The sequence below is a fragment of the Amycolatopsis endophytica genome (genome assembly GCF_013410405.1).
GTDB classification, from domain to species: Bacteria; Actinomycetota; Actinomycetes; order Mycobacteriales; family Pseudonocardiaceae; genus Amycolatopsis_E; species Amycolatopsis_E endophytica.
Map to the genome: position 1 here is coordinate 1,754,770 of NZ_JACCFK010000001.1, position 56,279 is coordinate 1,811,048.

At 69.9% G+C, this 56,279-nt stretch carries 59 protein-coding genes, 2 tRNA genes and 1 pseudogene (2 of these 62 only partly in view); 22 read left to right on the plus strand and 40 right to left on the minus strand.

Annotated elements, in window-relative coordinates; all coding sequences use genetic code 11:
• The 5 genes in view from HNR02_RS08715 to HNR02_RS08735 are tightly spaced (at most 33 nt apart) and all read right to left on the minus strand, a layout consistent with a single transcriptional unit that may run on beyond the window.
• Positions 1-282: the 5' end (the start) of a sensor histidine kinase gene (locus HNR02_RS08715; RefSeq protein WP_179772649.1), read on the minus strand. It extends 1,101 nt beyond the left edge of the window; only the first 282 of its 1,383 coding nucleotides appear in the window; its start codon is at positions 280-282; its stop codon lies off the left edge, out of view.
• Positions 279-959, minus strand: coding sequence for a winged helix-turn-helix domain-containing protein (locus HNR02_RS08720; protein WP_179772650.1), 681 nt, complete (start codon positions 957-959; stop codon positions 279-281). Before HNR02_RS08720 ends, HNR02_RS08715 begins: the two co-directional genes overlap by 4 nt.
• A 33-nt stretch (positions 960-992) precedes the next feature.
• Positions 993-1,625, minus strand: a complete 633-nt coding sequence (locus HNR02_RS08725) for a hypothetical protein (protein ID WP_179772651.1) — start codon at positions 1,623-1,625, stop codon at positions 993-995.
• A complete protein-coding gene (locus HNR02_RS08730) occupies positions 1,622-2,401 on the minus strand; it encodes an ABC transporter ATP-binding protein (protein ID WP_179772652.1) in 780 nt (259 codons plus the stop codon). Before HNR02_RS08730 ends, HNR02_RS08725 begins: the two co-directional genes overlap by 4 nt.
• Positions 2,398-3,039 (minus strand): aminodeoxychorismate/anthranilate synthase component II, encoded by a 642-nt coding sequence (locus tag HNR02_RS08735; protein ID WP_179772653.1) that lies wholly within the window; start codon positions 3,037-3,039, stop codon positions 2,398-2,400. The genes HNR02_RS08730 and HNR02_RS08735 overlap by 4 nt, the downstream gene beginning before the upstream one ends.
• Before the next feature lie 169 nt (positions 3,040-3,208).
• Between HNR02_RS08735 and HNR02_RS08740 the strand changes: the two genes are divergently transcribed.
• A complete protein-coding gene (locus HNR02_RS08740) occupies positions 3,209-4,525 on the plus strand; it encodes an FAD-dependent oxidoreductase (RefSeq protein ID WP_179775799.1) in 1,317 nt (438 codons plus the stop codon).
• On the opposite strand, the gene HNR02_RS08745 is transcribed toward HNR02_RS08740, so the two are convergent.
• Both HNR02_RS08745 and HNR02_RS08750 read right to left on the minus strand, forming a co-directional pair.
• Positions 4,522-4,677: a hypothetical protein gene (locus HNR02_RS08745; protein WP_179772654.1), complete on the minus strand. Its 156-nt coding sequence runs from the start codon at positions 4,675-4,677 to the stop codon at positions 4,522-4,524. The two genes, HNR02_RS08740 and HNR02_RS08745, sit on opposite strands and share 4 nt — an antisense overlap.
• Positions 4,677-5,513, minus strand: a complete 837-nt coding sequence (locus HNR02_RS08750) for a class E sortase (RefSeq protein ID WP_179772655.1) — start codon at positions 5,511-5,513, stop codon at positions 4,677-4,679. Before HNR02_RS08750 ends, HNR02_RS08745 begins: the two co-directional genes overlap by 1 nt.
• Before the next feature lie 93 nt (positions 5,514-5,606).
• Here HNR02_RS08750 and crgA point away from each other — a divergent pair, with 93 nt between their 5' ends.
• The gene (gene crgA, locus HNR02_RS08755) at positions 5,607-5,873 is read left to right on the plus strand and encodes a cell division protein CrgA (protein WP_179772656.1); all 267 of its coding nucleotides are present in this window, start codon (positions 5,607-5,609) and stop codon (positions 5,871-5,873) included.
• 177 nt (positions 5,874-6,050) lie between these two features.
• Positions 6,051-6,362: a PH domain-containing protein gene (locus tag HNR02_RS08760; protein ID WP_312860951.1), complete on the plus strand. Its 312-nt coding sequence runs from the start codon at positions 6,051-6,053 to the stop codon at positions 6,360-6,362.
• On the opposite strand, the gene HNR02_RS08765 is transcribed toward HNR02_RS08760, so the two are convergent.
• Positions 6,359-7,303, minus strand: coding sequence for a rhomboid family intramembrane serine protease (locus HNR02_RS08765; protein ID WP_179772658.1), 945 nt, complete (start codon positions 7,301-7,303; stop codon positions 6,359-6,361). The genes HNR02_RS08760 and HNR02_RS08765 overlap by 4 nt on opposite strands.
• Before the next feature lie 22 nt (positions 7,304-7,325).
• Positions 7,326-7,877 (minus strand): peptidylprolyl isomerase, encoded by a 552-nt coding sequence (locus HNR02_RS08770; protein ID WP_179772659.1) that lies wholly within the window; start codon positions 7,875-7,877, stop codon positions 7,326-7,328.
• Positions 7,878-7,974: 97 nt separating this feature from the next.
• Here HNR02_RS08770 and HNR02_RS08775 point away from each other — a divergent pair, with 97 nt between their 5' ends.
• Positions 7,975-8,610 carry a hypothetical protein gene (locus HNR02_RS08775; RefSeq protein ID WP_218902732.1) on the plus strand — a complete coding sequence of 212 codons (636 nt, stop codon included), beginning with the start codon at positions 7,975-7,977 and terminating at the stop codon, positions 8,608-8,610.
• A 639-nt stretch (positions 8,611-9,249) separates the two neighbouring features.
• On the opposite strand, the gene HNR02_RS08780 is transcribed toward HNR02_RS08775, so the two are convergent.
• Positions 9,250-9,702 carry a DUF6918 family protein gene (locus tag HNR02_RS08780; RefSeq protein WP_179772660.1) on the minus strand — a complete coding sequence of 151 codons (453 nt, stop codon included), beginning with the start codon at positions 9,700-9,702 and terminating at the stop codon, positions 9,250-9,252.
• A 162-nt stretch (positions 9,703-9,864) separates the two neighbouring features.
• The gene (locus HNR02_RS08785) at positions 9,865-10,383 is read right to left on the minus strand and encodes a DUF2020 domain-containing protein (RefSeq protein WP_179772661.1); all 519 of its coding nucleotides are present in this window, start codon (positions 10,381-10,383) and stop codon (positions 9,865-9,867) included.
• A 126-nt stretch (positions 10,384-10,509) separates the two neighbouring features.
• Between HNR02_RS08785 and HNR02_RS08790 the strand changes: the two genes are divergently transcribed.
• The gene (locus HNR02_RS08790; RefSeq protein WP_179775801.1) at positions 10,510-11,514 is read left to right on the plus strand and encodes a M14 family metallopeptidase; all 1,005 of its coding nucleotides are present in this window, start codon (positions 10,510-10,512) and stop codon (positions 11,512-11,514) included.
• Between the two features lie 33 nt (positions 11,515-11,547).
• Positions 11,548-12,177 carry a helix-turn-helix transcriptional regulator gene (locus tag HNR02_RS36445; protein ID WP_179772662.1) on the plus strand — a complete coding sequence of 210 codons (630 nt, stop codon included), beginning with the start codon at positions 11,548-11,550 and terminating at the stop codon, positions 12,175-12,177.
• Here the strand turns inward: HNR02_RS36445 and HNR02_RS08800 are convergent.
• From HNR02_RS08800 to HNR02_RS08830, 7 genes are all read right to left on the minus strand, one after another.
• Positions 12,167-13,048 (minus strand): spermidine synthase, encoded by an 882-nt coding sequence (locus HNR02_RS08800; protein ID WP_179772663.1) that lies wholly within the window; start codon positions 13,046-13,048, stop codon positions 12,167-12,169. The genes HNR02_RS36445 and HNR02_RS08800 overlap by 11 nt on opposite strands.
• A 10-nt stretch (positions 13,049-13,058) precedes the next feature.
• Positions 13,059-13,910: a hypothetical protein gene (locus HNR02_RS08805; RefSeq protein WP_179772664.1), complete on the minus strand. Its 852-nt coding sequence runs from the start codon at positions 13,908-13,910 to the stop codon at positions 13,059-13,061.
• Complete coding sequence (locus tag HNR02_RS08810) at positions 13,907-15,244, minus strand: hypothetical protein (RefSeq protein WP_179772665.1); 1,338 nt, start codon at positions 15,242-15,244, stop codon at positions 13,907-13,909. The genes HNR02_RS08805 and HNR02_RS08810 overlap by 4 nt, the downstream gene beginning before the upstream one ends.
• Positions 15,241-15,531 carry a DUF6403 family protein gene (locus HNR02_RS08815; RefSeq protein WP_179772666.1) on the minus strand — a complete coding sequence of 97 codons (291 nt, stop codon included), beginning with the start codon at positions 15,529-15,531 and terminating at the stop codon, positions 15,241-15,243. The genes HNR02_RS08810 and HNR02_RS08815 overlap by 4 nt, the downstream gene beginning before the upstream one ends.
• A gap of 83 nt (positions 15,532-15,614) precedes the next feature.
• Complete coding sequence (locus HNR02_RS08820) at positions 15,615-17,378, minus strand: hypothetical protein (RefSeq protein ID WP_179772667.1); 1,764 nt, start codon at positions 17,376-17,378, stop codon at positions 15,615-15,617.
• Positions 17,379-17,547: 169 nt separating this feature from the next.
• Positions 17,548-17,620, minus strand: a tRNA-Ala gene (locus HNR02_RS08825).
• Between the two features lie 29 nt (positions 17,621-17,649).
• The gene (locus HNR02_RS08830) at positions 17,650-17,838 is read right to left on the minus strand and encodes a DLW-39 family protein (RefSeq protein WP_179772668.1); all 189 of its coding nucleotides are present in this window, start codon (positions 17,836-17,838) and stop codon (positions 17,650-17,652) included.
• Between the two features lie 177 nt (positions 17,839-18,015).
• Here HNR02_RS08830 and HNR02_RS08835 point away from each other — a divergent pair, with 177 nt between their 5' ends.
• The 3 genes from HNR02_RS08835 (at position 18,016) to HNR02_RS08845 (ending at position 20,817) form a co-directional block, all read left to right on the plus strand.
• Complete coding sequence (locus HNR02_RS08835; protein WP_179772669.1) at positions 18,016-19,413, plus strand: FAD-binding oxidoreductase; 1,398 nt, start codon at positions 18,016-18,018, stop codon at positions 19,411-19,413.
• A 56-nt stretch (positions 19,414-19,469) separates the two neighbouring features.
• Positions 19,470-19,703: a microaggregate-binding protein 1 gene (gene mbp1 / locus HNR02_RS08840; RefSeq protein ID WP_179772670.1), complete on the plus strand. Its 234-nt coding sequence runs from the start codon at positions 19,470-19,472 to the stop codon at positions 19,701-19,703.
• 148 nt (positions 19,704-19,851) lie between these two features.
• Positions 19,852-20,817, plus strand: a complete 966-nt coding sequence (locus HNR02_RS08845) for a MerR family transcriptional regulator (protein ID WP_179772671.1) — start codon at positions 19,852-19,854, stop codon at positions 20,815-20,817.
• Here HNR02_RS08845 and HNR02_RS08850 read toward each other — a convergent pair.
• A complete protein-coding gene (locus HNR02_RS08850; RefSeq protein WP_179772672.1) occupies positions 20,814-21,671 on the minus strand; it encodes a YceI family protein in 858 nt (285 codons plus the stop codon). The genes HNR02_RS08845 and HNR02_RS08850 overlap by 4 nt on opposite strands.
• 225 nt (positions 21,672-21,896) lie before the next feature.
• On the opposite strand from HNR02_RS08850, the gene HNR02_RS08855 reads away from it, so the two are divergent.
• The gene (locus HNR02_RS08855) at positions 21,897-22,157 is read left to right on the plus strand and encodes a WGxxGxxG family protein (protein WP_179772673.1); all 261 of its coding nucleotides are present in this window, start codon (positions 21,897-21,899) and stop codon (positions 22,155-22,157) included.
• Positions 22,158-22,281: 124 nt separating this feature from the next.
• Here HNR02_RS08855 and HNR02_RS08860 read toward each other — a convergent pair.
• From HNR02_RS08860 to HNR02_RS08900, 9 genes are all read right to left on the minus strand, one after another.
• Positions 22,282-22,355: transfer RNA gene (locus HNR02_RS08860), tRNA-Ile, on the minus strand.
• 30 nt (positions 22,356-22,385) lie between these two features.
• Positions 22,386-23,105 (minus strand): DUF3566 domain-containing protein, encoded by a 720-nt coding sequence (locus HNR02_RS08865; RefSeq protein WP_179772674.1) that lies wholly within the window; start codon positions 23,103-23,105, stop codon positions 22,386-22,388.
• Positions 23,106-25,625 carry a DNA gyrase subunit A gene (gene gyrA / locus HNR02_RS08870; RefSeq protein WP_179772675.1) on the minus strand — a complete coding sequence of 840 codons (2,520 nt, stop codon included), beginning with the start codon at positions 25,623-25,625 and terminating at the stop codon, positions 23,106-23,108.
• A gap of 42 nt (positions 25,626-25,667) precedes the next feature.
• Positions 25,668-27,635, minus strand: coding sequence for a DNA topoisomerase (ATP-hydrolyzing) subunit B (gene gyrB / locus HNR02_RS08875; RefSeq protein WP_179772676.1), 1,968 nt, complete (start codon positions 27,633-27,635; stop codon positions 25,668-25,670).
• Positions 27,636-27,812: 177 nt separating this feature from the next.
• Complete coding sequence (locus HNR02_RS08880) at positions 27,813-28,424, minus strand: DciA family protein (protein ID WP_179772677.1); 612 nt, start codon at positions 28,422-28,424, stop codon at positions 27,813-27,815.
• A 115-nt stretch (positions 28,425-28,539) separates the two neighbouring features.
• Complete coding sequence (gene recF, locus HNR02_RS08885) at positions 28,540-29,697, minus strand: DNA replication/repair protein RecF (protein WP_179772678.1); 1,158 nt, start codon at positions 29,695-29,697, stop codon at positions 28,540-28,542.
• A gap of 10 nt (positions 29,698-29,707) precedes the next feature.
• Positions 29,708-30,598: a phosphogluconate dehydrogenase (NAD(+)-dependent, decarboxylating) gene (gene gnd / locus HNR02_RS08890; RefSeq protein WP_179772679.1), complete on the minus strand. Its 891-nt coding sequence runs from the start codon at positions 30,596-30,598 to the stop codon at positions 29,708-29,710.
• 34 nt (positions 30,599-30,632) lie between these two features.
• Positions 30,633-31,766, minus strand: a complete 1,134-nt coding sequence (dnaN, locus tag HNR02_RS08895; RefSeq protein ID WP_179772680.1) for a DNA polymerase III subunit beta — start codon at positions 31,764-31,766, stop codon at positions 30,633-30,635.
• A 586-nt stretch (positions 31,767-32,352) separates the two neighbouring features.
• Positions 32,353-32,952: an EamA family transporter gene (locus HNR02_RS08900; protein WP_312860952.1), complete on the minus strand. Its 600-nt coding sequence runs from the start codon at positions 32,950-32,952 to the stop codon at positions 32,353-32,355.
• A 176-nt stretch (positions 32,953-33,128) separates the two neighbouring features.
• On the opposite strand from HNR02_RS08900, the pseudogene HNR02_RS35360 reads away from it, so the two are divergent.
• Together HNR02_RS35360 and HNR02_RS35365 are read left to right on the plus strand one after the other, a co-directional pair.
• A pseudogene (locus HNR02_RS35360) lies at positions 33,129-33,212 on the plus strand (LysR family transcriptional regulator); the annotation flags it as partial.
• 98 nt (positions 33,213-33,310) lie between these two features.
• Positions 33,311-33,586 carry a type 2 periplasmic-binding domain-containing protein gene (locus tag HNR02_RS35365; RefSeq protein ID WP_246338529.1) on the plus strand — a complete coding sequence of 92 codons (276 nt, stop codon included), beginning with the start codon at positions 33,311-33,313 and terminating at the stop codon, positions 33,584-33,586.
• Here HNR02_RS35365 and dnaA read toward each other — a convergent pair.
• Positions 33,567-35,186, minus strand: coding sequence for a chromosomal replication initiator protein DnaA (dnaA, locus tag HNR02_RS08910; protein ID WP_179772681.1), 1,620 nt, complete (start codon positions 35,184-35,186; stop codon positions 33,567-33,569). The genes HNR02_RS35365 and dnaA overlap by 20 nt on opposite strands.
• A 521-nt stretch (positions 35,187-35,707) precedes the next feature.
• On the opposite strand from dnaA, the gene rpmH reads away from it, so the two are divergent.
• From rpmH to HNR02_RS08950, 8 genes are all read left to right on the plus strand, one after another.
• Positions 35,708-35,851 (plus strand): 50S ribosomal protein L34, encoded by a 144-nt coding sequence (gene rpmH, locus HNR02_RS08915; RefSeq protein ID WP_179772682.1) that lies wholly within the window; start codon positions 35,708-35,710, stop codon positions 35,849-35,851.
• A gap of 22 nt (positions 35,852-35,873) precedes the next feature.
• Positions 35,874-36,293, plus strand: coding sequence for a ribonuclease P protein component (gene rnpA / locus HNR02_RS08920; protein WP_179772683.1), 420 nt, complete (start codon positions 35,874-35,876; stop codon positions 36,291-36,293).
• Positions 36,286-36,600 (plus strand): membrane protein insertion efficiency factor YidD, encoded by a 315-nt coding sequence (yidD, locus tag HNR02_RS08925; RefSeq protein WP_179772684.1) that lies wholly within the window; start codon positions 36,286-36,288, stop codon positions 36,598-36,600. Before rnpA ends, yidD begins: the two co-directional genes overlap by 8 nt.
• Positions 36,601-36,604: 4 nt before the next feature.
• Positions 36,605-37,705, plus strand: a complete 1,101-nt coding sequence (gene yidC / locus HNR02_RS08930; protein ID WP_179772685.1) for a membrane protein insertase YidC — start codon at positions 36,605-36,607, stop codon at positions 37,703-37,705.
• Positions 37,706-37,734: 29 nt separating this feature from the next.
• A complete protein-coding gene (locus HNR02_RS08935; RefSeq protein ID WP_179772686.1) occupies positions 37,735-38,271 on the plus strand; it encodes a Jag family protein in 537 nt (178 codons plus the stop codon).
• A 194-nt stretch (positions 38,272-38,465) separates the two neighbouring features.
• Entirely contained in the window at positions 38,466-39,116 is a 651-nt protein-coding gene (gene rsmG, locus HNR02_RS08940; protein WP_179772687.1) for a 16S rRNA (guanine(527)-N(7))-methyltransferase RsmG, read from the plus strand.
• Positions 39,117-39,206: 90 nt separating this feature from the next.
• Entirely contained in the window at positions 39,207-40,109 is a 903-nt protein-coding gene (locus HNR02_RS08945; RefSeq protein WP_312860953.1) for a ParA family protein, read from the plus strand.
• Positions 40,106-41,104 (plus strand): ParB/RepB/Spo0J family partition protein, encoded by a 999-nt coding sequence (locus tag HNR02_RS08950; RefSeq protein ID WP_179772688.1) that lies wholly within the window; start codon positions 40,106-40,108, stop codon positions 41,102-41,104. Before HNR02_RS08945 ends, HNR02_RS08950 begins: the two co-directional genes overlap by 4 nt.
• A gap of 95 nt (positions 41,105-41,199) precedes the next feature.
• Here HNR02_RS08950 and HNR02_RS08955 read toward each other — a convergent pair whose 3' ends face one another.
• Positions 41,200-42,150 (minus strand): D-alanine--D-alanine ligase family protein, encoded by a 951-nt coding sequence (locus tag HNR02_RS08955; RefSeq protein ID WP_179772689.1) that lies wholly within the window; start codon positions 42,148-42,150, stop codon positions 41,200-41,202.
• A gap of 50 nt (positions 42,151-42,200) precedes the next feature.
• Complete coding sequence (locus HNR02_RS08960) at positions 42,201-43,514, minus strand: aminotransferase-like domain-containing protein (RefSeq protein WP_179772690.1); 1,314 nt, start codon at positions 43,512-43,514, stop codon at positions 42,201-42,203.
• A 180-nt stretch (positions 43,515-43,694) separates the two neighbouring features.
• Between HNR02_RS08960 and HNR02_RS08965 the strand changes: the two genes are divergently transcribed.
• Positions 43,695-44,342 carry a GNAT family N-acetyltransferase gene (locus HNR02_RS08965; protein ID WP_179772691.1) on the plus strand — a complete coding sequence of 216 codons (648 nt, stop codon included), beginning with the start codon at positions 43,695-43,697 and terminating at the stop codon, positions 44,340-44,342.
• Positions 44,343-44,420: 78 nt separating this feature from the next.
• Here the strand turns inward: HNR02_RS08965 and HNR02_RS08970 are convergent, their stop codons facing one another.
• From HNR02_RS08970 to HNR02_RS09010, 9 genes are all read right to left on the minus strand, one after another.
• Entirely contained in the window at positions 44,421-45,554 is a 1,134-nt protein-coding gene (locus HNR02_RS08970) for an N-acetylmuramoyl-L-alanine amidase (RefSeq protein ID WP_179772692.1), read from the minus strand.
• A gap of 202 nt (positions 45,555-45,756) precedes the next feature.
• Positions 45,757-46,083, minus strand: a complete 327-nt coding sequence (gene trxA, locus HNR02_RS08975; RefSeq protein WP_179772693.1) for a thioredoxin — start codon at positions 46,081-46,083, stop codon at positions 45,757-45,759.
• Positions 46,084-46,113: 30 nt separating this feature from the next.
• The gene (trxB, locus tag HNR02_RS08980; protein WP_179772694.1) at positions 46,114-47,103 is read right to left on the minus strand and encodes a thioredoxin-disulfide reductase; all 990 of its coding nucleotides are present in this window, start codon (positions 47,101-47,103) and stop codon (positions 46,114-46,116) included.
• A 101-nt stretch (positions 47,104-47,204) separates the two neighbouring features.
• Positions 47,205-47,972: an RsmA family anti-sigma factor gene (locus HNR02_RS08985; protein WP_179772695.1), complete on the minus strand. Its 768-nt coding sequence runs from the start codon at positions 47,970-47,972 to the stop codon at positions 47,205-47,207.
• Positions 47,969-48,604: an RNA polymerase sigma factor SigM gene (gene sigM / locus HNR02_RS08990; RefSeq protein ID WP_179772696.1), complete on the minus strand. Its 636-nt coding sequence runs from the start codon at positions 48,602-48,604 to the stop codon at positions 47,969-47,971. The genes HNR02_RS08985 and sigM overlap by 4 nt, the downstream gene beginning before the upstream one ends.
• A gap of 10 nt (positions 48,605-48,614) precedes the next feature.
• Positions 48,615-50,198 carry a protein kinase family protein gene (locus HNR02_RS08995; RefSeq protein ID WP_179772697.1) on the minus strand — a complete coding sequence of 528 codons (1,584 nt, stop codon included), beginning with the start codon at positions 50,196-50,198 and terminating at the stop codon, positions 48,615-48,617.
• Between the two features lie 79 nt (positions 50,199-50,277).
• Positions 50,278-52,116, minus strand: coding sequence for a murein biosynthesis integral membrane protein MurJ (murJ, locus tag HNR02_RS09000; RefSeq protein WP_179772698.1), 1,839 nt, complete (start codon positions 52,114-52,116; stop codon positions 50,278-50,280).
• Positions 52,117-52,467: 351 nt separating this feature from the next.
• On the minus strand, positions 52,468-54,600 hold the full coding sequence (locus tag HNR02_RS09005) for a DUF6049 family protein (protein WP_179772699.1): 2,133 nt from the start codon (positions 54,598-54,600) through the stop codon (positions 52,468-52,470).
• A complete protein-coding gene (locus HNR02_RS09010) occupies positions 54,597-55,121 on the minus strand; it encodes an NUDIX hydrolase (protein WP_179772700.1) in 525 nt (174 codons plus the stop codon). Before HNR02_RS09010 ends, HNR02_RS09005 begins: the two co-directional genes overlap by 4 nt.
• 125 nt (positions 55,122-55,246) lie before the next feature.
• Here HNR02_RS09010 and HNR02_RS09015 point away from each other — a divergent pair, with 125 nt between their 5' ends.
• Positions 55,247-56,279: the 5' portion of a CCA tRNA nucleotidyltransferase gene (locus HNR02_RS09015; protein WP_179772701.1), read on the plus strand. The gene runs 416 nt beyond the window's last position; only the first 1,033 of its 1,449 coding nucleotides appear in the window; the start codon lies at positions 55,247-55,249; its stop codon lies off the right edge, out of view.

Consider the following 56,279-nt stretch of genomic DNA (forward strand, 5'->3'; position numbering starts at 1 on the left):
GTGCACCACCGGGTGTTCGCCGCTGTAGTCGAACACGCTCCAGGCGACCGCGCTTTCGCGGTCCATGTACCCGACGACGTGGTCCGGTGACAGGTTCTGCGCGACGAAGCGGGTCTGGGCGAGGTCGGAGGAGAAGTCCGCGCGGGACGCGGCGTGGAAACGGCTCGTCGTGTCGTTGGCCTGCAACTGGTAGGCGGCCAGCGCCATCGCCGCGGTGGCGGCGACGGTCACGAACACCACCGCCGCGGCGATCCGCGCACGCAACCCGAAATGCGGCCTCATGGTCTGATCAGGCGGTACCCGAGCCCGCGGACCGTGCGGAGCAGCTCCGGCCGTCCGGGATCCTTCTCGATCTTCGCGCGCAGCCGGGCGACCGCCGCGTCCACGATCCGCGAGTCGCCGACGTAGCCGTAGTCCCACACCCGTTTGAGCAGCATCTGGCGGCTCAGCACCTGGCCGGGGTGGTTCGCGAACTCCAGCAGCAGCTTCCACTCGGTCGCCGTCAGGTGCAGTTCCGTACCCTCAGCCCGCACGGTCATGCCGGAGGTGTCCAGTTCGAGGTGCCCGAGGTGGATCACCGGGTCGGCCGAGGACGGCGCGCCGCGCCGCAGGACCGCCTTCATCCGCGCGTCGATCACCCGCGGTTCGACCGGTTTGACCACGTAGTCGTCCGCGCCGCCTTCGAGCCCGACGACGACGTCGACCGGGTCACCGCGCGCGGTCAGCAGGATCACCGGGACCAGGCTGCGCGCCCGGATGCGGCGGCACACCTCGAACCCGTCGATGCCGGGCAGCATGACGTCGAGCAGCACCACGTCGACCGCCGGACCGTCGAACAGCTCCTTCAGCGCGTGCTCGCCGGAGCCCGCGAGCGCGACGTCATGGCCGAGCCCGCCGAGCGCGAGCGAGATCGCCTCGGCGAGCGCGTCGTCGTCCTCCACCAACAACAGAGACGCCACGAACTCCCCAAACTGCCGTTCCGGGCACGATACTCAGCCGCGGCGGCGGATCGCCCAGCCGGTACCGGCGGCGCTGACCGCGAGCAGCACGACGCCGCCGGCCAGGCCGAGCACGACCGTCGAGCGCGCACCGTGGTTCAGCAGCGCACGCAGCATCGGGTTGACCACGGGCACCCACTTCGCCAGCAGCACGACGCCCAGCAACGCCAGCGCGGCCAGCACCGTGTACCCGATGCGCGGCAGCAACAGCCGCGAACACGGCAGTCCGATCGCGACACCGGCGGCCACGCAGGCCACGTGCGCGATCAGCCCGTCCACCAGCACATCGGTGGAGAATCCGCTGTGGACCAGGGCGGCCCAGACCAGCGGGACCACCATCAGAGCCGCGCAGCACACCACGACCGCGGCGACGATCCCGGACAGCACAGTGGACAACCGCCCGGCGTGGACCTGGGTGATGAGCCGCTGCACCGGGTCCTCGGCGTCGACCAGGGCGATGGTGAGCCAGCACGCGACCACGGTCAGGGCACCGGCGCTGACCCCGAACAACGGCCGCGCTTCCGAACCGGCGTCGCTGTAGAGGACACTCAGCAGGATCACGTAGGCCAGCAGCGGCGGCAGGTACCGCTGGGAGTGCGCGAGCAGCGCGAGCTGGTAGCGGATCACGCGCGCACCACCGGGGTGTCGACCCGCACCACGGACCAGCCGCCGCCCAGCGCCTTGAGAAGCAGCTCGTCGGTGCGCTCCACCGCGACGGTCAGCTCGACGCGGTCGCCCTCGCGGTGGGTGGCGAGCACGCCGGGCAGGTCCACCGGGCCGTCGCCGTGGAGGACGACCCTGGCGGACCGGTCCACCGTGCCCAGCACTCCGTCGGTCAGGCGGAAGACGTCGGTCGCGTGGGCGTGGGCGCGCTCGTCGCGGTGCTCGGTGAAGACCACGCTCGCGCCGCGGTCCCGTGTCTCGGCGATGATCTCGGCCAGCACTTCGTGCGCGTCCGGGTCGAGGCCCGACCACGGCTCGTCCAGCACCAGCAGGTCCGGTTCGGCGAGCAGAGCCTGGGCCAGCCCGACCTTCTGCGCGTTGCCCTTCGACAGGTGCCGCAACGCAGCCTTCGGCCCGCCGGCCAGCGCCAGCCGCTCCAGCAGCGCTCGCGGGTCCACGTCGTCCGCGCCGGAGACACGGGCGAGGTGACGCAGGTAGGCGAGGGCGCTCATCCGGGTGGACGCCGGGAACCGGTCCGGCACGTAACCCACGCTGGGCCTGCCGGTCACGGTGCCCGACGACGGCCGGGACAGGCCCGCGATGATCCGCAGCAACGTGGACTTGCCGGAGCCGTTGGTGCCGACCACGCCGATCACGCTGCCCGGGCGCACGTCGAGGTCCACCCCGGTCAGCACCGGCGCGCCCCCGTAGTTCTTACCGACCCCCAGTAGCCGGATCATGCAGCGGCGGCCTTCTGCAACGCGGTGACCTCACGCTCCAGCGCCTCCACCACGGTCGGGGCGACCGGGTGACCGGCGGAGGCCATCCAGTTCGCCAGCATCCGGTGACCGCCCTGCGTGAGCACCGATTCGGGGTGGAACTGCACACCCTCGACCGGCAGCCCGCGGTGCCGCATGCCCATCACCACCCCCGACTCGGTCCGCCCGGTGACCTCGAACTCGTCCGGAATCGTCTCCGGCAGCACGGTCAGCGAGTGGTAGCGGGTCGCGGTGAACGGGTCCGGGAGACCGGCCAGCACCCCCGCGCCCCCGTGCCGGACCTCGCTGGTCTTGCCGTGCAGCAGTTCGGGCGCGCGGTCGACGGTCGCCTTCCACGCCACGCCGATCGCCTGGTGCCCAAGGCAGACGCCGAGCACCGGAGTGCGGGAATCCGCGCAGCGGCGCACCACGTCGACGCTCTGACCAGCACGTTCCGGTGTGCCGGGGCCGGGCGAGACGAGCACGCCGTCGAACTCGGGCACGCGGTCGAGGTCCACGACGTCATTGCGCCAGACAGTGCACTCGTTGCCCAGCTGGGCCAGGTACTGGACCAGGTTGTAGACGAAGCTGTCGTAGTTGTCGACGACGAGAACGCGCATGCCTACGAGGGTACTGTGACGCGGAGCGTCTCCGTTGAGGGCGGCGGTGGGGAAGCGGCAGGCCATACTGGTGTCCACATGCTGGACCGCAATTCAGATCACAGTGAAAGTTAGGGTCACCTATCTTTACCGTGGCAGGGTGAGCCGTAGTCCTCTTCGCGTCGCCATCGTGGGTGCCGGCCCCGCCGGGATCTACGCCGCCGACATTCTCGACAAGTCCGACGCCGACGTCAGCATCGACCTCTTCGAACGCATGCCGGCGCCGTTCGGGCTGATCCGGTACGGCGTCGCGCCCGACCACCCGCGCATCAAGGGCATCGTCACGGCTCTGCACAAGGTGCTCGACCGCCCCGGCATCCGCCTGTTGGGCAACGTCGACTACGGCACCGACATCAAGCTCGACGACCTGCGCGAGTTCTACGACGCGGTCATCTTTTCCACAGGCGCGATGAGCGACCGGGCACTGGACATCCCCGGCGTCGACCTGGACGGCAGTCACGGCGCCGCCGACTTCGTGTCCTGGTACGACGGCCACCCGGACGTACCGCGCACCTGGCCGCTGGAAGCCACCAGCGTGGCCGTGCTGGGCGTCGGCAACGTGGCGCTCGACGTCGCCCGCGTGCTCGCGAAGACCGCCGACGAGCTGCTGACCACCGACATCCCGCCGAACGTGTACGAGGGCCTGAAGTCCAGCAAGGTCACCGACGTGCACGTGTTCGGCCGCCGTGGCCCCGCGCAGGCCAAGTTCACCCCGCTCGAACTGCGCGAGCTGGACCACTCGCCGAACGTGGAGGTCATCGTCGCGCCCGAGGACATCGAGTTCGACGACGGGTCGATCGCCGCGATCCGCGAGTCCAAGCAGGTCGACATGGTGGTCAAGACGCTGCAGGAATGGGCCATCCGCGACGTCGGCGACCGGCCCAAGCGGTTGCACCTGCACTTCTTCCACTCGCCCACGGAGATCCTCGGCGACGGGACGGTCAGCGGTCTGCGCACCGAGCGCACCGAGCTGACCGGGGACGGCAACGTCCGCGGCACCGGCGAGTTCCACGACTGGGACGTCCAGGCCGTGTACCGCGCGGTCGGCTACCTGTCCTCCGAGCTGCCCGAAATCCCGTTCGACCACGACAAGGGCACCGTGCCGCACGAGGCGGGCCGCGTGCTGGACATCGACGGCGACCAGGTGCCCGGCGTGTACGTGACCGGCTGGATCAAGCGCGGCCCGGTCGGCCTCATCGGCCACACCAAGGGCGACGCGGCCGAGACGATCCGCAGCCTCCTCGCCGACGCGGACAAGCTGACCGCGCCGGTGCAGTCCGATCCGGACGCGATCACGTCGTTCCTGGCCGAGCGCGGCGTCGAGTTCACCACCTGGGAGGGCTGGGGCAAGCTCGACGCGCACGAGCGCTCCCTCGGCGAGCCACACGGCCGCGAACGCGTCAAGGTCGTCGAGCGCCACGAAATGGTCCGCGTCTCCCGCGACTAGTTGACGGATACCTGGTTGAACGGCAGCAGCGGATCCAGCCAGGGGAAGACCACGAACAGCAGCACCGCGATCACGCCGAGCACCAGCACGGTCGCGGTCAGCGCCTTGACCGCGACCGGGCCGGGCAGCCTGCGCCAGATCCAGCCGTACATCACACGCCTCCGATCGCCTGCAGGAGCTGGTCGTAGGTGGCGCCCGGCGTCTTCGGGTACTGGTTGGTCAGCACCGCGTGCACGATCAGCCGCTGCCTGTCGGAGAAGCGCGGGTGGCACGTCGTCAGCGTGAGCAGTGAGACCTGCTGCGCCGCCGGCAGCACGCCGTCGGGCTGGTGCGGCACCGGCGCGACCACGTCACCCTGGTCCGGCGTGACGATCTCGCGGCCGAAGGTCTGCCCGTACGGGCCGCCGTCCGCCGCGTCGGTGCGCAGCGTGCCCACGTTGGCGCACTGCGGCCGCGCGGCCTTGTCGGCGTTCCAGGTCGCGAGTTCGTTCTCGTGCGGTAACACGCGGTAGACGAAGAAGTCGCTCCGCGTCTCGATCACGATCGCGTCGCAGGAGCTGAGCAGGTCCAGGTCGTTGAACGGCGCGCCCTTGCCGACCCGGTGACCCGCGACGGAGAAGTTGCCCGGCTCGCCCGGCAGCGCGGTGCCCTTGTAGTGCCCCGGCCCGACTTCCAGCGCCTTCGCGTCCGTACCTTCCTGGATCGTGAAGTGGTAGTCCGCGCCGAAACCGGGGATGTACATCTTCGCGAACGCCTCGCCGTCGATCAGGTCGGCGTGCAGCGTGCGGCCCTGCGCCCAGTCGTCGTCCAGCGCCGCGGTGGCGCTGGCCTGTTTGCGCGCGGAGAAGAGGTCGGTGACGTAGAGCTCGTAGACCACGAACAACAGCACCACGAGACCGGCCGTGATCAGCACTTCGCCGGAGATCCGCACGGTGCGGGCGAAGCCGCCGCGCGACTTCTCCGGTGGCGGGGCGTCGAGGACTGCCACGCGCGCTCCTCTCTCGGGGACGCTTACGTTAACGTGTGAAGGTAGGAGGTGGATGCGCACCGCCTGGCCAGACACGAACACCGCGAGGTTCCGATGCCCAAGTCCAAGGTCCGCAAGAAGACGGCGTACACCCCGCCGGCCGATCGGCGCACGCCGGTCAAGGTGCGTGCCGCGGGGCCCTCCAGCCTGTTCTACAAGATCGTGATGTTCGGGCTGATGATCCTCGGCCTGGTCTGGCTCGTCGTGAACTACATCGCGGGCGACAAGATCCCGTTCATGGCGGACCTCGGCAACGGGAACTTCGCCGTCGGCTTCGCGCTGATGATCGTCGGTCTGCTCATGACGATGCGGTGGCGCTGAGCGCGAGATCACGGCAATTACCCCGAACAGCGGCTTGACCAGTAATGACAGCCCTGTGACTCATCCCCAGTGTGGATAACCGCTGTGGATAACTCCTCTCCGCACTGGGCTCCGCGACCGGTTCTGGTCGGAGCCGGTTGCGCCGCAGCCGTTTTCGCGGCGCTCGGCGCGGTGTTCGTGAGCGACCGCGCGGGCACGGTCCTCTTCACGGTCGCGGCGGTCGCGCTGATCGCGTTGTCCCTGCACGGTTTGCTCGTGCGGCCACGCCTCACCGCCGACCCGCGCGGACTGCGAATCCGCACCACGACGGGAAAGCGCGACCTGCACTGGCCCGAGGTCGATGTCCGGCTGCGCACCTCGCGGCGTCTCGGCAGGGACTCGGCGACCCTCGAAATCGAGGCGGGCGAGGCGCTGTTCGTCTTCGGCTGGCTCGAACTCGGCGAGGATCCCCGTGACGTGCTGGAAACGTTGAGCGGGCTGCGACCTTAGGCCGAGGGCGGCGTGCACAGCAACTGGTCACCGCGGTAGCCGCACACCACGCTCGCCAGTTGCGCGTCCCGCACGAACACCAGCACCAGCAACGCGATCACCAGCATCGCGACCGCGCCGCCCTGCCAGTACCGGCGTCCCTTCGCGGGCGCGTACACCATCGCCGCGGCGACGAGCGCGCCCACGACCAGTCCGCCGAGGTGGCCGAGCAGCGAGATGCCCGGCAACGAGACGGTGATGATCAGGTTCAGCACGATGGTGCCGATGGCGTAGGCCGGGTTGAGCCGCAGCCGGATGACCGCGACCAGCATCGCGCCCAGCAGCCCGTAGATCGCCCCGGACGCGCCCGCGGTGCCGCGGTTCACGTCGTCGAACAGGTACACCGCCACCGCGCCGCCCAGCAGCGACACCAGGTACAGCGCGGTGAAGCGCACGCGGCCCAGCAGCGTTTCCATGTCGCGCCCGAGTATCCACAGCGCGAGCATGTTGACCGCGAGGTGGATCGGCCCGTAGTGCAGGAAACCAGACACGATGAGGCGCCACCACTGGTCCTCGCCCGCGAGCGCGAGCGGCCACAGCACGCCGTCGGTGAACGCCGGTGCCGAGTCGTTGCCGGTCAGGCTGCCCGCCTGCGCCGCCGTGATCACGTACACGAGCACGTTGAGCACGATGAGAACCGGCGTGACCACCGGCCGGTGCGAAACCTGCGCACCGGCCACCGTCCGCGGGGTGTAGCGCTGCACCTTCTGCTCGCGGCGGCCGGTCTGCACGCAGTCGATGCACTGGTAGCCGACCGAGGCTTCACGCAGGCAGTCCGGGCACGCCGGACGGCCACACCGGACACAGCTGAGCCCGGTGGGGCGCGACGGGTGCCACCAGCAACCGGGCAGTGCCGACTGCTGGTGCGGCTGTGAGGCAGGCGGGTGCGGAGGCATGTTCACGATGCCTCCAACCTACCCTGGTTCAGGCCTGGCCCTGGACGTCGATCTTCTCGATGACGACGTCGGTGAGCGGCTTGTCGGCCGGCCCGGTCGCGGTGTTCGCGATCGCGTCCACCACGTCACGGGACGGCTGGTCGGCGACCTCGCCGAAGATCGTGTGCTTGAAGTTCAGGTGCGGCGTCTTGGCGACCGTGATGAAGAACTGCGAGCCGTTGGTGCCGGGGCCCGCGTTCGCCATCGCCAGCAGGTACGGCCGGTCGAACTGCAGCTCGGGGTGGAACTCGTCGCCGAACTGGTAGCCGGGGCCGCCGCGGCCGGTGCCGGTCGGGTCGCCGCCCTGGACCATGAAGCCAGGGATGACGCGGTGGAAGATCGCACCGTCGTAGAACGGGCCGGAGTTCTCGCCCTTGGCGTTCGGGCGCTGGTACTCCTTCGTGCCCTCGGCCAGGCCGACGAAGTTGGCCACCGTCTTGGGGGCGTGATCAGGGAAAAGGTTGATCCGGATGTCCCCGGAGTTGGTGTGCAGGACGGCGACCGTCTTCGCACCAACGGAGGATTCACTGCTCTGGGTCACGGGTTCATCGTGCCATCCGCAGCGGGATCGCCCGGAAACGGGCAGGATGGTTACGGGGATGGAACTTGAGACGAAACGATTGACGAGGTGAAAGGCCATGACCCGAGCTGCGGACTCGGTGGGTGAGTCGGCCAAAGCCGGTTTGCTCGGCCTGAGCAAGCGGGCTGTGGAAGCCGGCAAGGCGGGCGCCGAGGTTGCCGCCCAGGCAGCTCAGGCAGCCGAGAAACGGCTCTCCGAGAGCACGGCGGAGGCCCGCAAGGAGGCCGCCAAGCGCTCCGGAGAGGCACGGAAGGCGGCCGCCAAGCGTGGCCGCAAGGCCCGCAAGGACCTGGCGAAGTCGAGCAAGGAGGCACGCAGGGAGGCCGCCGAGCGGCTGGCCGAGCTGCGCAAGCCCGGCCGCAAGGCCCGCAGGGCCGCGGTACAGGCCGCGAAGTCGGCTGGCGAGTCGAAGCGGCGGGCCAAGAAGGACTTCAAGCAGGCGAAGAAGGACTTCCAGGCCGCGCTGGCCGAGGCGAAGCTCGCCGCGAAGGGCGAGAAGAAGCGGCGCAAGTGGCCGCTCTTCGTGGGGCTGGCCGTCGTGGCGGCGGCGGGTGCCGCGGTCGCGATGCGGAGCAAGCAGGAGCCGCCGGTGGCCACCGAGCCGCCGCGCGCCGCGCCGAAGCCCGCCGCCCCGGAGTCGACGGCCAACGGCCAGCACGCGCCGAGCCCGTCTCCGGCGGAGAAGCAGAACTAGGCCGTGTTTCCTCAGCGGCGGAGCCGCTTGCTGTGGGCCGTGCGCTGGCACCGCCGCGAGTTTGATTCAGCGGGGCCGCGCGGAGCGCGTCCGTTGAGGGTGGCGGTGGGTGACGCTGGATCGGCTCCGTCGCGCGGAGCGCGTCCGTTGAGGGTGGCGGTGGGTGACGCTGGATCGGCTCCGTCGCGCGGAGCGCGTCCGTTGAGGGTGGCGGTGGGTGACGCTGGATCGGCTCCGTCGCGCGGAGCGCGTCCGTTGAGGGTGGCGGTGGGTGACGCTGGATCGGCTCCGTCGCGCGGAGCGCGTCCGTTGAGGGTGGCGGTGGGTGACGGGTGGGCGGTTCCTGGCGAGGACAGCGCAGACGTGGTGCGAGGCGCTGCCGCGCGAAGCGCGTCCGTGAGGGGTGGTGGCCGGGCTGGCGGGCGGGAATTCATGAGGAGGCGATCCCGGAGCCAGGGGCCGCCTCAGGTTCCGCCACCCGCACCGCAACGCAAGCCACTTCCGAAGCAGTCCTAGATCGTCACCGGTGCCGCCCGCCTGCTCCGGCAGGTGGGCGGCACCTTCGCGGTCCGGACACGCGAACGGCCGCTTCCCCGGGTTCGGGCCGGGGAAGCGGCCGTGGTGCGTCCGTGCCTGGGATCAGGCGGTGGCCGCGTGCTTGTCGATCAGCTTGCCGAGGCGGGGCAGCGCCTCCTCGACGTTCTTCTTGCCGTTCGGGCGCAGCTTCTCGTAGACCTTCTTGATGCTGTCGCGGCTGCTCTTGGCGGCGCGCGCGTCGGTCACGCTCAGCAGCGCGTCGGCGGCCTGGTCGCCACGGCCGGACAGGTAGGCGCCGAAGTCGCCGCCACCCTGGCCGCGGAAGTCGGCGTAGAACGGTTCGAGCGCGGCGGCGAAGTCGTCGAGCAGGCTGTCCACGGCGGAGCCGATGATGCCCGGCTTGATCTTCTTGACCGCGGCGAAGCCGGTCTTGATGACGGCGCCCGACACGCCGCCCTTGTCCGAGACCTCTTCGTCGACCAGCGTCTCGAGGTCGCTCACGACGGCCGGACGCCTGCTGGGGTCGAGCAGGATTTCCTTGAGGGTGTCAGCCACGAAAGTCTGTCCTTCTTCACATCGAGGTACACGGGGGCTACTCGCAGTCCGTGCCACGCCGTTGCGGGCCGCAGGTCTCGACCCGTTCGCGTGCTGGTCCTCCCGGCTGCGAGGTGCGATCAGGGTAATACAAGATCAACTTGACACTGCACCCCGCCGGTCTTAGAGGTGCGCGATAGCCTGCCGGGCAACGGTTCTGGCCTTCACGGTCTGTTGCTGGTTCGTGGTCACGATGACGGCCGTACCGTCCTTGGCCACGGCATACACCGCACCGTCCGGTTTCGTAGCGTAACCACCCTGCCACCCGGACGGGTCAGTCGCGGGGTTGCTCGTGTCCACCGGCGCGGCCCGGTCGACCAACGCCTCCGCCACCGCCGGGTCGCCCGTGTAGACGCGCACGGTCAGCTGGAGCTTGCCGGTCAGCGCGTAGAAGAAGCATGACGGGTGCGGCTGGTCGCCGGAAATCTCGACCTTCGAGACCCGCTGCCCGTTGGCGTCGGCGACGCTCTTGCTGTCCAGGTACGGGCAGTTCGCGGCCCGTACGGGCACCGGATCGGGCGGCAACCGGACCGCGGTGGTCGTCGGCGCGCCGGAGGACGGTGGCGCCCCCGGGGGCGCGGGCTCCGCGGCGCAGCCGGTCAGCGCGGCGGCCGCGAGCAGGGCGGGCAGGACTCGTCGCATGGCCGGTCCAGTCAACCACCCGACGTACGTCGGGTTGTGGCGGGCGCGCCGCTCCAGCAGGGTGGGACGAACTACTCTTCGTGTTCGTCCGGAGGCAAAATGTATTCACGGCGGGCCGCCGGTGCCCTGCTGTCCCTGGTGACCGGAGCCGCCCTGCTGACCGGGACCACACCCGCGCACGCGGTGGCGGCCGACTTCCCGGCAGGCGACGAGGGCTACCACACCTACGCCGAAGTCACGTCCGAGCTGCGGAACGCGGCCGCGAACCACCCTGACCTCGCGGCGCTGTCCAGCGCCGGCAAGTCCTTCGAGGGCCGCGAGCTGAACCTGCTCAAGATCAGCGACAACGTCACCGCCGACGAGGGTGAGCCGGAGGTGCTGTTCACCTGCAACCAGCACGCCCGCGAGCACCTGACCACCGAGATGTGCCTGCACATCGTGCAGCGCTTCACCGACGGCTACGCGACCGACCCGAACATCAGGCAGCTCGTCGACGGCCACGTGATCTGGGTGATCCCCAACGTCAACCCGGACGGCTCGGAGTTCGACATCTCCGGGAGCGACTACCAGTACTGGCGCAAGAACCGGAAACCCGCCGACGACAACTCGATCGGCACCGACCTCAACCGAAACTGGGGCTACAAGTGGGGGTGCTGCGACGGATCGAGCACCCGCCCGGGGTCGGAGACCTACCGCGGCCCCGCGGCGTTCTCCGAGCCGGAGACGCAGGCGGTGGCGCGGTTCGTGGACTCCCGGGTGATCGGCGGTACCCAGCGGATCAAGGCGCACATCGACTTCCACACCTACTCGGAGCTGGTGCTCTGGCCGTTCGGGCACACCCAGGACGACACCGGTGAGGGTATGACGGCCGAGGAGAACGCGCGGTTCCGCGACGTCGGGCAGCGCATGGCCGCGACCAACCAGTACACCGCCCAGCAGTCCAGCGACCTCTACGTCACCGACGGCGACATCAACGACTGGATGTGGGGCACCCACAAGGTCCTCAGCTTCACCTTCGAGATGTACCCGACCAGCCCGTTCCCCGGCTTCTACCCCCCGGACGAGGACATCGTCCGTGAAACCACCCGCAACGACGCGGCGGTGGACATCCTGATCGGCGAGGCCCGCTAGACAATCGATCCAGGCTCTGTACATCATGCCCAGGTGACCGATGCCGACGCGGTGCTCGCCGCGCTCCGACCCGTGCTCGACGGCCTCGCCGCCACGTTCGGCGGCCACTGCGAGGTCGTGCTGCACGACTACCGGCGCCCGGAGGGTTCCGTCGTCGCGGTCGCCGGCGACGTGACCGGCCGGGCACCCGGCGGCGCGATGAGCGAGCTGGGCCTGAGCCTGCTCAAGCAGGGCCGGGACGCGCGCGACCAGGTCAACTACCTGACGCGCACGGACTCCGGCCGGGTGATCAAGGCGTCGACGCTGCTGCTGCGCGACTCCGACGGCGAGGTGTTCGGGTCGCTGTGCGTCAACGTCGACGTGACCGACCTGCGCCACGCGGCCGTGCTGCTGGGCGAGCTGGGCGCGGTGAGTTCCCTGCCCGACGCGACCACGACCTTCACCAACGACGTCGGGCAGCTGATCCGCGGCGTGGTGGCCGAGGAGGAGCTGAAACTCGGCCGCCCGGTGGGCCGGATGACCCGCGCCGAGCGGCTGGACCTGTTCCGCGCCCTCGACGAACGCGGGCTGTTCGCCCTGCAGAAGGCCGTGCCCGAGGTGGCGGCGGCGCTGGGCATCTCGCGCGCGTCCGCGTACAACCACCTGGCGGAAATCAGGTCCTAGGCGGCAGGCCGAACACGTTCCACGGCGGGCGCGGGGTCTCGACCGCGTCGTCGTCGGTGATCGGTTTGGCGCTGCCCCGGAACTTGTCCAGCTCCTCGCCGCCGGTGACACGCGCCGGGAAGGCCGCCGAGGCGGCACGGCGGCCGATCTCCGCGAGCGGCAGGTCCTTGCCGGACGCGGCCAGCACGAGGTTGCCGAACCGGCGCCCACGCAGCACCCCGGAGTCGGCGAGCATCACGACGTGCGGGAACACCGCGGCGACCGTGGCGACGACCCGGCGGGCGAACTTCAGGCCGGGCCCGTCCGCGACGTTGATCAGGTACGTGCCCGCGGGCCGCAGGACGCGGGCGACGTCGGTGGTGAACTCGAGGGTCGCCACGTCGGCCGGCATCTTCGCGCGCTGGAAGACGTCCGCGACGACCAGATCCGCCGAGGCGTCATGACGGGTGGCCACGCCTTCGCGGCCGTCGGAGATGCGCACCCGCAGGTTCGGGACGGCGCGCAGGTCAAGCTGCTCACGCACGAGCTCGATCAGCGGTTCGTCGGCGTCGAAGACCAGCTGCCGCGAGCCGGGCCGGGTGGCCGCGACGTAGCGCGGCACGGTGCAGCCCGCGCCGCCGAGGTGCAGTGCGTCGAGCGGCCCGGCGCCGAGACAGTCGATCACGTCACCGATCCGCCGGACGTACTCGAACTCCAGGTGTTCCGGATCGTCGAGGTCCACATAGGACTGCGCGACCTCGTCGACGGTCAGCAGCCACGCGTTGGCCCGGTCGGCGTCGGCGATCAGTTCGGCGAGACCGAAGCGGACGGGGTGGCGCCCGGGAACCGGCCGTGCCGCGCCACGCCGCCGGTTCGTGCCTCTGCCTGCCATCGACGCAACTCTACGTGAGCTTGAGACACCGCCTGCCGAGCGCGTCGACCCGCTCGGCCAGTGCGACGTACTCCTCCTCGGTGCTCGCCTCCGCGATGTCGTCCAGCAACCGCACGTAGTCGTCGATGATCCGCCGGTACCGCTTGTCCTTGGCGCGGCGCGCGTCGAGGTCGATGATCTGCTGCGCCAGCGCGGCCGAGCCCGCGGTCAGCTTGCTGCGGGCGTCGCCTGCCGCTTCGCGTTGGTCCTGGAGCCGCACCGCCAGCCGAGTGGCCCGGCGCGCCGCCAGGTTGATGCCGACCGCGCCGAGGACGACGGCCACGACCGACGCGCCGGCGATCAGGAACCGGGGCAGCGGGGGGCTCAGCTCACGAGCACCGTCGGGCACGGTGCCGGCCCGCACGAGGAGGTCGTAGTTGACCGCGATGACCTTGATCGCGTCGAGCGGCCGGTCGTGGAACTCGCCGATGCCCCGCTTGATGATCTGCTCGGCGACCACGGCCTTGCCGAAGTTCTCGTCATCGCGTCCGGGCAGCAGCGCGCAGCCGTAGGTGTCGTAGTCGTCGTCCTCCTGGCTCAGCAGCAGGACGAGGTTGCCGTCCACGGCGCTCTCCACGTCGTCGCAGCCTTCGCTGAGGTCGGCGCCGGGGCTGTCCATGATGACGACGAGCCTGCGGTTGCCGATGATCCGCTCGGCCGCCGCCTCGTCCAGCTCGACATCGTCCGCCGCGTACACCGAGGACGTGCGGACCTCACGGGCCATCGCGCCTTCGAAGATCCCGCCGGTCCACAGTGCCCAGACGACGAAGGCGAGACACACGACCGTGGCGGCGCCGAAGGTGCCGCGGAAGAACCGGATCACGCGAGCCTGCCTTCGAGGTAGACCGCGGGCTGGTACTCGCGACGGCGGAGTGCCTTGGCGACCTGGGCGAGTTCGCCCGACGCGTCGTCGAGGAGCGCGGTCACGTGCTTGTCCGGCAGCCGTTTGTCCAGAGCCTCCCGCGCGGACTGGAGCGTCGCGATCGCCCTGGTGAGCGCCGGAGCGTCGCTGAGGCCGGAGACTTCGATGGCGAGTGCGGTGAGCCCGGCCAGCCGCACCCGTGCACTGGACGGGCGCCGCCGTGGACGGAACGCGCGGGCGGACAGCACGAGGAAGACCACGGCGCAGGCGGCGAAAATCCACGGCAGGGCGGGCAGCGCGACGCGGACCGGGTCGAACGGCTGGTACGGCAGCGGACGGTCGAACACGCCCGCGTAACGGAGGTCGGTGACGCGGGCCAGGTACGCGCCGAGGACGTTGCGCTGCGGGTAGGCGTACCGGCTGAGCCGTTCGCCGAACTGACCGTAGAAGCTCGCCGCGGCGACGTCGGCGAAATCCGCCGCGTGCGGGCCGTGGTATTCGATCCAGTCGCCGTACATCACCACGAGCGGGCGGTCCGGGAACAGTGCGGTCAGCGCGGTGCCGTAGTCCGGCAGTGGCTCCGCGGCCGGTTGCCGCGGCAGCGCGACGAACAACGCGCCGCCAGGGAAGGCGTTGGCCGCGCCCTCGGGCGGGACGCCGGTGAGCGTCGCACCGGATCCGATGTGGACGTTCGAGGCACGCAGATCGTCGACGACGGGCGCGAGTTCCGCGGGCGTCGGCTCGCGCACCGCGGGCGTGCCGGTGTCCGCGGGTTCGGGGCGGTCCTCGACGCGCGCGATCAGGAAGAGGAGCAGGCTGGTGACGTCGGCGGTGGCGAACTGGGCACGCCACTCGGAGATCCGGTCGGGGACGACCACACTGCCGTCACCGGCGACGCGCGTGCCGGTGATGCGGATGACGTGGGTGTCCTCGCCGAGGTCGACGTCGGTGACCCGGTCGCGTTCGGACTCGTCGAGGCCGGGCGGGGTGACCAGGATGCGGATGTCGGAGCCGCCGATCGCGGTGCGCACCTGCTCCTCGTCCCACCGCGCGATCGATCCGGGCAGCCGGGTCACGGGATTCGCCCGCACGAGCGCGTTCATCTCCTCGACGGACGGCACGGACGCGTCACTGAGCTCGCCGGCGCCGCCCTCTTCGACGGAGTCGGTGGAGGTGGGTGACTGGCCGTAGCTGACTTCGGTGGTCTGTTTCTGGGCGACGAGGAAGACGACCAGGACGACCACCGCAGCGGCGAGGCAGGACCACCGCAGCCACTCGGCCCAGCGCCGGGTCACCGGGCCTCCCGCCACAGCCGGTCCGCGTGGCGGGCGTAACCGGCCGCGGCGCGTGCCGCGTTCGGACCGCCACCGTCGGCCAGCATCCGCTCGGCACGGGCGAGGAACTGGTCTGCTTCGGGAACGTCGCGCCGGGCAGCGTCACGGCTGATGGTCGCTTTGTCGACCGCGTTGCGGACGAGCGACCACGCCGCGCCCCGTTCTTGCCGCCGCCCACGGGGAAGCACGACGGCAACCCCCGCGGCGACGAGCACCACGGCACCGATGAGCCACACGAGCCACGTCAAGCGGAGTCCTCGGACGATCAGGTGAGCAGAGGGCTCGATTGTCCATGATCACGCGCGCGGAAGCGACCGATTCGCCCGCAATGTCACAGTGATCGGCGGGCCTCGGCGGCGATGTCCGGGTGCGGGTGGTGCGCGGCGATCTCGGCGAGCATCGCGGCGCGATCCGGGTGTTCACTGCCCACGACCGCGCGCACCAGCCCGATCTGGTCCTCCGGCGGATGGTCGGTGAGCCCGTCCAGGAGCAGGCCGCGTTCGTGCAGAGCGGCGAGGTTCTCCGACGCGGCCAGCATCCGCTCGTCTTCGCTGGGGTCTCGCGGGTCCAGCGCGCCGCGGCGGACCAGCCAGCCGGCGGCGACGGCGCCCACGACACCGCCGTCCGCGCGCAGCCTCCGCGCCTCCCGTTCACCCGCGTCGCCGGGCTTCTCCAGCCCCGTCCAGGCGAGCGCGCGCAGCGTCGGTGACGGCGTCTGCGCGACGAAGTCGGCAAGCCCGGCCGCGGCGTCCGCGGGTGTCCGTGCCCCGGCCCATTCCTGGAGCACGGCGTCGGTCACGTCCGGATGCGCGTACACCAGCGACGAACACACGTCCTCGGGCGGCAGCCCGGCCAGATCCTTCGCGAGCGGTGCGTCCATTCCCTGCGCCATCAGCGCCTCCCGCACGCCCCACAGCCCGAGCGGGGTCAGGAGCACCAGGCGCGGGTCCGGATCGCCACGCTCGGACACCTGCACGATCCGGTCCAGGTCACCGGCGCCCGCCGCCGTCGTGACCCGCACCGCGCCCAGCCACTCGAGCGCCGCGACCACGCCGTCCAGGTCCTGCCGCGACGTCGGGGCGTCGTCGTCGAAGCTCTCCCCCGGGAAACCGCCGCCGAAGCTTTCCTCCAGGAACTGGACGAGCAGCTCCACGGGCAACGGCGATCCGCCCGCCCGGTAGAGCGCGAGCCAGAGGTCCTCGACCGGCAGCCAGACGGCCGGCCTCAGTGTGCGCACGACCTCGAACGCGCGACGCCACAGCTCCCACGGCCGGTCGAGCAGGCCGGCCCTGGCCTTGACGGTGACCAGACGGCCCTTCACGACCCGGACCAGCCGGAGCGCCGTCGCCCAGTCCACCAGCAACTCGACGTCGGCGGGGGCGAGGGCAAGCAGCTCCGCCAGCTCGTGCGCCTCCACGGGCTGCCTGGCTCGCGTCACGGCGCGTCCCGCCCCGACCCACCCGGTCAGTGCCCGCATCCGGCTGACGAGATCGGTTTCGCCGGCGAGTTTTTCCAGCTCGGCGTCGTCGGGAAGGACCACGGGCGGCAGCGGGTCGGCGTCGTCCGTCTCGGCCGTGTTCCGTCGCATGATCTCGTCGAGGATGTCCCGGTCGAAGTCGATTTCCCCGGCGTTGACGGCGTCGAGGAATTCCGCCACCTTCGCGGCGTCCTCGGGGTCGATGTCGTGCTCGGCCATCCGGGTCGCCCAGAACTTGGCGAGGCCGAAGTTGCGTTCGTCGGCCATGGCCGCGTGGAACGCCTCGGCGTTGCGGTCGATCTCCCGGTGGAGGGTTTCGGCGTCGCGGGTGCGGCTGACCGGCGTCGTGGTCAGGAAGTCGACCCAGTGGTGCAGGGTGGACACCACGTCCGGCCAGTAGTCGCGCTCGACGGTCACGTTGCGGGGGAACCAGTGCAGCAGCAGGCCCCGGAGGTCGGCGGCGTCCCATTTGGCCGGGTCGCCGTCCTGGTGGAACCGCCAGTCGATCGCGACCTCGACGAAGAACGGATCGGCCTCGGCTCCGTTGTCGTCTGCCCACGATTCGAACCGGGTGAACAGGTCCTCGGCGACGAACTCCGGTGCGGTCTGATCATCCACTACGCGCCTCATCGTTCGAACCAGGTGAGAGTCACTCGAAAACCGGGCACCGGCTGGGGGTCCGGGGGCGAAGCCTCCCGGGCGGGGCGCGGGGGTCGCACCCCCGGAGAAATGCCACGGGCGACCCGGCGAAGACGCGAAGCGTCGAGCAGGGGACCCCTAGAGACCGTGGAGCTGAGGGGAATCGAACCCCTGACCTCTGCCTTGCAAAAGCAGCGCTCTACCAATTGAGCTACAGCCCCGGACGCGAGCCACGGGGGCTCGCGGAGGTTCAGTTGTTCGTGCCCGCCTCGGCGGCACGCGCCGGGGCGCTGCCGTTCGTCGAGACCGCGGCCAGCGGCCGCTCGGTCGGGGCGGTGGCCTCGCGCCACAGGTCGGCCTCAGCCTTGGCGTCCTTGTTGCGCTTGATCACGAACAGCACCCCACCCGCGACGACCGCGAGCGCCAGCAGCTTCTTCACGTTCAGGCCCCTCTTCGACGGTCCGGCTGACCACCCGATGCTACTGCACCTGCCCTCGGCGGGTGCGCGCGGTTCGGAACGGCGATACATCCGGATTGTCTGTAATGCACGTCACATCAACTTCGACTTCCTGTGGTGGCCCGTACCGCGCCATCACCCCTACGGAAGCAGGAAGTCATGATCCCCTTCGACGTGGAGACTCTGCGGCGTTCCCTCGAGGGTGCCGCCCTGTTGCCTGAAGATCCGGGTTACGACCAGGGAAGACGGGTGTGGAACGGCCTCGTCGACCGACGGCCGGCTGTCCTCGTCCGGCCGTCCGGGCCCCGTGACGTCGCGACGGCGCTGGCCGCCGCCCGCGCGTCCGGGCTGGAGGTGTCGGTCCGGGGCGGCGGGCACAACGTCGGTGGAGCGGCGGTCGGGGACGATGGCCTGACCATCGATCTGAGCACCCTCAGCGACGTCTCGGTGGACCCGGAGACACGCACGGCCCGTGTCGGCGGCGGCGCGCGCTGGCAGCAGGTCGACACCGCGACCCAGGGCCACGGCCTGGCGACCGTCGGCGGCACGGTCAGCGACACCGGTGTCGGTGGTCTGACGCTCGGCGGCGGTTTCGGCTGGCTCACCAACCAGCACGGCCTGACCTGCGACAACCTGCTGTCCGCGGAGGTCGTCCTGCCCTCCGGCGACATCGTGCGCGCCTCCGGCGACGAGCACACCGACCTGTTCTGGGCGTTGCGCGGCGGTGGCGGGAACTTCGGTGTCGTCACCGAGTTCGAGTTCCGGCTGCACCCGGTCGGCCCGATCATCCAGCTCGGGCTGTTCTTCTGGGAGGAGGAGCGCGGGGCCGAAGCGCTGCGGTTCATCCAGACGGTCGTCGACGGGTTGCCGCGCGAGTCCGGCGCGATCGTCGCGGCGCTGAACGCTCCGCCGGCTCCGTTCGTCCCGGAGGAACACCACTTCCGCCCCGGGTATGCCCTGATCCTCGCCGGGTTCGGCGCGGAACCCGAGTTCGCCGAGCTGGCCCAGCACACGCGCACCGGGCTGAGGCCGTTGTTCGAGTTCGCTTCCCCGATGCCCTACGTCGCGCTGCAGCAGATGCTCGACGAATCGGCGCCGCCCGGGATCCTGGCCTACGAGAAGGGGTTGTACCTGGACAGCTTCTCGGATCCGGTGATCGAAGCGGTCACGTCGCGGATGCCGCTGCGGAACTCGCCGATGTCGTTCTCGCCGAACCTGTGCGCGGGCGGGGCGTTCACCGAAGTCGCCGACGACGCCACCGCGTTCGGCGGCGCGCGGACATCCACGGTGTTGTTCACCGTCGCGGCCCTCGCGACGGACGCCGACGTGCTGGCGCGTGACCGGCAGTGGGCTCGTGACCTGTGGGAGGCGATCGCCCCCTACTCGTCCGGAACAGGCGGGTACGTCAACTTCATGACCGACTACGAGCAGGACCGCGTGCGCGACAGTTTCGGGGCCGTGAAGTACGAGCGGCTGTCGCGGATCAAGGCGCACTACGACCCGGAGAACCTGCTGCACCGCAACCCGAACATCAAACCGGCACTCGCCCCGGCGTGAGTGGTTAGTCGTGCGCTCCCTCGGGTAGCCGTGTCGGTGACGAAGGAGGGGCAGAGATGACCGACAAGGAAGACCGTCAGGAAGGCATCAAGGGCGCGGTCGAGGGCCTGAAGGGCAAGGTCAAGGAGACGGCGGGGACGTTCCTCGGCAATGACTCCGCCCAGCGCGAGGGCCGCGCGCAGCAGGAAAAGGCCGACGCACAGCAGCGCGTGTCGGAGAAGGAAGCCGAGGCCGACCGCGCGCGGCGGGAAGCGGAACTCGGCGAGGCGCGGCAACGCAACGAGCAGTAGCGGGTCGCCCCCAGACACGGCCAGGACAGACGCGGCACATTCCCCGTCTGTCCTGGCCGTTCCACGTGGAACAAGAGTTGACCTTGCCCCCGGGGCAGGGCCCACAGTCGCTTCGACCGGGCAAAATGCCTGGTACGAGGAAGGCGATATGGGTCTGCTCACGATCGGGACGTTCGCCCGCGCGACGGGACTGTCCGCCAAGGCGCTGCGCCTGTACGACGAACTGGACCTCCTCCGGCCCGCCGCGGTCGATCCGGTCTCGGGGTACCGCCGGTACTCACCGGACCAGGTTGAGCGCGGGCGGCTGATCGGATGGCTCCGGCGGACCGGGATGCCGCTGGCGCGGATCCAGCGCGTGCTGACGGGGTCCGATCCGGCCGCGGAGGTCCTCGCCTACTGGCACGAGGCCGAAGCCGATTTCGCGGCACGCGGGCGGCTCGTCGCCTTCCTCGTCGAGCAACTGTCCGGAAAGGACACTGCGATGACCGGGATGATCCACGCCGCCCGCGCCGACCGTGGCCTCGTGCGCGAGGCGAACCAGGACGCCGCCTACGCGGGACCGCACCTGTTGGCCGTCGCCGACGGTTTCGGCGCCGGCGGGCAGGAGGCGAGCGTCGCCGCGATCGACGCGCTCAAACCGCTGGACTCCACGAGCGCCGGGGATCCGCTCGACGCGCTCGGGGAAGCCTTTCGCGCGGCGGGCGCGGCCGTGCGCGGCCTGTCGGACGCGGGCACCACGCTCACCGCGCTGCTCTGGTCGGGCTCCCGACTCGGCGTGGTGCACGTGGGCGATTCGCGGGCGTACGTGCTGCGCGCGGGTGAGCTGTTCCAGCTGACCCAGGACCACGTCCAGGGGACCGCGGTCCCGGCCACGCTGGTCAGAGCCCTGCACCGCGAACCGGTCGAACCGGATCTGCTGCCGCGGGAAGCCCAGGACGGCGACCGGTACCTGTTGTGCTCCGACGGTCTCCACACCGCGGTGCCGGCCGACGTGCTGACCGCGGAACTGCGGTCCGCCGCCACCCCGGGGGACGCGGTCACGGCGCTGGTCGACCTGGCGAACCGGCGGGGCGGGCGGGACAACGTCGCCTGCGTGGTCGCCGACCTGGCTTAGACGCCGCGCACGGCCTGCACGTCGAAGCGGAGTTCGATCGTCGAGCCGACCACCACCAGGCCCTTCGCGAGCGTCTGCTGCCAGTTGATGGTGAAGTCCTCGCGGTGCAGTTCCGCGGTGGCGACCGCACCCAGCCGGTCACCGTTCCACGAGCGCAGTCCGAGGTAGCTCGCGTCGAGGCGCACGCCGCGACTGGCTCCGCGCAGGTTGAGCGTGCCGTCGATGTGCCACCGGTCGCCTGCCGCGCGCTGCACGCCCTGGCTGAAAAAGTGGATCTTCGGGAACCGTTCGACGTCGAGGAAGTCGGGCGAGCGCAGATGCTCGTCCCGCTTCTCGGCGGCGGTGTCGATGCTGGCCGCGTCGATGACGACCTCGATGGAGGAGTTCTCGATCTGCTCGTCCACGTGAATGCTGCCGTGGAACCGCGTGAAGCGGCCGTGCACGCGGGACAGGCCGATGTGCCGCGCCACGAACCGGATCGACGTGTGGTCCGGGTCGATCACCCAGCGGCCCGGGCCCGGCAGGCGGACGCTCGCGTCGGGGTGCAGCTCGATGTCGCCGAGGGAGGTGTGGTCGCCGGTCACGACGTCGACGGTGTGCCGCGCCTCGCGATAGCCGCCGGAGCTGACCGTGACGTCGTAGGTTCCGGTGGCCGCCGTGACGACAGCCAGCCCGAAGTCGTCGGACACGGTGCGCGTGGCCCGGCGGCTACGCCGGTGGCGAAGCACCATTTCGCCGCCCGCCAGCGGGTTGCCCGCCTCGTCGTGCAGGCGGGCGCTCACGAGACCAGCACCGGCCGCGAAGGCGACCGGCTCACCCTGACGCCCGTCACGTCGGCGGAGGCGGCTGAACATCGGGACTCCATTCGCTCGTCCGGAAGAGGTCCGGTCAACGACCATAACCAGCTGACCGGGGCCTCGTGACCCTTCTGTTACCAAGGGCACCGGTTCGGACCGGTGACCAGGGTCCCGCCACGGCGCTCCACCCGGACCGACGCACGAAAGGGTGACGAACGCGACATCGGGGCGATGCGTGGTAGCCGACATCACGCGGATTCCCGGCTTGAAAGGAGCCATCTCATGTCCAACCGGTTCAAGCGTTTGATCGCGGCCCTCGCGAGCGCCCTCGTCCTGCCCATGACGGTCGGTTCGGTGGCGAGCGCCGATCAGGTGGCCGGTCCCGTACTGGCTCAGGAGAACCAGCAGCAGCAGGTGGACACCGACAGCGACTGGGAGTGGATCGGGTTGTTCGGCCTGCTCGGCCTGCTCGGTCTCATACCGCGCCGACGCCGACATGAGGTTCGCAACGCGGAAGGCGTCCGCCACGGCGGACAACCGTGACCCGAACCGGTCCACCGACACCATCTGGCCGACAGACAGCACCAAGCAGGGATTGAGGCACTGTCGCCCAGAATGTCAGTCAGGCCCCGCTTCCCTTGACCGGGAAACGGGGCCTGACGTGGTGTGGGCCCAGGAGGACTTGAACCTCCGACCTCTTCGTTATCAGCGAAGCGCTCTAACCGCCTGAGCTATGGGCCCTCGAACGGAAAGAAGACTACAACATGCCTTCTACTCCCGTTCCGACAGGGTCACCTCCAGGCCACCGGCCAGGTCCGCGGACACGTTGTAGATGAAGGCGCTCACCGTGGCCAGCGCGGACAGCAGCACGATGTTGATGGCGCCGAGGATGGCCGCGATGCCGAACACGCGTCCGGCGCTGATGAGGGGCTCGTTGGCGACTCCCGCGCCCTCGCCGGAGACCAGGGACGAGTACGTGCCGTTCAGCTTGTCCCAGACGCCCATGCCGTCGAGCACCGTGTAGAGCACGCCGACGGCCACCAGCCACACGAAGAACAACGCGACGCCGAGCACGAGGGAGAGTTTCAGCACCGACCACGGGTCGAACCGCTTGATCTGCAGGCTCGCCCGGCGCGGGCCGCGACCGGGACGGCGCAGCGCGCTCGGCGCGGAACGGCCCTTCGTGCCGGCACTGGCCACGCTCACCGTTTCCTGCCCCCTCAACCCCGCCAACGCGTCGTCGTGCGACGCGGGGTTGCCGAACAGGCCCTGCGCCGCCGAACCGGAGACGACCGGCTGGTCGTCTCCGTTCGAGTACAACACAGTTTTCTCGGCCTGGCCTTCCGACGACCACCCATCCCGGTAACCGCCGGCGGAGGCGTCGGTGGTGGTGGTGCCCGGACCGGCGTCGCGGCTCAGCCGCTGCCAGGGCGGCGTGCCCGCTTCACCGGTCTGCGCACCGTGCTGTTCGGGGTTCTCCGGTGTCGTCACTTAGCTCTCTTCCGGGACGGGGTCTTCGTTTCCTCCGTTGCCTTCACCATTACCGACGCCCGAGGGCTCGTCCGCGTTGCGTGCCACCGCGAGAAGGGTCGTCCCCTCCCCGAGGTTGATCAGCCGCACACCCTTCGTCTGCCTGCTCGCCTTGCGGACCTGCTCGGCAGGCGTGCGGATGACCCCGCCGCTGGAGGTGATGGCGTAGAGCTCGTCGTCGACGTCGACGATGAGCGCTCCCACCAGCCTGCCACGCTTGCGGTCGTGCTGGATGGTCAGCACACCCTTGCCGCCGCGGCCCTGGACCGGGTAGTCCTCGATCGGCGTCCGCTTGGCGTATCCGCCGTCCGTGGCGACCAGCAGGAACTTGTCCGGCTTGACCACGTTCAGCGCCAGCAGCTCGTCACCGTCGTTGAACCGCATGCCGAGCACACCCGAGGTCGGGCGGCCCATCGGGCGCAGCGTTTCGTCGGTGGCGTGGAAGCGGATCGACTGGCCCTCGGCCGACACCAGCAGCAGGTCGTCCTCGGGGCCGGCGAGCACCGCGCCGACCAGCTCGTCACCCTCGCGCAGGTTGATGCCGATCAGGCCGCCGGAGCGGTTCGAGTCGAACTCGCTCAGCCGCGTCTTCTTGACCAGGCCCTTCCGCGTGGCCAGCACCAGGTACGGCGCGACCTCGTAGTCCGGGATCTCGATGATCTGCGCGATCGTCTCGTCCGGCTGGAACGCCAGCAGGTTCGCCACGTGCTGGCCACGCGCGGCACGGTTCGCCTCGGGCAGCTCGTAGGCCTTCGCGCGGTAGACGCGGCCCTTGTTCGTGAAGAACAGGATCCAGTCGTGCGTCGAGCACACGAAGAAGTGCTGGACGATGTCGTCCTGCTTGAGCTGCGCGCCCTGTACGCCCTTGCCGCCGCGGCGCTGCGAGCGGTACAGGTCGGTCTTGGTGCGCTTCGCGTAGCCGGTGCGCGTGATGGTGACCACCACGTCCTCGACCGCGATCAGGTCCTCGACCGACACGTCGCCGTCGAACGGGATGATCTGGGTGCGCCGGTCGTCGCCGTACTTGTCGACGATCTCGGTCAGCTCGTCCTTGACGATCTGCCGCTGACGTTCCGGCCGGTCCAGGATGTCCTGCAGGTCCGCGATCTTCAGCTCGATCTCGGCCAGCTCGTCGACGATCTTCTGGCGTTCCAGTGCGGCCAGGCGGCGCAGCTGCATGTCCAGGATCGCGGTGGCCTGGATCTCGTCGATGTCGAGCAGCTCGATCAGGCCGGTGCGGGCTTCGTCGACCGTCGGCGAGCGGCGGATCAACGCGATGACCTCGTCCAGGTGGTCCAGCGCCTTGACCAGGCCACGCAGGATGTGGGCGCGTTCCTCGGCCTTGCGCAGGCGGTACCGGGTCCGCCGGACGATGACCTCGATCTGGTGCTTGACGTAGTGCCGGACGACCTGGTCCAGCCGCAGCGTGCGCGGCACGCCGTCGACCAGCGCCAGCATGTTGACGCCGAAGTTGTACTGCAGCTGGGTGTGCTTGTAGAGGTTGTTCAGCACGACCTTGGCCACCGCGTCCCGCTTGAGCGTGACCACGATCCGCATGCCACGCCGGCTGTTGGACTCGTCGGCGATGTCGGCGATGCCGGTCAGCTTGCCGTCGCGCACCAGGGTGGCGATGTTCTCCACCAGGTTGTCCGGGTTGACCTGGTACGGCAGCTCGGTGACCACCAGCGTCGTGCGACCGCGGGCGTCCTCCTCGACCTCGACGACCGCGCGCATCCGGATCGAGCCGCGGCCCGTGCGGTAGGCGTCCTCGATGCCGGAGGTGCCCAGGATCAGGCCCTTCGTCGGGAAGTCCGGGCCCTTGATCCGCTGCATCAGCGCGGCCAGCGTCTCGTCGTCACCGGCCTCCCAGTTGTCCAGCGCCCACACGACACCGTCGGCGACCTCGCGCAGGTTGTGCGGCGGGATGTTGGTCGCCATGCCGACCGCGATGCCCGACGTGCCGTTGACCAGCAGGTTCGGGATCCGCGCCGGCAGGACGTCCGGCTCCTGCGTCCGGCCGTCGTAGTTGTCGGAGAAGTCGACGGTCTCCTCGTCGATCTCCCGCAGCATCTCCATGGCCAGCGGGTCGAGACGCGATTCGGTGTACCGCATGGCCGCCGCGGGGTCGTTGCCCGGCGAACCGAAGTTGCCCTGGCCGTCGATCAGCGGGTACCGCAGCGCCCACGGCTGGGCGAGGCGCACGAGCGCGTCGTAGATCGCCGAGTCACCGTGCGGGTGGTAGTTGCCCATCACGTCGCCGACCACACGCGAGCACTTGTTGTACCCGCGCTCCGGCCGGAAACCCGAGTCGTACATCGAGTACAGCACCCGGCGGTGCACCGGCTTGAGCCCGTCGCGCACATCCGGCAGCGCACGCGACACGATCACGCTCATCGCGTAGTCGATGTAGGAGCGCTGCATCTCGTGCTGGATGTCGACCGGCTCGGTGCGGTCGTGGTCCGGCGGCATGGTCTCCGTCATGAGGTCCTTCTACTGCGAGGGGAAGAGAGTGGCGGGGGCGCGCTACACGTCGAGGAAGCGGACGTCCTTGGCGTTGCGGGTGATGAACGACCGGCGGGCTTCGACGTCCTCGCCCATCAGCACGCTGAACAGCTCGTCCGCCGCGGCGGCGTCGTCCAGCGTGACCTGCAGCAGCAGACGCCCGGCCGGGTCCATGGTGGTCTCCCACAGCTCTTCGGCGTTCATCTCGCCGAGACCCTTGTACCGCTGGATGCCGTCGTCCTTCGGCACCTTGCGGCCGGCCTCCGCGCCCGCGGTGAGCAGGCCGTCGCGCTCCTTGTCCGAGTACGCGTACTGCGGATCCGCCCGCGGCCACTTGATCTTGTAGAGCGGCGGCTGCGCCAGGTACACGTGGCCGTGCTCGATCAGCGGGCGCATGAACCGGAACAACAGCGTCAGCAGCAACGTCCGGATGTGCTGGCCGTCGACGTCGGCGTCGGCCATCAGCACGATCTTGTGGTAGCGCAGCTTCGACAGGTCGAAGTCGTCGTGGATGCCGGTGCCCAGCGCGGTGATCAGCGACTGGACCTCGTTGTTCTTGAGGACCCGGTCGATGCGGGCCTTCTCCACGTTGATGATCTTGCCGCGGATCGGCAGGATCGCCTGGAACCGCGACTCCCGGCCCTCCTTGGCCGACCCGCCCGCGGAGTCACCCTCCACGATGTAGAGCTCGCACTCCTCCGGGTTGGTCGACTGGCAGTCCTTGAGCTTGCCGGGCAGGCCACCGATCTCCAGCGCACCCTTGCGGCGCACCAGATCACGGGCCCTGCGGGCGGCCATCCGCGCCTGCGCGCTGGACAACGCCTTGTTGATGATCGTCTTGGCCTCGGCCGGGTTGCGCTCGAACCAGTCCGACAGCCACTCGTTGGTCTTGGACTGCACGAACGACTTGGCCTCGCTGTTGCCCAGCTTGGTCTTGGTCTGGCCCTCGAACTGCGGCTCGGCGAGCTTGATCGAGATGATCGCGGTCAGGCCCTCGCGCACGTCGTCGCCGGAGAGGTTCTCGTCCTTCTCCTTGAGGAGCTTCTTGTCCCGCGCGTAGGCGTTGACCACCCGGGTCAGCGCGGCGCGGAAGCCCTCCTCGTGGGTGCCGCCCTCGTGCGTGTTGATCGTGTTGGCGAAGGTGTGCACCGACGGCGTGAACGAGTTGTTCCACTGCATCGCGACCTCGACCTCAAGGCCCTCGCCCTTGGCGTCGAAGCAGATGATGCTGGCATGGATCGGGTCCTTCGAGCCGTTGATGTGCTTGACGTAGTCCTCGAGCCCGCCCGGGTAGTGGTAGACGCGCTCCTTGACCCGTGCCTGCTTGCCGTCGGCGTCGGCCTCGGTCTCCTCCTCGGTGACCCGCTCGTCGCGCAGAGTGATGCGCAGACCCTTGTTCAGGAAGGCCATTTCCTGCAGGCGGCGCGAAACCGTCTCGGCGTTGTAGGTGGTGGTCTCGAAGATGTCCGGGTCGGCCCAGAACGTGGTGCACGTGCCGGTGCCCTCGGCGGCGCCCGCCTCCTCCAGCGGGCCGGGCTTGGAGTGGTCGTAGTGCTGGCGCCACTTCCTGCCGTCACGGGACACCTCGACGTCGAGCGCCTTGGACAGGGCGTTCACGACGGAGACACCGACGCCGTGCAGTCCGCCGGAGACCGCGTAGCTCTCGCTGTCGAACTTGCCGCCCGCGTGCAGGACCGTGTGCACGATCTCCAGCGTCGACTTCTTGTGGACCGGGTGCTCCTCGACGGGGATGCCGCGGCCGTCGTCGACCACCCGCACGCCGCCGTCGGCCAGGAGCGTCACCGAGACCTGGGTCGCGTAGCCCGCCATGGCCTCGTCGACCGAGTTGTCCACGACCTCCCAGATCAGGTGGTGCAGGCCGCGCTCGCTGGTGGACCCGATGTACATGCCGGGTCGCTTGCGCACCGCCTCGAGGCCCTCGAGGACGGTGATGGAAGACGCGTTGTAGTCGTTCTGCTGAGCTGCCACGGGCCTGCTTTCTCCTCAGTCTTCCCCAAGGGACTCCCCACTCGCCTACAGTCTACTTGGCCAGCTCTGCTGACATGCGGCAAGGACACCCCTGATTTCGTCACAGAGGCCCGAACGCGAGCGGGGACGGGTCCGGCGCTATCCAGCGCTTGTCAAGCCGCGTTATGACGCGCTCAGTCACCCATAGGTGTCGCGCGGCCCGCGACCGGGGACGTGGCGGGGGCCCTTGCGCCAGCTCGGGGCGGTCGGACCGTGGATGCGCATGCGCTTGACCACGCCGTGACCGACCCCGGCCGCGATCTTGGCGATGAGCTGGCCCTGCAGCAGACGGAGCTGCGTCGCCCACGCCGTCGAGTCGGCCCGGACGGTCAGTTCGCCGTCCTTGAGCGTCACCGGCTGCGCGTGCTCGGCGACGTCCTCACCCACCAGGCGCGCCCATTCACCGAAGACGCGGCTGCTGGTCACGCGCTCCTGCCAGCCGCGCTCGGCGACCATCCGCCCGACGAGCCTGCCCAGCGGCTGCGGGTCGCGGGCGTCGGCGCCCGGTCCGGACCAGCGGCGGCGGCGCGGGTTCTGGCCGCCGAGCTGGATCTTGCGGCGGCCCGGCTCGGTGCCGCGTGAATCGGCCTTGGCGCGCGCGGCGGCCAGCGCGGAGCGGACGAGGTCACGTCCGGTAGCGTTCCCGTTCGGCCCAGCCGGAGCGTCACGGTCCGTGTCTGATCCACTCTTCTGGGGCGTTTCGACTGGTTCCGACTCGTTCGAAGATCGCCCGTTCGGCCGCTTGGTCACGCGGGGCGATAACGCGTTCACCGTGTTATCCACACTATCCACAGAGTTGTCCCCAGATCGGTGGGTAACTCGTGTGTCCGCGGTCACTCGCCGTGCTTTGCCGGGCCGTTGTTCCTCAGGCACTGCACACCTCCCCGTCGGCGACCGTGAACCGGGTCCCCGTCAGCTCCCCGGGCACGTCCTCGTCCACCGCCGCGGTGACCAGCACCTGTTCGGCGCCGGCCGCCACCTCCGCCAGCCGCGACCGGCGGCGACGGTCGAGCTCGGCGAAGACGTCGTCGAGCAGGAGCACCGGTTCCCCCGCCTCGCGGCGCAGCAGCTCGTAGGACGCCAGCCGCAGCGCGAGGGCGAACGACCAGGATTCCCCATGGCTCGCGTAGCCCTTCGCCGGGGCCTCCCCCAGGACGATCTCCAGCTCGTCGCGGTGCGGGCCGACCAGGCTTATCCCCCGTTCCAGCTCCTGCTGCCGCACCCGCGCCATCGCCTCGGCGAGGATACCGCTCAGCACCTCCGGTTCGGCCCGTTTCCCATCGGGAAGTCCGTATCCTTCCGGCAGCGCGTCACCGAGGCTCGACCGGTAGGAGATCTTCGCCGGACGCGAGTCCGGCGCCACCCCGGCGTAGGCCGCGGTGGTGTGCGGTCCGAGGTCGGCGACCAGGTCCAGCCGCGCGGCGAGCAGCTGGGCGCCGATCTCCGCGAGGTGGTTGTCCCACACCTCGAGCGTGGACAGCGCGTACGGATCGTCGCGCGCGTTCCCCTTCTTCTTGCCCGCGGTCTTCAACAACGCGTTGCGCTGCTTCAGGACCCGCTCGTAGTCGGCGCGAACCCCGGCGTAGCGCGGCGCACGCTGCACCAGCAGGTCGTCCATGAACCGGCGGCGCTCACCGGGATCACCGCGCACGAGCGCCAGGTCCTCCGGAGAGAACAGGACGGTACGCAGGATGCCGAGGATGTCGCGCGGCTTGCCCACGGCGCCGCGGTTGACCCGGGCACGGTTCGCCCGGCCCGGGTTGACCTCCAGTTCGACGGTCAGCTCGCGGTCTTCGTTGACCACGGCCGCCCGCACGAGCGCCCGCTCACAACCGTGGCGCACCAGCGGAGCGTCGGTCGCCACCCGGTGCGAGGACAGGGTCGCGAGGTACCCGATCGCCTCCAGCAGGTTGGTCTTCCCGCGGCCGTTCTGGCCGACGAGCACCGTCGGGCCCGGGGTGAGCGGCAGGTCGGCGTGCTCCCACGAACGGAAGTCGGTGACCTGGAGATGCCGTACGTGCACGGCGGAATGCCTACCCGCCGATCTTCTTCACCGCGTGGCCACCGAACTGGTTGCGCAGCGCGGCGACCGCCCGCATCGCGGAGGAGTCCTTCTGCCGCGAGGAGAACCGCGCGAACAGCGCGGCCGAGATGACCGGCGCCGGCACCGCGTGGTTGATGGCCTCCTCCAGCGTCCAGCGGCCCTCGCCGGAGTCCTCGACGTAACCTTCGAGATCGTCCAGCTCCGGGTCCTCGTCCAGCGCACGCACCAGCAGGTCCAGCAGCCAGGAACGCACGACGGTGCCGCGCTGCCAGCCCTTGATCACAGCGGGCACGTCCTCGACGACCTTCGCGGCCTCCAGCAGTTCGAAGCCCTCGGCGTAGGCCTGCATCAAGCCGTACTCGATGCCGTTGTGGATCATCTTCGCGTAGTGGCCCGCGCCGACCGAGCCGGCGTGCGCGAAGCCCTCCTCGCGCGGGCCGTCCGGGCGAAGCGTGTCGAAGATCGGCATGGCGCGCTCGACGTGCGCCTTGTCGCCACCGACCATCAGGCCGTAGCCGTTCTCCTTGCCCCAGACCCCGCCGGACACACCACAGTCGAGGTAGCCGACGCCCTTGCCGGACAACACTTCCGCGTTGTGCTTGTCGTCGGTGAAGCGGGAGTTGCCGCCGTCGATCACCAGATCGCCCCCGGCGAGCAGCTCCCCCAGCTCGGCGACGGTCTCCCGGGTCGGGCCCCCCGCCGGAACCATCACCCAGACGATGCGCGGAGCGTCCAGTTTGGACACCATGTCGGCGAGCGAGGCCGAGTCCGAAACGGCCTCGTTGCGGTCGTAGCCGACCACCTCGTGCCCGGCGGCACGCAGCCGCTCGCGCATGTTGAAGCCCATCTTGCCGAGGCCCACCAGTCCCAGCTGAACCATGGAACTCCCCTCCGTGCTTTCTTCCTCGTCGCGGTCAGCCGGGTAGGCGGACCGGCATCAGTAGGTAGAGGTAACCAGGAACGACCTGGCCCTGCTCGTCGGCCGGCTTGATCAAAGCCGGACGGTTCGGGGTGGTGAAGGTCAGCTCGGCGCGGTCGTGGTGCAGGGCGCCGAGCCCGTCGACGAGGTAACCCGGGTTGAACGCGATCGTCACCGGCTCACCCTCGTACTCCACCGGCAGCTCCTCTTCGGCGCTGCCCTCGTCGTCGCCGCCGGCCGACAGGCGCAGCGAGTTGTCGCCGAACTCCAGCCGCACCTGAGTACCCCGCTCCGCCACGAGGGACACACGTTTGATCGCCTCGGAGAGCGGGGACACCCCGATCACCGCGCGGGAGGTGTGCTGGCTGGGAAGGAGTTGCCGGTATGGCGGGAACTCGGCGTCGAGCAGCCGGGTGGTCGTGTAGCGGCCGTTGCCGGACAGGCCCAGCAGACCTTCGCCGCTGGCGAGCCCGACCGACACCTTGTTGCCGGCGGCGCCGAGCGTCTTGGCCGCTTCGGCGAGCGTCCGGGCGGGCACCAGGACCGCGGCGTCGGCCAGGCCCTCGGCGGGCTCCCACGCGAATTCGCGCATCGCCAGCCGGAAGCGGTCGGTGGCCACGAGGGTGAGCGAGCTGCCGGAGATCTCCAGCCGCATACCGGTCAGCATCGGCAGGGTGTCGTCCTTGCCCGCCGCGACCGCGACCTGGGTGACGGCCTGGCCGAACGCCTCGCCCGCGACCTCACCGGCGAGCGCGGGCTGGGCCGGCAGCTGCGGATAGTCCTCGACCGGCATGGTCGGCAGGCTGAACCGGGCGCTGCCGCAGGTGATGGACGCGCGGGAGCCGTCGACGGAGATCTCGACCGGCTGGGCCGGGAGCGATTTGGTGATGTCGGCGAGTAGCCGTCCGGACACGAGCAGGCGTCCGCCGTCGGCGATCGTCGCGGGAACGCCGACCGTGGCGGAGACCTCGTAGTCGAAGCCGGAGACGGTGAGCGCGTCGGTCGAGCCGTCGGATCCGGCGTCGAGCAGGACACCGCCCAGCACGGGGACCGGTGGCCTGGACGGCAGGCTGCGTGCCACCCACGCGACGGCGTCCGCGAGCCCGTCGCGCTCGACGCGGATCTTCATGTGCCCATCCTTTCGACAGCCGAGCCCCTCACGCGGCCCGAGAAGATCGACAAACATCCCTGGACAGACGATGAGGAACGCCCTGGCCAGGGATCTCGCAGTGTGGTGTGGCCCGGTGCCGATGTCGCCAACGACGAGCGGGCTGGGTGTGGATACCCACGTTAGAACGTGAGCGGCACCGACGTCACTCGGGGCACGCCATCGATTTGTCGACAAGCCGATCTCGTTCGGAGCGTTGTCCCCATGTCCACAGCCCCCTGTTTTCGTTCTAAGGACTTCTTGAGAAAAAACCAAAGGCAGTGACAGTAATAGGGGCTGTGGATTCTGGGGACTACTGCCATCGTCGCAGGTCCGCTCGCGCGGCGGGGTGTGGACAGCTGGGGAGTACTTCCGGTGGACAACTCGGGCCGTCCGTGGACAACTTCGGAGCCTCCCCAACTGATCCACAGTTGTCCCCAGCTGTCCACAGAACTGTCCCCAGTTGTGGGCCGGTTCGTCCCCATGGACGCGCACAGACGCGGTCGCCGCGGAACCCACCTAGTGAGTGACCTCGCTGGCGCTGGTCGATGCGTTGTCGTTACTGGGATCACAGCTTCCGCGTGCCGACGCGTCCTGCCGCGGCCGAACTCGCTGTCACACAAGCGATTCCGGCCCACGCGGTGAACGCCAGCCGCTCGCCGAGAATCACCGCGCCCGCGACACCCGCCACCGCCGCCTCCAGGCTTTCGAGGACGGCGACGGTGCCCGGCGGAATCCGGCGCAGTGCGGCCAGATCGAGTGAGTACGGCACGACCGCGGACAACACGGCGACGCCGAAACCCGCCAGTAGCAAGGAAGGACGGCACAGCCCGGCAGTCGCCCCGAAGGGCAGCGAGATCACCGCGGCGACCGTGACGGCGAGCGCGAGCATCGATCCATCCTGGACACTCGCGCCGACTTTCCGGCGAGCGAACCCGACATCGCGCACCCGCCGCGCTGTGGCGACGGCCACCGCGAGCGGACCGAGCAACTGCAGCGCGCTCGCGACTCCCAGCGGCAGGAAGCGCAGCGCGGGGTAGATCAGGTTCATCCCGGCGATGGCCCCGCCGAAACCCAGCACCGGCACCAGGTTCCGGCGCGAGGGCAACGAGGGTCGATGGATCGCGAGCAGGACGAGCGCCGCGAACCCGAGTCGCAGGACGACCACCCCGCCGGGGCCCGCCCGGGCGAAGAGCTGCTTGCCGAACGCCTGCCCCGCCTACACGATCACGACGCTGCCGAGGACGAGGAGTACCGGAGTGGCTCGCATGCTTTTCAGTCTTGGCGCGGAAACCGTGAAGATCCATCGAGACTTCGCGCACGTGGCCTTTTGGGCTCGGCTACATGATTGACCTCCGCAGGCTTCGCGTCCTCCGGGCGTTCGGCGAGTACGGCACAGTCACGGCCACGGCCGAGGCCCTCCACCTCACACCGTCGGCGGTCTCGCAGCAGCTGCGGTTGCTCGCCAAGGAGGTCGGCGTCGAACTACCACGCAGCGACGACACCCACACACTGCTCCAGGTCGCGTGCGCGGCCGCCGGTTCACGCCGCGGATCGCGCACGAGGCCAAGGAGCGGTTCGCCGTGTCCGCGCTCGTCGCCGCCGGGCTCGGGGTGTGTCTCGTGCCGCTGCCGCCCCAGCACGAGGTGGTGCGAATTCCCTTGCACGGCAACCCGCGGCCGTCCCGGCGGATCGTCGGGTGCGTGCGTCGGGACAGCGAGGAACAGGGCCCGATCGCGCGGGGCATCGCGGCGATCGAGGCGGTGTGCGCGGAACGGGCCGCTACCGCGCGCGCTGTTTGATGCGCGCGGTGAGTTCCTGCACCTGGTCGTAGATCCGCCGGCGCTCGGCCATCTCCTTGCGGATCTTCTTGTCCGCGTGCATGACCGTGGTGTGGTCGCGGCCGCCGAACGTCTGCCCGATCTTCGGCAGCGACATGTCCGTCAGCTCGCGGCACAGGTACATCGCGATCTGACGCGCGGTGGCGAGCGCTTTCGTCTTGCCGGGGCCGCACAGGTCGTCGACCGTCAGGTCGAAGAACTCCGCCGTGGTCGCCATGATCGTCGGCGCGCTGATCTCCGGCGCCTGCGAGTCGGGGATCAGGTCACGCAGCACGATCTCCGCGAGCGAGACGTCCACCGGTTGCTGGTTCAGCGACGCGAACGCGGTGACGCGGATGAGCGCGCCCTCCAGTTCGCGGATGTTCGCCTCGACGCGTGAGGCGATGAACTCCAGCACGTCGCCCGGCACCGCTAGCCGGTCCTGCGCCGCCTTCTTGCGCAGGATCGCGATCCGCGTCTCCAGTTCCGGCGGCTGGATGTCGGTGATCAGGCCCCACTCGAACCGCGTGCGCAGCCGGTCCTCCAGGGTTTCCAGCCGCTTCGGCGGCCGGTCCGAGGACACCACGATCTGCTTGTTCGAGTTGTGCAGCGTGTTGAAGGTGTGGAAGAACTCCTCCTGGGTTCCTTCCTTGCCCTCCAGGAACTGGATGTCGTCGACCAGCAGGATGTCGATGTCGCGGTACCGCCGCTGGAACGCGACCTTGCGGTCGTCGCGCAGCGAGTTGATGAAGTCGTTGGTGAACTCTTCGGTGGAGACGTACCGCACGCGCATCCCGGGGAACAGCCGCTGCGCGTAGTGCCCCACCGCGTGCAGCAGGTGGGTCTTGCCCAGTCCCGACTCGCCCCAGATGAACAGCGGGTTGTACGCCCGGGACGGCGCTTCGGCGACGGCGAAGGCCGCCGCGTGCGCGAAGCGGTTGGACGCACCGATGACGAACGTGTCGAACGTGTACTTCTCGTTGAGTCTCGTTTTCGACGTCTCCGGTTGCGCGGGGGCGGTGTAGGGCTGGCCCGCGCTCGGCTGGCCGGAGAACATCGGCCAGATCTCGTGCGCGGCGGCCAGTGCCTCGCCCTCTTCGTCGACTTCTTCGTCACCGTCGTCCTCGGGCGGGACGGCCTTGACCGGCTCCGGCCGGTGATTGTTGGTGCGCACCTGGCGCAGCGGCGGCAGGAGACCGTCGTCGAGCGGCGGCATCTTCGGAGGCATGACCGGCACTTCGGTCGCCGCTACGGGAGTCGTTTCCACACTGGCGGGTGACGGGTAGGCCAACGCGGCAGGCGGGGGCGGAGGGCTGACCTCGGCCGTGTCGACCTTGACCGCGAGCGAGACGGGCCTGCCGAGGCGGCGCGAGAGCGCGTGCGTGATCGGATCACGCAGGGCGCGCTCGATCGCTTCCTTCGCGAAATCACTCGGGGCGGCGAGCAGTGCGGTGCCGTCGAGCAGGCCGATCGGACGGGTGACCCGCATCCAGGCCCGTTGTTGCGGCGACAGCGTGCCGTCCGACAGCTCCCGGACCACCTGGTCCCAGACCACACCCAGGTTCAACTGGTGCTCGGACACCGACTCCGTCCCCTCCCCTCGTCACCCGCAGGCGTTCCCCACCGAAACCCGAAACCACCCGTGCCGGGTACGTGATCACCCCGTCGAGCGGTACCGCGCGATCCCCCTGGTCACCGCGCGCAGCAAGTATCCACAGAGTTGTCCACAGCTGTGCACTAATGTACGGCGGCCCGCAGCCACTCCACGTGCGGGTGCGAACCTACGCCAGCCAGACCCTCCACACCTTCCGACGGCGGCGCCGAGCACCTCGAACGGGCGACTCAAGAGGAGACACGCTAACAAAGCCTCGCGCGGTCCCACAAGACACCGTGGGGGCCAAGGATGGCACGCCTCACCGGGCGTCGCCACTCGGTCCCCCGCAGTGCTTCCGGGGGCCGGTTGGCACCGGCCGGAGAGGGGTGCGTACTCTCGATAGGTCTCCCGCGCGCGACGGGTTTCTTCGCATGCGCGCGATTCGAGACACCCCCGAACTGATCGGCGGCTCACCTGCGTCGCCGAGTATGTCGAGACCAGGAGTAGCAGTGAGCAAGGGTAAGCGCACCTTCCAGCCGAACAACCGTCGACGCGCCCGGACCCACGGCTTCCGTCTGCGGATGCGTACCCGTGCCGGTCGCGCCATCCTGTCGGGCCGCCGTCGCAAGGGCCGCGAGAAGCTGTCCGCCTGACAGCGCCGCTTCGAGGCGCGACGTGCTGCCCCGTGCCGCCCGCCTGCGGCGCAGTGAGGACTTCCGCGAGGTCATGCGCAGGGGTGCTCGGGCAGGTCGGCGCCGCCTCGTGGTGCATGCGGTCCAGTCCACCGACCCGTCCGCGGTGACCCCGCGGGCGGGTTTTGTGGTGAGCAAGGCCGTCGGCAACTCGGTGGTGCGCCACCGCGTGAGCCGTCAGTTGCGGCACCTCGTGCTGGCACGTCTCGGAACCGTGCCGTCCGGTAGTTCGTTGGTCGTGCGGGCCCTGCCACCGGCAGCTACCGCATCCAGCGCCGAACTCGGTGCCGATCTGGACGCGGCGCTGACACGGCTGAGCCTGCTTCCGGGCCGCCCGTCCGACGGCCCGGCACCACCCCGGCCGGAGACGACCGCGGACACGAGGGGCCACGCCGGTGACTGACGCCAGCACGGAAAACGGTACGGCGCACGCGGTCGAGCGCCCCGGGCCGGTGGCCCGGGTGCTGCTGCTCCCGCTGCGGTTCTACCGCCGCTTCATCTCGCCCTACCTCCCGCCCAGCTGCCGCTTCTACCCCAGCTGCAGCACGTACGCGGTCGAGGCCCTGACCCGTTTCGGCGCCGCCAAGGGCACCTACCTCGCCCTCCGGCGGCTGCTGCGCTGCGGCCCGTGGACGATGCCCGGCCGCGACCCGGTGCCTGAGGTGTTCTCGTGGCGCCACCAGAGACCTGGTTTGTCAACCGAGGAGTAGCTCAGTGCTCGACTTCATCTACTACCCCGTGTCCTTCATCCTGTGGTGTTGGCACAAGGTCTTCGGGTTCGTCTTCGGGGCCGACAACGCGATCGCCTGGATCCTCGCGATCATCTTCCTGACGTTCACCGTCCGCGGCATCATGTTCAAGCCGTTCGTGAACCAGGTCCGGTCGATGAAGAAGATGCAGGAGTTCGCGCCGGAACTGAAGAAGATCCAGAAGAAGTACGCGAACGACCGGCAGCGCCAGGCCGCGGAGATGCAGAAGCTCCAGAAGGAGCACGGCGTCAACCCGCTGGGCAGCTGTCTGCCGATGCTCCTGCAGATCCCGGTGTTCATCGGTCTGAACTGGGTGTTGCGTGCGTTCTCGATCCAGCCATCGGACGGCAGCCCGAAGACGGAGAACTACTTCTTCGACCAGGCGGGCGTCGTCTCCTACACGAACGCCAAGCTGTTCGGTGTCAACATCGGTGACGCCATCCACAACACCTCCATGCTCGGCGGCCAGGGCGGCGGCTGGCACTGGGACGTGGCGCCGGTCGCGATTCCGCTGATGATCCTCGCGTCGATCCTGACGCACCTGACCGCGCGGCACTCGTCGCAGCGGCAGAACATGAACCCGGACTCCATCACGCCGCAGACGGCGATGATGCAGAAGCTGACGATGTACATCTTCCCGCTCGGTGTGCTCGTGTTCGGTGCGTTCTTCCCGATCGGTCTGCTCTTCTACTGGCTGGCGAACAACGGCTGGACCCTGATGCAGCAGCGTCTGGTTTACACGCGTATCGACAAGGAAGAGGCGGCACGCAAGGCCGAGGCGGCCGAGAAGCGCAACTCCCTCGCGCCGCGCCCGGGTGCGAAGCCGAAGCCGGGGCAGAAACCGGTGCAGCAGAAGAAGGCCGCGGACGACGGTGACGACACGGCCCCGAAGCCGGACGGCGAAGGCAAGTCGAGCGGGCAGAAGTCCGGGACGAAGGCGGGTTCGCCGCACCGGTTCGCGCAGCAGGGACAACGCCCGCAGAACGGCTCGGCGCAGAAGCGCAAGAAGCCTTCGCAGGGCGGCAAGAACTCAGGACAGAAGGGCTCGGGGCAGAAGCGCCGCTGAGCGCTGGAGCCCGGTGAAAGGAGATGACCATGGCGGAGACGGTCGAAGCGATCGACGCCGAAGAAGAGGCACCTGCTGCGGAGGAGACGACCACCTCCGGTGAGGACCTGTTGGTCCGCGAAGGCGATATCGCCGGGGACTACCTGGAGCGGCTGCTCGATCTGCTCGACTACGACGGGGACATCGACCTCGACGTGGAAAGCGGCCGGGCGATCGTGAGCATTGACGGTGGCGACGATCTGGAGAAGCTCGTCGGCGGTCGCGGCCAGGTGCTGGAAGCGCTGCAGGAGCTGACCCGCCTCGCGGTGCAGCAGGAGACCGGTACCCGGAGCCGGCTGATGCTCGACATCGCCGGGTGGCGTGCCGGTCGTCGGGCGGAGCTGACCGAGCTCGGCCGGACGACGGCGGAGACGGTGAAGGCGACCGGCGAGAAGGTGCGGCTGCAGCCGATGAGCCCGTTCGAGCGCAAGGTCGTGCACGACGCGGTAGCGGCCGTGGGTGGCGTGAAGAGTGAGAGCGAGGGCGAGGAGCCCAAGCGTCGAGTGGTCGTGATGGCGGAGGCGTAGTTCCGCCACACCGATCGGATCGAGGCGGCCCACTTCGGTGGGCCGCCTTTTTCTTTACCCTCGGCCCGCGCCGACCGGACGCGTTTCACGTGAAACCGTCCACAGTTGCGGTCGGCCTCCCCGTGATGATGTTCGCGTCATAGAGAATGGTGGGGTCGGTCGTTTCACGTGAAACGCGGGATGAGGAGTAGCGAGTGGTGCCGGAGCCCGAGGTGGCGGGGCGAGTGTTCGGGGACGGTCTCGACAGGGCCGCCGAGTTCGTGGACATGCTGGAGCGGTCAGGGGTGGAGCGCGGTCTGATCGGACCGCGAGAGGTGGAGCGGCTGTGGGATCGCCATCTGCTCAACTCGGCGGTCGTCGGGGAGCGGATCGACGCCGGGGTTCGGGTGATCGATGTCGGATCCGGAGCAGGGTTTCCCGGGGTCCCGCTCGCGATCGCGCGGCCTGATCTCGACGTCGTCCTCGTCGAGCCGATGGCGAGGCGCGCCGACTGGCTGAACGAAGTCGTCGAGACCCTCGAACTGGATGTCACCGTGGAGCGCGGCCGGGCCGAGGAAAAGGTGCTCCGGAAGCGAGTGGGTCTCGCCGACGTGGTCACCTCCCGTGCGGTGGCGCCGCTCGCACGTTTGGCGGGTTGGTGCCTCCCCCTTGTTCGCGAGGGTGGCATGATGCTCGCAGTCAAGGGTGCGAGTGCCCGCGACGAAGTTGCCCGTGATGCGACGGCGGTGGCCCGCGTCGGTGGGGGTGTTCCCACGGTCTCTGAATGCGGGGTCGGTGTGCTCGAAACGCCGACGACCGTGGTTCGGGTCGAGCGAAGTGTTCGTCGGCCACGGCGCGCGGGATGACAAGATGGCTTGTGGAGGCCAGATCAGCATGAAGCGACCCATGTTCCACGTGAAACCAGCAGTGTCGATTGCGGAAAGGTGGCTCGGCCGGTGACCCCGCCTGCGTCAGACTGGACCCCCATTGCCGAAGAGGCCGAGCGTGCTGCCCGCGTGCTGCACCCGGAACCCAACTCCCTCCCCCAGCCCGATCAGCGCCGTGTCCTGACCGTCGCCAACCAGAAGGGCGGCGTCGGCAAGACGACCAGCGCCGTCAACCTCGCGGCAGCCCTCGCGGTGCACGGCCTCAAAACCCTCGTCATCGACCTCGACCCGCAGGGCAACGCCAGCACCGCGCTCAACGTGGACCACCGCTCGGGCACGCCGTCCATCTACGACGTGCTCCTCGGCGACCTCCCGCTCGGGGAGGCGATGGCGGTCAGCGAAAGCTCGCCCAACCTGTTCTGCGTGCCCGCCACGATCGACTTGGCCGGTGCCGAGATCGAGCTTGTCGAGATGGCCTCCCGCGAGTCCCGGCTCAAGGAGGCGCTCGCCGGGGACGTCGTCGATGAGCTCGGGATGGACTACGTCTTCATCGACTGCCCGCCCTCGCTCGGCCTCCTCACGGTCAACGCCATGGTCGCGGCTCGCGAGGTCCTCATCCCGATCCAGTGCGAGTACTACGCGCTCGAAGGTCTCGGCCAGCTCCTCAGCAATATCGAGCTGGTGCAGAAGCACCTCAACCCGGCGCTGTCCGTCTCGACGATCCTCCTCACCATGTACGACGGTCGCACCAAGCTGGCCGACCAGGTGACCGCCGAGGTGCGCGACCACTTCGGTGACGTCGTCCTCAAGACCGTCATCCCCCGCAACGTGAAGGTGTCCGAGGCACCCAGCTACGGCCAGACCGTGCTGGCGTACGACCCCGGTTCGCGAGGTGCGATGAGCTACGTCGACGCGGCTCGGGAGATCGCCGAGCGCGGCAGCAGCAACGGATCGAGGAGGGGCACGTTATGACCGAACGCAGGGGTGGTCTGGGGCGCGGCCTGGCCGCGCTGATCCCGACCGGGCCGCCCGCAGGCGAGACCCCCAGCGCCCCGGCGCGCGCGGAGACACCAGCGCGCAACGGTGAGAAGGACTGGTTCGCGGCCAACAGTGAGGTCGTCCCCAGCGGCGAGGTGGCCGGTGCCGTCTACCGCGAGATCCCGACCAGTGCCGTCAAGCCGAACCCGAAGCAGCCGCGTTCGGTCTTCGACGAGGACGCGCTCGCCGAGCTGGAGCACTCGATCCGCGAGTTCGGCCTCATGCAGCCGATCGTGGTCCGGGAGCTCGGCGACGGCGAGTACGAGCTCGTCATGGGCGAGCGCCGGCTCCGCGCGACCCAGCGCGCCGAGCTGGAGAACATTCCGGCCATCGTCCGGCAGACCGCCGATGAGGCGATGCTGCGCGACGCCCTGCTGGAGAACATCCACCGGGTCCAGCTGAACCCGCTCGAAGAGGCGGCCGCCTACCAGCAGCTGCTCGACGAGTTCGAGGTGACCCACGAGGAGCTGGCCTCCCGCATCGGCCGCAGCCGTCCCGTCATCACCAACACGATCCGTCTGCTGAAGCTGCCCCTCCCCGTCCAGCGGCGCGTCGCGGCCGGGGTCCTCTCGGCCGGGCACGCCCGCGCGCTGCTCTCGCTTGAGGACCCGGAGGCGCAGGAGGAGCTGGCGACGCGGATCGTGGCGGAGGGGCTGTCGGTCCGCGCGACCGAGGAGGCGGTGACGCTCAAGAAGAGCGAGGCGCCCGCCAAGCCGAAGGCCGCTCCCCGGAAGGCGATGCAGGCGCCGGGTCTCCAGGATCTGGCGAACCGGCTGTCGGACACCTTCGACACCCGGGTCAAGGTCGACCTCGGCCGCCGCAAGGGACGCATTGTCGTCGAGTTCGGCTCGGTCGACGATCTGGAGCGAATCGTCGCCATCATGGACCCGAATCGGGCAAATCAGGCGGTCAAAACCGATGAGGAATGACACCAGGTCGTTTCGTCACGGTGATGATTTGATCTGACAACACTGAGGGCCACCTCCCCCACGGGAAGGTGGCCCTCAGTGGTTCTGGAGCAGCGTCAGCCGGACCGGCGGATCGCCCGGCTGACCAGATCGGCGAACACCGCGCCCAGCGACGCCCCGGAGGTCTCGATCGCCATCGGTACCGTCGAGGTCTCGGTGAGTCCGGGCGACGAATTCACTTCGAGGAAGTAGACCGTCCCATCGGCGGCGACGATCGCGTCCGTGCGCGAGATGTCCCGCAGACCGAGCAGCCGGTGCGCGGCGACGGCCAGCTCACCGACCGCCTTCGCGGACTCCTCCGGCAGCCGTGCAGGCGCGAAGAAGTCGGTCAGCCCGGCGGTGTAGCGCGAGGTGTAGTCGTACACGCCGCTCTCCGGCACGATCTCCACGGCGGGCAGCGCCTCCGGCTCACCGTCCCGCTCCACGACCGCCACCGCGACCTCGACACCTTCGACCAGCCGCTCGGCCAGGACGGTGTCGCCGTAGGCGAAACAGCCGACCATCGCCGCGGGCAGTTCGGACGCGTCCCGCACCACTTGGGCGCCGAGGGCCGAGCCACCCTGGTCGGGCTTGAGGATCAGGGGCAACCCGAGGTGGTCCACGATCGCGTCGAGCACACCCTGCGCGCCCAGCTCGCGGAACGTGCTGTGCGGGAGCACGACCCATTCCGGCGTCGCGTACCCGGCGGCGGACAGCAGCGCCTTCGCGGTCGGCTTGTCCCAGGCCCGGCGGCAGCTGTGCGAGCTGGTGCCGACGTAGGGCACCCGCAGCATCTCCAGGACGGCCTGAACCGACCCGTTCTCCCCCTGGCCCCCGTGCAGGGCCACGACGGCCGCGTCGGGGCGCTCGGACCGCAACCGGTCGAGCAGGCCGGAGTCGGTGTCCCACTCCTCGACGGTCAGGCCCTGCTCCCGCAGCGCGGCGGACAGCCTGCGGCCGGACCGCAGCGAGACATCGCGCTCATGCGAAAGCCCGCCGGCGAGAACGGCGACGGTCGGCTCAACCACGCCGGCACTCTCCTCAATCTACTGTCTGAAGTGGACGAACAGCGCGGCGATCAGGCGGTGTCCGGCGACGGTGTCTCCGGCCCCGGGATCGCTCGCATGTTCACGTTACCGAACGTGCGCACCAGGTCCATTTCGGACTCGAGCACCGCGGCCAGTCGCCGCACGCCCTCCTTGATCCGCTCGGGTGTCGGGTAGCAGTACGACAGGCGCATCTGCCTGCTGCCGAAACCGTCGGCGTAGAAACCGGTTCCCGACGCGTACGCGACCCGGGCCGTGACCGCGCGCGGCAGCATCGCCTTGGTGTCGACGCCCTCCGGCACGGTCACCCACACGTAGAACCCGCCGTCGGGATGCGTCCAGCTGCAGCCCGCGGGCAGGTGCTGTTCGAGGGCGGAGATCATCGCGTCCCGCCGCTCCCGGTAGTTCTCGCGGAAGGTCTTGATCTGGCCCTTCCAGTCGTGCGTGGCGAGGTACCGCGACACGATCATCTGGTTGAACGTCGGCGGGCACAGGGTGGCCGACTCCGCGGCCAGCACCAGCTTCTCCCGCACCGCGTGCGGCGCGAGCACCCAGCCGACCCGCAGGCCCGAGGCGAACGTCTTGGAGAACGAGCCCAGGTACACGACGTTGTCGGGGTCGAGCGAGCGCAGCGCGGGGTAGGTCTGGCCGTCGAAGCCGAGCAGCCCGTACGGGTTGTCCTCGACGACCAGCACACCGTGCGCCCGGCAGATGGCCAGGATCTCGGCGCGCCGCTCGACCGCCAGTGTCACGCCGGCGGGGTTGTGGAAGTTCGGGATCGTGTACAGGAACTTGACGCGCTGACCGGCCCGCTCGGCGGCCGCGAGCGCCTCCCGCAGCGCCTCCGGGACCAGGCCCTGGTCATCCATCACGACGTGCACGACCTTGGCCTGGTACGCGGCGAAGGAGCCGAGCGCGCCCACGTAGGAGGGGCCCTCGGCCAGCACGATGTCGCCGGGGTCGCAGAACAGCCGGGTGACCATGTCCAGGCCCATCTGGGAGCCCACGGTCACCACGACGTCGTCGGAGTGCGCGGCGATGCCCTCCATCGCCATGACCTCGCAGATCTGCTCCCGCAGCACGGGCACGCCCTGCGCGGAGCCGTACTGGAGGGCGACCAGGCCGTCCTCGGCGATGATCTCCCCGATCTGCGAGGAGAGACTGTCCAGCGGGAGGGCGGCGAGGTTCGGCATGCCACCCGCGAGCGAGACCACCTCGGGCCGGCTCGCCACCGCGAAGAGCGCTCGGATCTCCGAGGCCGTCATGCCTGCCGTGCGGGCGGCGTAACGGGCGAGGTGGGGATCGAGGTCGCGGCGGCCGGTGTGCTCGGGTGGGTTCGCAGTCATCGCACTTCGCTTGCTGTCGATGGTCAGTTTCTCGAGTGTAACCACTCGTCCTTGTGATATTCCCGGCCTTTCGGCGTGGGTCACAGCCGCCTATTCTCGGAGACGGCCGAGCAGGCTGCGTGGATGTCTCACGCCCTGCGATCAGTCGGGCCTGCCGTGACGAATCCGGGGAGGGATCAGGTGTCACGTCGCGTCGTGGGTGTCACCCTCGACAACCTGGAACACCTGCCCAAGCAGTGCCGCCGGTGCGTGTACTGGGAGCTCGCACCGCACCTGCGCGCGCAGGCGGAGGAGTTCGGCCAGACCGAGGTCGAGAAGGAAGCCTGGGTCTCCTCCGTGCTGCTGGAGTGGGGTGCCTGCGGCCGGATGATCTACAGCGACACGCTGCCCGTCGGGTTCGTGCTGTACGCGCCGCCCAACCTGGTGCCGCGGTCGATCGCGTTCCCCACGTCCCCGCCGAGCGCCGACGCGGTCCTGCTGACCAGTTTCCACGTGCTGCCGGAGTTCCGCGGCGGCGGTCTGGGCCGCACGCTCATCCAGGCGGTCGCGAAGGACATGACGCGCCGCGGTGTGCGCGCGATCGAGGCGTTCGGCGACGCGAGGCCGGACGACGCCGACAACGAGTTGCTGGGCCACACCTGCGTGGTTCCCGCCGACTTCCTGACCGCGGTCGGGTTCAAGACCGTGCGGCCGCACCCCAAGTGGCCCCGGCTGCGCCTGGAGCTGCGGTCGGCGCTGTCCTGGAAGGAAGACGTCGAAGCGGCCCTCGAACGGCTTCTGGGCCAGGTGAGCATCACCACCGCGGAGCCCAGCACGGCGCGCGCCTAGCCGAGTTATCCACAGAATTCGTCCACAAGCAGGGGTTGTCCACAGGATGTTGTGGACAACCCCTCTTGAGCGTCTGGGTTATTCGGCCTTCGCGAGTTCGTGCGCGAGCACGTCGGCGAAGGTGAAGGTGCCGGTCGGCTGATCGCCCTCACCGAGCAGGTACAGCCGCTTGACGGCGATGAGGATGCCCTCGGCGACGATGTCGCGGAACGCCGGATCGGACAGCTTCGCGCGATCGCCGGGGTTGCTCAGGTAGCCGATCTCCATCCGCACCGCGGGGCAGCGGGTCATCCGCAGGATGTCCCAGGTCTTGGCGTGCGTCCGGCAGTCCAGCAGACCGGTCCGCGCCGCGACCTCGCGCTGCAGGTACCCGGCCAGCAGCTCGCCGACCGTGGAGGTGGTGCCCAGACCGTTGCCCCAGTGGAACGAGGCGATGCCCTGCGCGTGCGGTGAGGAGTTGCGATCGCAGTGCAGCGACAGGAACAGGTCGGCGCCCGCGTCGTTGGCGAAGGCGGCGCGCTCGGACTCGGCCGGGCCGGTGTCCGGGCCGCGCGAGATCAGGGCCTCCATACCGGTGGCCTTCATCCGGCCTTCCAGCCGGCGTGCGAGGTCCCACACCAGGTCCGCCTCGCGCAGGCCGCCGACCTCGACGCCCGCGTCGGCACCGCCGTGACCAGGGTCGATGACGATGCGCTTGCCCCGCAGGCGCGGACCGGACTGGCGGACCTGCTCCTGCTCACGCATCAGGACCGGGCGGCCACCGCGGGCGCGCGGCGAGAGCTGCCGCAGCGCGCGGACCGTCGCCGGACCGCAGATCCCGTCGATGACCAGGCCATAGTCGCGCTGGAAGTTGCGCAGCGCCGTCTCGGTCTTGGCGCTGAACATGCCGTCCGGGCGGCCGGCGTCGTAGCCCAGCTCGGTGAGCCTGTCCTGCAGGGCGAACACGTCGTCACCGTGCACGGGCGAGGAGATCAGGTAGGCCAGCGGACGGCTGCCCAGGTGGAACGTCGCGCCGCGCAGCACGTGGAAGGTGGCCGATCCGACCACCCCGTCGATGAGCAGACCGCGACGCTGCTGGAAACCGCGAACGGCCCGTTCGACCTCCTGGTCGAACAGGTTGCCGGCATCGGGCCGGAGCAGACCGATCGAGGCCAGCATCGACCTGATCTCAGCGACGTCGTCACCGACGTCGCCGCGGCGGAGCACCCGCATGCACTCCTCGCTCTTTCCTTGGGCACCGATCAAAAAACCGATGCGGCACAAACAGACTCGGGCTAACCTCGGGTACCCATTCTGCCCTGAAGACTCTCCGTGACCACGGAGGGCCGGTCGGTGCGTCATCCGGGCGGGTGGAACGAAAGAACCCGGGGGCCGTCCAGAGAAGACGTTTACCCCCGGGTCCGGGTTGCCTGGGTCAGGCGAGAACGTCGGACAGGTCCGACAGCAGCGCGGCCTTCGGCTTGGCGCCCACGATCTGCTTGACCGGCTTGCCACCCTGGAACAGGATCAGCGTCGGGATCGACATGACCTGGTAGTCGCGGGCGGTGCCGGGGTTCTCGTCGATGTCGAGCTTCGCGACGGTCAGCTTGTCGCCGTGCTCGGCGGCGATCTCCTCGAGTACGGGCGCAACCATCTTGCACGGCCCGCACCAGGTCGCCCAGAAGTCGACCAGGACCGGCTTGTCGCTGGTCAGGACGTCGTCGGCGAAGGACTTATCGGTCACCTTGACGGTGTCGGACATTTCATCTCCCTTTCGGTACGAGCTTGGAAGTCAGTTCGCGGAGCCGTAGCCGCCGCCCACCAGTTCGGGCGCGACCTCGGCCTGGGTGGTGCCGTGCTCGGCCAGCCAGCGCTCGGCGTCGATGGCCGCGGAGCAGCCCGAGCCGGCGGCCGTGATGGCCTGGCGGTAGGTGTGGTCGACCAGGTCCCCGGCGGCGAACACGCCCGGCAGGTTGGTGTAGGAGGTGCGGCCCTTGGTCAGGACGTAACCCTCCGCGTCCAGCTCGACCTGGCCCTTGACCAGCTCGCTGCGCGGGTCGTGGCCGATCGCCACGAAGAAGCCGGTGACGTCGAGGACGGACTCCGCACCGGTGACGGTGTCCGCCAGCTTGAGACCCTGCACCGTGGTGTCGCCCCGGACCTCGGTGACCTGCTTGTTCAGCGCCCACTTGATCTTCTCGTTGGCGCGGGCGCGGTCGAGCATGATCTTCGAGGCGCGGAACTCCTCACGCCGGTGGACGATCGTCACCGAACGGGCGAACTTCGTGAGGAAGGTCGCCTCCTCCATGGCGGAGTCGCCACCGCCGAGCACGGCGATGTCCTGGTCGCGGAAGAAGAACCCGTCACAGGTGGCACACGCGGACACGCCGCGGCCGAGCAGCTCCTGCTCACCGGGCACGTTGAGGTAGCGCGCCGCCGAACCCATCGCGAGCACCACGGCCCTGGCCGCGTAGCGGGTGCCGTTCGCGGTGACGTACTTGACGTCGCCCTCCAGCTCGACCTGCTCCACGTCCTCGGCACGCAGCTCCGCGCCGAAGCGCTCGGCCTGCTTGCGCATCTCCTCCATCAGGTCCGGGCCCTGGATACCCTCCCGGAAGCCGGGGTAGTTCTCGACCTCGGTGGTGGTCATCAGCGCGCCGCCGAACTGCGAACCCTCGAACACCAGCGGTTCGAGCTGGGCACGCGCGGCGTACACCGCGGCCGTGTACCCCGCCGGACCCGACCCCACAATGATGAGGTTCCGAACGTTTTCCGCTGCCACCCGTAGACCTCCGCTCGTCGTGACCTGCGTACCAGGCTCAACACGATCGTAGGGTCCAGTGTTCCCGGCGTGACACGCGTCGCCGGTGTTACGGAGCGGCGCTAGCCGATCACCTTGTCCAGCAGCACCCCGGCGTTGCCCGCACCGCAGGTCGGGGCGAACGCGACCAGCCGGAACTTCGCGATCTGGCCCGTGGTGAGCAGCGTCAGCACGGCGGGCTGCCCGTCGATCGTGCCCTGGCGGGCGCCGATCGGCCGGGCGGTGTCGGCGAAGCCCGCCGCGGTCAGGCAGGTTTGCAGCGCTTCGGCGCTGCCCAGCGCGCCGTAGTCGAACGCGCCCTGGATCTGCCCGATCGCGCCGGCGGCGGCCTGATCGTCACTGCGCAGGTTCAGCGGCGGCTGCGCGGCGCTCTGACCGGGCGGCGGCGCGGCGACGTTGTCACCGGGGGACGTCGACGTGCCGCCCGGGACGGTGATGGCGATGGCGGCCACCGCGGCGGCGGCCACGGCGACCACTCCGCTGATCCAGCCGATGCGCTTGTTCCGGCGGCGGCGGGCGGCGTCCAGGCTCACCACCGGCGCGACGCCGGACCGCTGCGGAAAGGACTGACGGGCCTCGTCGGCGATCGCGGCGTCCAGGCGCGCGGCGAACTCCGCGGGCATGGGCGGGAGGTCGGCGCTCAGATCGGCCAGGTCGGCGGTGGTCGCCTCCAGTGCCTCGATGATCGCGCGCGCTTCGAGGTCCGCCCGCACCAGCGGCCACAACCGCTCCGCCTCGTCGGAGTCCAGGACACCCGCGTGCAGGTCGGCGAGCAGGTCGACAGACCAGGGCGGGCCGGCGGCCTCGATCCCCCGACTCTCGTCCGTCATCGTCCCTCCCTCTCGCGCTGTGCCCCAGAACGGCCGTCGCGCTCCCGTTTGCTTTCGGAAGTTGGGACGTTCGCTGCCGCATCCGGGTTCCGGAGGTGCCCGAGAACTTTGGCGAGTTTGGCGCGTCCCCTCGCGCAGCGGCTCTTCACCGTGCCCTCGGCGATCCCGAGCATCTTCGCGGTCTCGTGCACCGAGTACCCCTCGACGTCGACCAGCACGATCGGCATCCGCTGGTCCTCCGGGAGCTGGGCCAGCGCCTCCTTGATGACCAGCCGGGTCTCCCGGTCGGCCATGCTGTCGCGTGGTGTCGCGGGTTCGTGTACCCCGGTCTCGGGCAGCGGAACCGTGGGGCGGGCCTGCTTGCGCCGGACCCGGTCCAGGCAGGCGTTCACCACGATCCGGTGCAGCCAGGTGGTCACCTGGGATTCGGCGCGGAAGTTGGCGGCCGCCCGGAAGGCGGAGATGAAGGCGTCCTGCAGGGCGTCGGCGGCTTCCTCGGGATCGCGCAGGGTGCGCAGAGCCACCGCCCACATGCGGTCCCGATGCCGCCTGACCAGTTCGCTGAACGCGTGCGGGTCACCCGACGCGTGCGCCGCGAGGAGGTCGGCGTCCGTTGGTGCAGCTGCGGTCACCCGCAGCACCCTACTGGGCGGGCAGGAACGTCAATTCGCCTATCTGGGACTGGAAGCCCTTGTCCGTGTCACTCAGCTGAGTGATCCAGATGATCACGTACTGCGCTTGCTGGGGCTGCGGAAGGGTGATCTCCGTGGTCTGGCCGTTCACGGTGGCTGTGCCGACCACCCGGGTGTCCGCCAGCTCCGGGTTGCGGGAGTCGGCGAGCCGCACCTCGACGGAGGTGCCGGGGCTGTCCGCGGTGATCGTGACCTTCGCCAGGTTGAGCGGCTGGTCGAAGCTCGCCAGCAGGCCGACGCCCTCCTTGATGGCGGGGAACTGCTGCCGGTACTGGTCGCTCCGCCAGATCGTGCTCTCGTCGCCGTCGACGGTCATGCGCGCGCGACTGGTGTTGTCGCCGTTGCCGTCCGGGTTGTAGACCGTCACGCTCTCCGGGCCGACCGGCGCGCCGATCTGGGGGCCGGTGGAGGCGGGCGGGTTCGGTGACGGGTTGACCGGCGCCGAGGCCGACGCGGTGGGCGTCGGGTTGGCCACGTTGATCGGTGGCCCGCCCGAGCTGGGGTCGTCCTGGAAGAAGCTGATGGCCAGCATGCCGAGCCAGGCGAGGATGGCGACGGCGGCGACCACCAGCACGGTGACGCCGAGCGCCAGCTTGCGGCGGCGCGCGCGGTCCTTGACCGGCTTCTTCGTCGTCCAGATCGTGCCGTCGCCGTCGGCCTCCATCTGGGCCTTGATCAGCTGGGTGCGCTCCTCGGCCTCGGCGGCCATCTCCAGCGCGCGCACGATCGCCGCGCTCGTGCGGATGCCGCCGGGGCCGCCGTCCTCGACCGTGCGCACGGCCAGCGAAGACAGCTCCTGCGGCACCGAAGGCTGCAGCGAGCGGGGCGGGACGAGGCGGCCGTTCGGCGCGTGCGGCGCGGCCGGGATGGCGGCGGGCCCGCCCGGCAGCGGCCACCGTCCGGTGAGCAGCAGGTAGAGGATGCCGCCGATGGCCTTCACGTCGTCGCGCAGCGTCGCGTCCGGCAGCGGGCCGGGGAACGCGAGCCGCAGCGAGCCCTCGGTGGTCAGGCGGAGGCGCTGCGGGTGGTCGAGCCCGAGCACCAGACCGGAGTGGTGGGCGCGCTCGACGGCCTCGGCGAGCCGCTGGACCATCCGCGCCGCCGCGAGCGGCTGCACCGGGCGGTCGGCGACGAGGTCGATCAGGTCGGTGCCCTTGGTCCATTCGGTGACGACCACGCCCAGCAGGCCCTCACCCGAGGTGATGCCGCTGCCGAGCGTGAGCACGTCGAGGACGCGGGCGACCGCGTCGTGGTTGAACTTGGCCGCGTGAGTGGCGCGTTCGAGCGTCTTGCGGGCCTGACGGGCGGCTTCCGCGTCCGCCGGATCGCCGACGAGCAGCGTCAGCGCGACGTCCCGCCGCAGCTGGCCGTCCCGCGCGCGCCACAGGTGCGCGCCCGCCCGCTCGTCGATGCCGAACTGGGCGAGCAACCGGTACCGGCCATCGCCCACGACGCTGCCCGGCGCCAGGGAGCCTCCCCGTGCGCGGACACCCGTCCGGATCGGACCGGACTGCTCGCTCCGCTTCTCGTTCACCCCACGCTCTCTTTCCCAGATCTGGGACCGAGCGTACGTGAACACGCGGGGTGAGACAGGGTTATCCGTGCGTCGTTCGTTACCCGCGCTTGATCAAACGGGTGATTCTCTTCGTCGCCGGACTCAGCTCGTCCACCCTGAGCAGCGCCAATACGCCGAACGACACGCCGAGCCCGACGATACCCTGCACGACCAGCTTGATCCACGCGGTCAGCCGCTCGCCGAAGTCCGGGACGACGAAGCCGACCAGCACCGCCGCCACCACGCCGAGCGCGCTCGCCACGACGGTGAAGAGGATCACGCCGAGCACGCGCTTGCTGCGCAGGTTGCCCAGGCTCACCCACAGCCAGACCTGGCCCATGATCGCGCCGACCACGAACGTCAGCGAGTTGACCATCATCGCGCCGAGCACGATGTTCTGGTCGGACAGCAGCACCGGGCACAGGTACAGCAGCGGGATCTTGACCAGGGTCATCACAACCATGATCAGCGTCGGGGTGCGGGCGTCCTTCATCGCGTAGAACACCCGCAGCTGCAGCATGACCAGCGCGTACGGCAGCAGTCCGAAGGCCGAGATGGCCAGCGCCTCGCCCAGCCGGGACGCGTCGGCGGACGAGTTCGCCCCGCCGCTGAACAACGCGACACCGATCGAACTGCCGATGACCGACATCACCGCGGCGATCGGCACCAGCATCACCGTCGAGATGCGTGAGGCGTACGACAGGTCCGCGACGACCTTGCGGGTGTCACCGTCGGCGGCGTTGCGGGACAGCCGCGGCATGATCGCGGTCAGCAGCGAGACGCCGATGACGCCGTAGGGCAGCTGGAACAGCAGCCAGGCGTTCGAGTAGATCGTCACCCCGCCCGGGTCACCGCTGGTCAGCACCCGCGTGTTGATGGTGAAGCCGATCTGGCTGACCCCGACGTAACCGAGGATCCACAGCGCGAGGCCGCCGAACTCCTTCATGCGCTTGTCGATGCCCCAGCGCCACTTGAACCGGAACCCGGTCCGCAGCAGCGGGGGCACCAGGATGATCGCCTGGATGACGATGCCCATGGTGACGCCGATGCCGAGCAGCAGCAGCTTCGGCTGGCTCACGTCGACCGGGTCGTCGGCGACGATCTCGCCGGGCAGGACCAGGTACACCGCGAGCGTGAAGATCACGACCAGGTTGTTCACCACCGGCGCCCACGCGGGCGGCCCGAAGATCTGCTTGGCGTTGAGGATCGCCGACAGCAGCGCGAACAGGCCGTAGAACAGGATCTCCGGCAGGAGCAGCCGGGCGAAGGCGTTGGTCAGGTCGGTGGCGCCCTGTGTCGCGTCGTCGTCCAGGTACAGCGACGTCAGCAGCGGTGCGGCCGCCACCGCGATCACGGTGCCGATCAGCAGGAGCACGAACCCGACGGTCAGCATGCGCTGCGTGTAGGCGGTGCCGCCGTCCTTGTCGTCCTGGGACCGCACCAGCAACGGCACCACGACACTGCTCAGCACCCCGCCGAGCAGCAGCTCGAACACGATGTTCGGCAGCGTGTTCGCGATGTTGAACGAGTCGTTGATGATCGTGGTGCCGACGGCCCAGACCAGCATGATCTTCCAGAAGAACCCGGTGATCCGGCTGATCAGCGAGGCGATCGCGATCCGGCTGCTGGACTTCGCCAGCGACGGGGCGGCCGGCTTGTCCGGCGCCTCGACCGGCGGGATGAACCCGGTGGCGTCGAGCCCCGGCCCCTCGCCGAACGACGTCGACGGCGAGGTCGAGATCCGCGGCATCATGCGCGTGGCCAGCGCGTCGTAGGGCCGCAGCACGTCGGGGTCGGCCACCGGCCAGCGGTTGCCGCCCTGCACACCGCTGATCCGCGGGATCAGCATGGTGGCTTCCGGATCGTTCGGCGGCAGCGGCGGCGCCCCGAAGGGCATGCTGTCCTGGTGCCGGCGCTCCTGGCGCCACGGCCGCACCGGTTGCCGCTGGTCGGGGCGTGGCCCGCGGCCCGCGGGCGGTGGTTGCCCGCGGTCCGGCGGCTGGCGGCGCGGCGGCGGTGGCACCCGGTCCGGGGGCAGCTGCCCCTGTTGCCGGTTGCGCTGCTGCGGCCGGGGCCTGCCGTTGGCTGGTGGCGGCGGAACGCGGCGAGCCGGTTCCTGCGGAGCGCGATCAGGCGGCGGGCGCCGCGTCACGCGGTCGGCGGGACGCTCGGGTGGCCACCCCGGGTCTCTGTCCAACGCCTGCCCAATCCCTCGCCGGTCCGGTTGTCGGCTCCCCAGAGTAGCCGGTCAGGCCTTCCTGGCCCGGACGCGACGGTAGATCTGCCGCCCGGAGAGCAGGACCAGCGCCGCGCCGCCCGCGATGGTGAGGACGAGCGTGACCACGCCGTACTCGTTGGACCGCAGCTGGAACCGCGCGGGCTGTCCCAGCGGCGTACCGCCGGGAGTGGTCAGCGACACGGTCACGCTGAACACACCGGCCCGCTGCGCCTCCGCCGGGATGCGTTCCTGGCCGCCCAGCCCGGCGGGCAGGATCCGGTCCGGCACCGGCTCGGCGCGCAGGCCCGGGTTGTTGTCCAGCTGGATCCGCACCACGATCTGCACGGGCAGCTTGTTGTCCAGGAAGACCGGCAGCGGCGCGGAACCCGACGCCATCGAGATCGGCTGCTCCGGGGTGGCGACGGTGACGCGGCCGAGCAGCGCGTCGAGGTCGGCCCGCGCGTCGGCCGCGGACGCCTCGGCGGCGCCCTGCCGCGGGCGCCAGGCGGCGGAGGTGTTGCGGACCAGCGCGAAGCGCAGCGGTTCGAGCACCTGCGCAGGCTCGACCTGGGCGGCCGAGTCGATCTGCATCGCGTTCTGCACGTCGGCCATCGTGGCTTCGATCGAGGCCATCTCGTCGGTGACCGAGGCCGGGGTCGCGGCGGCGACGTCCTCGGCGGTGTAGCTCATCTTGGCGGTGCCCGCGCTCGCCGTCGCCAGCAGCGCGGGCAACGGCTGCGGCGTCAGCATGCCGCGGTCGGCGAAGTCGCCGACGTTGCGCAGGAACCCGGTCAGCTCGTCCACCGAGGCGTTCCACCGGCGCGGCGGCGCCACCAGCACCGGGCGCGACGCGGCCGAGGACAGGCCGCCGCGGAAGGCGAGCGCGGCCAGGCCGTTCTGGGCGGCGATGTCCGGATCGTCCACCGGGGTCGCGGAGGCGGTCTCGTCGTCGGCGTCCGCGCCGGTGAGCCCGGACAGCACCAGCGAGTCGACCTGCTGCGCCCGCAGCTGGGTGCCGTCGAGGGTGACGGCGCCCGCCGACTGGCTGCTGGTGTTGAGCACGGCGGGCTCGGTGATCAGCGTCCGCACGCCGGCGTCGCCCAGCGCGGTCTGCGTCGCCTGGTCCACCGCGCCGTCGGTCCACAGCACCCCGTCCTGTGGCGCGACACCGATCAGCTCCCGCACCCGCGCGCCGGTGTCCAGCGCGAACGGCATCAGGTCACCGCCGCGCACCTTGGACAGCGCGGTGAGGTCGGCGTCGGCGTAGGGCATCTGGACGACGCACCGCCCGGCGACCAGCTCGCGCAGCGACTGCAGCCACGCCTTGGCGTCCTCGGCGCCGGTGCCGGCCACGGTGCCGGTCGCGGTGCGGACCTGGTAGCCGCGTGACATCGCGTCGACGGTGTCGAGCAGGTCCGGGTCGACCGCGAAGCACAACGCGCGCGTCAACCGCGGATCGTCGCGGACCGAGTTCGCCGACTCGACCAGCGCGTGCAGGCGGCCCCCGTCCCGCAGCTCGTCCGCGAGCACGTCGTCGGAGAGCACCGCGGTGCCGCCGAACGGGGCCGACACGATCCGCGGCCGGGTGTCGGCGATCGGCCACAGCATCGTGAACTGCGCCGGAGTCGTGTTCTGCCCGGTCGCCGTCTTGCCGGGCGCGGACAGCACGGGCATCAGCGTGCTCAGCGACGCCAGCCGCGCCGCGCCGCCGTAGTCCGGGGTGCCGTTGACGTTGACCAGCAGCGGGTACAGGCCCGCGCTGTTCACCCGCAGGTTGCCGCGCGTGCCGTCGAGGCGGACGGTGACGTTGAGCTGGCCGGTCTCCCCCGGCTCCAGCGTGGACGGCTCGACGTCCAGGAACTCGGTGTTCGAGGCGGGCGCCGCGGCCGAACCGCTCATCGCGGTGCGCACCTGCTTCTCGGTGGTCACCTTCTGGCCGAGCTCCAGGCGCACCTGCAGGTCGCTGATCCGCCGGTCGCCGATGTTGGTCACGGTTCCGCTGACGTTGAGCGTCGACGAGGTCGTGGTGATCACCCGCGGGTTGAGCTGCGAGATGTCCAGCCGCAGACGGCTGTCACCGTCGCCGGACTGGGCCCCCGCGGTGACCGGGGTGAGCATCGCGACCAGGAACGCGACCAACGCCGTGGCGGCGAACCGCTTCACTCCGACGCTCCTTCTGTAGCTCGCGTGTCGTCGTCGAACAGTTCCCTGGCCTTGCGGACCAGCGACCGCTCGTCGGTGTGGGCGAGCCGGGTCTCCAGGTCGGCGACCGGTACCCAGGCCACCTCGGTGACCTCCGAGTCCTCGTCGGACAGCTCGCCGCCGGTGGCTTCCAGCAGGAAATGATGCACCGTCTTGTGCACCCGCCGACGCTCGGCCACGAACCAGTAGTCGATGGTGCCCAGCGGCCGCAGCACTTCCGCCGAGATGCCCGTCTCTTCCTTCACCTCGCGCACGGCAGTCTGCTCGATCGTCTCGCCGTCCTCGATGTGGCCCTTCGGCAGCGACCAGAAGAGCCTGCCGTGGCGGTCCAGCTTGCCGATCAGCACCGCGTTCGCCCTGGCCGGGTCGACCACGAGACCGCCGGCGGAGGTCTCCACCGAGGTCTTCATCCGCCTGCCGCGGCGGCGGCGTGACCGGCGACGCGGCTTACCCCCGCCGGAGCGACCGGCCGATCCAGACATGCTGCGATGCTAGTGCGTCGTGGCCCCCGCGGGCCGCGACTGCGTAGTTGACTGTTCACTCCTGGTCGATGGGTAGGCTGGTTCCCCGTGTCTGTTGAGTCCACTCCGGAGGCGGTCCGATCCCGGTGAACGAGCTGACCGCGAAGCGGAACGCGGTGACCGAGCTGATGCGCATCTCGCCGCTGGCCGATGAGCTGGCCGGGCTGTTCGCCAAGGCCGGGCACCGGCTGTACCTGGTGGGCGGGAGCGTGCGGGACGCGCTGCTCGGCCGCCTGTCCGCCGATCTCGACTTCACCACCGACGCGCGGCCGGAGCGAATACTGGAGATCGTGCGCGGCTGGGCCGACGGCGTGTGGGAGGCGGGCATCGCCTTCGGCACGGTCGGCGTCACCAAGCGCGGATCGACGCTGGAGATCACCACGTTCCGCGCCGACGTCTACGACCGGGTCAGCCGCAACCCGGAGGTCACCTTCGGCGATTCGATCGAGGGCGACCTGCGGCGCCGTGACTTCACCGTCAACGCGATGGCCATCGACTTGTCGACCAAACAGTTCGTCGATCCCCACGACGGGCTGGACGCGCTGCGGCGGAAGGTGCTCGACACGCCGGCCACGCCCGAGGAGTCCTTCGCCGACGATCCGCTGCGCATGCTGCGTGCCGCCCGGTTCGTCGCCCAGCTCGGCTTCGAGCCCGCGCCGCGTGTGGTGTCCGCGATGACGGAGATGGCGGGCGAGATCGAGCGGATCACCGCGGAGCGCGTGCAGACCGAGGTGTCGAAGCTGCTGCTCGGCCGGTTCCCCCGGCACGGGCTGGAGCTGATGGTCGACACCGGGCTGGCCGGTCACGTGCTGCCCGAGGTGGCCGGCATGCGGCTCGCGATCGACGAACACCACCAGCACAAGGACGTCTACCAGCATTCGCTGACCGTGCTGGAGCAGGCGATCGCGCTGGAGCGCCGGGACGATCCGGACGCCGGACCCGACCTCGTGCTCCGGCTGGCCGCGCTGCTGCACGACATCGGCAAACCGGACACCCGCCGCTTCGAGCCCGGCGGCGGGGTGAGTTTCCACCACCACGAGGTCGTCGGCGCGAAGATGGCCCGCAAGCGTTTGCGTGCCTTGAAGTACCCGAAGCAGGTGATCGAGGACGTCGGCCAGC

Excerpts from the sequence above, each read along its gene's own strand:
- HNR02_RS08985 (WP_179772695.1), bottom strand. The coding sequence starts at position 47,972 with ATGACGGACGAGAGTCGGGGGATCGAGGCCGCCGGCCCGCCCTGGTCT.
- mbp1 (WP_179772670.1), top strand. The coding sequence starts at position 19,470 with ATGACCGACAAGGAAGACCGTCAGGAAGGCATCAAGGGCGCGGTCGAG.
- trxA (WP_179772693.1), bottom strand. The coding sequence starts at position 46,083 with ATGTCCGACACCGTCAAGGTGACCGATAAGTCCTTCGCCGACGACGTC.
- HNR02_RS08970 (WP_179772692.1), bottom strand. The coding sequence starts at position 45,554 with ATGCGGGTGCTCCGCCGCGGCGACGTCGGTGACGACGTCGCTGAGATC.
- murJ (WP_179772698.1), bottom strand. The coding sequence starts at position 52,116 with ATGCCCTTCGGGGCGCCGCCGCTGCCGCCGAACGATCCGGAAGCCACC.
- HNR02_RS08845 (WP_179772671.1), top strand. The coding sequence starts at position 19,852 with ATGGGTCTGCTCACGATCGGGACGTTCGCCCGCGCGACGGGACTGTCC.
- HNR02_RS08855 (WP_179772673.1), top strand. The coding sequence starts at position 21,897 with ATGTCCAACCGGTTCAAGCGTTTGATCGCGGCCCTCGCGAGCGCCCTC.
- crgA (WP_179772656.1), top strand. The coding sequence starts at position 5,607 with ATGCCCAAGTCCAAGGTCCGCAAGAAGACGGCGTACACCCCGCCGGCC.
- HNR02_RS08960 (WP_179772690.1), bottom strand. The coding sequence starts at position 43,514 with ATGACTGCGAACCCACCCGAGCACACCGGCCGCCGCGACCTCGATCCC.
- HNR02_RS08730 (WP_179772652.1), bottom strand. The coding sequence starts at position 2,401 with ATGATCCGGCTACTGGGGGTCGGTAAGAACTACGGGGGCGCGCCGGTG.
- HNR02_RS08950 (WP_179772688.1), top strand. The coding sequence starts at position 40,106 with ATGACCGAACGCAGGGGTGGTCTGGGGCGCGGCCTGGCCGCGCTGATC.
- HNR02_RS08935 (WP_179772686.1), top strand. The coding sequence starts at position 37,735 with ATGGCGGAGACGGTCGAAGCGATCGACGCCGAAGAAGAGGCACCTGCT.
- HNR02_RS08800 (WP_179772663.1), bottom strand. The coding sequence starts at position 13,048 with ATGGCAGGCAGAGGCACGAACCGGCGGCGTGGCGCGGCACGGCCGGTT.
- gyrA (WP_179772675.1), bottom strand. The coding sequence starts at position 25,625 with ATGACGGAGACCATGCCGCCGGACCACGACCGCACCGAGCCGGTCGAC.
- HNR02_RS08745 (WP_179772654.1), bottom strand. The coding sequence starts at position 4,677 with ATGTACGGCTGGATCTGGCGCAGGCTGCCCGGCCCGGTCGCGGTCAAG.
- HNR02_RS09010 (WP_179772700.1), bottom strand. The coding sequence starts at position 55,121 with ATGTCTGGATCGGCCGGTCGCTCCGGCGGGGGTAAGCCGCGTCGCCGG.
- HNR02_RS08850 (WP_179772672.1), bottom strand. The coding sequence starts at position 21,671 with ATGTTCAGCCGCCTCCGCCGACGTGACGGGCGTCAGGGTGAGCCGGTC.
- HNR02_RS08735 (WP_179772653.1), bottom strand. The coding sequence starts at position 3,039 with ATGCGCGTTCTCGTCGTCGACAACTACGACAGCTTCGTCTACAACCTG.
- HNR02_RS08785 (WP_179772661.1), bottom strand. The coding sequence starts at position 10,383 with ATGCGACGAGTCCTGCCCGCCCTGCTCGCGGCCGCCGCGCTGACCGGC.
- dnaN (WP_179772680.1), bottom strand. The coding sequence starts at position 31,766 with ATGAAGATCCGCGTCGAGCGCGACGGGCTCGCGGACGCCGTCGCGTGG.
- gnd (WP_179772679.1), bottom strand. The coding sequence starts at position 30,598 with ATGGTTCAGCTGGGACTGGTGGGCCTCGGCAAGATGGGCTTCAACATG.
- HNR02_RS08775 (WP_218902732.1), top strand. The coding sequence starts at position 7,975 with ATGACCCGAGCTGCGGACTCGGTGGGTGAGTCGGCCAAAGCCGGTTTG.
- HNR02_RS08835 (WP_179772669.1), top strand. The coding sequence starts at position 18,016 with ATGATCCCCTTCGACGTGGAGACTCTGCGGCGTTCCCTCGAGGGTGCC.